General features: G+C 63.5%; 48 protein-coding genes and 1 pseudogene (2 of these 49 cut by a window edge). 17 read left to right on the top strand and 32 right to left on the bottom strand.

Features of this window, described 5'->3' with window-relative positions; translation table 11 throughout:
- The 3 genes in view from F6X37_RS01475 to nirB are tightly spaced (at most 50 nt apart) and all read right to left on the bottom strand, a layout consistent with a single transcriptional unit that may run on beyond the window.
- Positions 1-3,884 carry the 5' portion of a bifunctional nitrate reductase/sulfite reductase flavoprotein subunit alpha gene (locus F6X37_RS01475; RefSeq protein ID WP_187610066.1) on the bottom strand. The gene continues 301 nt to the left of window position 1, outside the view, so 3,884 of the gene's 4,185 nt are visible here — the first part of the coding sequence; it begins with the start codon at positions 3,882-3,884; its stop codon lies off the left edge, out of view.
- 50 nt (positions 3,885-3,934) lie between these two features.
- A complete protein-coding gene (nirD, locus tag F6X37_RS01480) occupies positions 3,935-4,300 on the bottom strand; it encodes a nitrite reductase small subunit NirD (protein WP_187610067.1) in 366 nt (121 codons plus the stop codon).
- A gap of 39 nt (positions 4,301-4,339) precedes the next feature.
- Positions 4,340-6,880: a nitrite reductase large subunit NirB gene (gene nirB, locus F6X37_RS01485; protein ID WP_187610068.1), complete on the bottom strand. Its 2,541-nt coding sequence runs from the start codon at positions 6,878-6,880 to the stop codon at positions 4,340-4,342.
- A gap of 387 nt (positions 6,881-7,267) precedes the next feature.
- Here nirB and F6X37_RS01490 point away from each other — a divergent pair.
- Positions 7,268-7,543: pseudogene (locus F6X37_RS01490) on the top strand (uroporphyrinogen-III C-methyltransferase); the annotation flags it as partial.
- Positions 7,544-7,581: 38 nt separating this feature from the next.
- Here F6X37_RS01490 and F6X37_RS01495 read toward each other — a convergent pair.
- Positions 7,582-8,463 (bottom strand): MOSC domain-containing protein, encoded by an 882-nt coding sequence (locus tag F6X37_RS01495; RefSeq protein ID WP_187610069.1) that lies wholly within the window; start codon positions 8,461-8,463, stop codon positions 7,582-7,584.
- Positions 8,464-8,699: 236 nt separating this feature from the next.
- On the opposite strand from F6X37_RS01495, the gene F6X37_RS01500 reads away from it, so the two are divergent.
- The 6 genes from F6X37_RS01500 (at position 8,700) to F6X37_RS01525 (ending at position 15,766) form a co-directional block, all read left to right on the top strand.
- Positions 8,700-10,157, top strand: coding sequence for a PDZ domain-containing protein (locus F6X37_RS01500; protein WP_262419772.1), 1,458 nt, complete (start codon positions 8,700-8,702; stop codon positions 10,155-10,157).
- Positions 10,158-10,238: 81 nt separating this feature from the next.
- Complete coding sequence (locus F6X37_RS01505; protein WP_090804862.1) at positions 10,239-10,670, top strand: carboxypeptidase regulatory-like domain-containing protein; 432 nt, start codon at positions 10,239-10,241, stop codon at positions 10,668-10,670.
- 135 nt (positions 10,671-10,805) lie between these two features.
- On the top strand, positions 10,806-11,429 hold the full coding sequence (petA, locus tag F6X37_RS01510; RefSeq protein WP_187610070.1) for a ubiquinol-cytochrome c reductase iron-sulfur subunit: 624 nt from the start codon (positions 10,806-10,808) through the stop codon (positions 11,427-11,429).
- A 96-nt stretch (positions 11,430-11,525) separates the two neighbouring features.
- Positions 11,526-11,957: a MarR family winged helix-turn-helix transcriptional regulator gene (locus F6X37_RS01515; RefSeq protein ID WP_187610161.1), complete on the top strand. Its 432-nt coding sequence runs from the start codon at positions 11,526-11,528 to the stop codon at positions 11,955-11,957.
- A 1,149-nt stretch (positions 11,958-13,106) separates the two neighbouring features.
- Positions 13,107-13,511, top strand: coding sequence for a heme-binding protein (locus tag F6X37_RS01520; protein ID WP_184033654.1), 405 nt, complete (start codon positions 13,107-13,109; stop codon positions 13,509-13,511).
- Between the two features lie 80 nt (positions 13,512-13,591).
- The gene (locus tag F6X37_RS01525; protein WP_187610071.1) at positions 13,592-15,766 is read left to right on the top strand and encodes a malate synthase G; all 2,175 of its coding nucleotides are present in this window, start codon (positions 13,592-13,594) and stop codon (positions 15,764-15,766) included.
- 71 nt (positions 15,767-15,837) lie between these two features.
- On the opposite strand, the gene galU is transcribed toward F6X37_RS01525, so the two are convergent.
- Together galU and F6X37_RS01535 are read right to left on the bottom strand one after the other, a co-directional pair.
- On the bottom strand, positions 15,838-16,755 hold the full coding sequence (gene galU / locus F6X37_RS01530) for a UTP--glucose-1-phosphate uridylyltransferase GalU (protein WP_184066584.1): 918 nt from the start codon (positions 16,753-16,755) through the stop codon (positions 15,838-15,840).
- A gap of 284 nt (positions 16,756-17,039) precedes the next feature.
- Entirely contained in the window at positions 17,040-17,183 is a 144-nt protein-coding gene (locus F6X37_RS01535; protein WP_008921966.1) for a hypothetical protein, read from the bottom strand.
- Between the two features lie 258 nt (positions 17,184-17,441).
- Here F6X37_RS01535 and F6X37_RS01540 point away from each other — a divergent pair, with 258 nt between their 5' ends.
- Positions 17,442-18,689 carry an acyltransferase family protein gene (locus F6X37_RS01540; RefSeq protein ID WP_187610072.1) on the top strand — a complete coding sequence of 416 codons (1,248 nt, stop codon included), beginning with the start codon at positions 17,442-17,444 and terminating at the stop codon, positions 18,687-18,689.
- 47 nt (positions 18,690-18,736) lie between these two features.
- Here the strand turns inward: F6X37_RS01540 and F6X37_RS01545 are convergent, their stop codons facing one another.
- From F6X37_RS01545 to F6X37_RS01555, 4 genes are all read right to left on the bottom strand, one after another.
- Positions 18,737-19,471, bottom strand: a complete 735-nt coding sequence (locus F6X37_RS01545) for a hypothetical protein (RefSeq protein WP_262419773.1) — start codon at positions 19,469-19,471, stop codon at positions 18,737-18,739.
- A gap of 330 nt (positions 19,472-19,801) precedes the next feature.
- Positions 19,802-20,323: a hypothetical protein gene (locus F6X37_RS01550; RefSeq protein WP_187610074.1), complete on the bottom strand. Its 522-nt coding sequence runs from the start codon at positions 20,321-20,323 to the stop codon at positions 19,802-19,804.
- On the bottom strand, positions 20,238-20,471 hold the full coding sequence (locus F6X37_RS37830) for a glycoside hydrolase family protein (protein ID WP_410451182.1): 234 nt from the start codon (positions 20,469-20,471) through the stop codon (positions 20,238-20,240). Before F6X37_RS37830 ends, F6X37_RS01550 begins: the two co-directional genes overlap by 86 nt.
- A gap of 82 nt (positions 20,472-20,553) precedes the next feature.
- A complete protein-coding gene (locus F6X37_RS01555) occupies positions 20,554-20,841 on the bottom strand; it encodes a hypothetical protein (RefSeq protein WP_187610075.1) in 288 nt (95 codons plus the stop codon).
- Between the two features lie 70 nt (positions 20,842-20,911).
- Between F6X37_RS01555 and F6X37_RS01560 the strand changes: the two genes are divergently transcribed.
- Together F6X37_RS01560 and F6X37_RS01565 are read left to right on the top strand one after the other, a co-directional pair.
- On the top strand, positions 20,912-21,748 hold the full coding sequence (locus F6X37_RS01560; protein ID WP_187610076.1) for an RNase A-like domain-containing protein: 837 nt from the start codon (positions 20,912-20,914) through the stop codon (positions 21,746-21,748).
- Positions 21,749-21,757: 9 nt separating this feature from the next.
- The gene (locus tag F6X37_RS01565) at positions 21,758-22,048 is read left to right on the top strand and encodes a contact-dependent growth inhibition system immunity protein (protein WP_184066600.1); all 291 of its coding nucleotides are present in this window, start codon (positions 21,758-21,760) and stop codon (positions 22,046-22,048) included.
- 121 nt (positions 22,049-22,169) lie between these two features.
- On the opposite strand, the gene F6X37_RS01570 is transcribed toward F6X37_RS01565, so the two are convergent.
- From F6X37_RS01570 to F6X37_RS01580, 3 genes are all read right to left on the bottom strand, one after another.
- Positions 22,170-24,623 carry a glycosyltransferase family 4 protein gene (locus tag F6X37_RS01570; protein ID WP_187610077.1) on the bottom strand — a complete coding sequence of 818 codons (2,454 nt, stop codon included), beginning with the start codon at positions 24,621-24,623 and terminating at the stop codon, positions 22,170-22,172.
- A complete protein-coding gene (locus F6X37_RS01575) occupies positions 24,620-26,086 on the bottom strand; it encodes a flippase (protein ID WP_184066604.1) in 1,467 nt (488 codons plus the stop codon). Before F6X37_RS01575 ends, F6X37_RS01570 begins: the two co-directional genes overlap by 4 nt.
- A 62-nt stretch (positions 26,087-26,148) precedes the next feature.
- Complete coding sequence (locus F6X37_RS01580) at positions 26,149-28,350, bottom strand: hypothetical protein (RefSeq protein ID WP_187610078.1); 2,202 nt, start codon at positions 28,348-28,350, stop codon at positions 26,149-26,151.
- Between the two features lie 559 nt (positions 28,351-28,909).
- Here F6X37_RS01580 and F6X37_RS01585 point away from each other — a divergent pair.
- Genes F6X37_RS01585 through gmd form a run of 3 tightly spaced genes read left to right on the top strand, consistent with a single transcriptional unit; the run spans position 28,910 to position 31,838 of the window.
- Positions 28,910-29,992, top strand: coding sequence for an acyltransferase family protein (locus F6X37_RS01585; protein WP_187610079.1), 1,083 nt, complete (start codon positions 28,910-28,912; stop codon positions 29,990-29,992).
- Positions 29,989-30,738, top strand: coding sequence for an SGNH/GDSL hydrolase family protein (locus tag F6X37_RS01590; RefSeq protein WP_187610080.1), 750 nt, complete (start codon positions 29,989-29,991; stop codon positions 30,736-30,738). Before F6X37_RS01585 ends, F6X37_RS01590 begins: the two co-directional genes overlap by 4 nt.
- A gap of 56 nt (positions 30,739-30,794) precedes the next feature.
- Positions 30,795-31,838: a GDP-mannose 4,6-dehydratase gene (gene gmd, locus F6X37_RS01595; RefSeq protein WP_187610081.1), complete on the top strand. Its 1,044-nt coding sequence runs from the start codon at positions 30,795-30,797 to the stop codon at positions 31,836-31,838.
- Positions 31,839-31,880: 42 nt separating this feature from the next.
- On the opposite strand, the gene F6X37_RS01600 is transcribed toward gmd, so the two are convergent.
- The 15 genes from F6X37_RS01600 to F6X37_RS01670 all read right to left on the bottom strand — a co-directional run bounded on the left by F6X37_RS01600 (position 31,881) and on the right by F6X37_RS01670 (position 50,389).
- Positions 31,881-32,246, bottom strand: a complete 366-nt coding sequence (locus tag F6X37_RS01600) for a response regulator (RefSeq protein WP_018418019.1) — start codon at positions 32,244-32,246, stop codon at positions 31,881-31,883.
- A 31-nt stretch (positions 32,247-32,277) separates the two neighbouring features.
- A complete protein-coding gene (locus F6X37_RS01605; protein WP_187610082.1) occupies positions 32,278-33,264 on the bottom strand; it encodes a chemotaxis protein CheX in 987 nt (328 codons plus the stop codon).
- A 33-nt stretch (positions 33,265-33,297) separates the two neighbouring features.
- Entirely contained in the window at positions 33,298-33,837 is a 540-nt protein-coding gene (locus F6X37_RS01610) for a hypothetical protein (RefSeq protein ID WP_090804836.1), read from the bottom strand.
- Positions 33,834-34,565: a methyl-accepting chemotaxis protein gene (locus F6X37_RS37555; RefSeq protein ID WP_187610083.1), complete on the bottom strand. Its 732-nt coding sequence runs from the start codon at positions 34,563-34,565 to the stop codon at positions 33,834-33,836. Before F6X37_RS37555 ends, F6X37_RS01610 begins: the two co-directional genes overlap by 4 nt.
- A 37-nt stretch (positions 34,566-34,602) precedes the next feature.
- Positions 34,603-36,981, bottom strand: coding sequence for an ATP-binding protein (locus F6X37_RS01620; protein WP_187610084.1), 2,379 nt, complete (start codon positions 36,979-36,981; stop codon positions 34,603-34,605).
- A 331-nt stretch (positions 36,982-37,312) separates the two neighbouring features.
- A complete protein-coding gene (locus tag F6X37_RS01625) occupies positions 37,313-38,479 on the bottom strand; it encodes a glycosyltransferase family 4 protein (RefSeq protein WP_187610085.1) in 1,167 nt (388 codons plus the stop codon).
- 76 nt (positions 38,480-38,555) lie between these two features.
- Entirely contained in the window at positions 38,556-39,785 is a 1,230-nt protein-coding gene (locus tag F6X37_RS01630) for a glycosyltransferase family 4 protein (RefSeq protein WP_187610086.1), read from the bottom strand.
- Complete coding sequence (locus tag F6X37_RS01635) at positions 39,782-41,284, bottom strand: glucose-6-phosphate isomerase (protein ID WP_187610087.1); 1,503 nt, start codon at positions 41,282-41,284, stop codon at positions 39,782-39,784. Before F6X37_RS01635 ends, F6X37_RS01630 begins: the two co-directional genes overlap by 4 nt.
- A 3-nt stretch (positions 41,285-41,287) precedes the next feature.
- On the bottom strand, positions 41,288-42,448 hold the full coding sequence (locus F6X37_RS01640; RefSeq protein WP_187610088.1) for a glycosyltransferase family 4 protein: 1,161 nt from the start codon (positions 42,446-42,448) through the stop codon (positions 41,288-41,290).
- On the bottom strand, positions 42,445-43,386 hold the full coding sequence (locus F6X37_RS01645) for a glycosyltransferase family 2 protein (RefSeq protein ID WP_187610089.1): 942 nt from the start codon (positions 43,384-43,386) through the stop codon (positions 42,445-42,447). The genes F6X37_RS01640 and F6X37_RS01645 overlap by 4 nt, the downstream gene beginning before the upstream one ends.
- 56 nt (positions 43,387-43,442) lie before the next feature.
- Entirely contained in the window at positions 43,443-45,641 is a 2,199-nt protein-coding gene (locus F6X37_RS01650; RefSeq protein ID WP_184066711.1) for a polysaccharide biosynthesis tyrosine autokinase, read from the bottom strand.
- 136 nt (positions 45,642-45,777) lie between these two features.
- Entirely contained in the window at positions 45,778-46,983 is a 1,206-nt protein-coding gene (locus F6X37_RS01655) for a polysaccharide biosynthesis/export family protein (RefSeq protein WP_187610090.1), read from the bottom strand.
- Positions 46,977-47,432 (bottom strand): exopolysaccharide biosynthesis protein, encoded by a 456-nt coding sequence (locus tag F6X37_RS01660; RefSeq protein ID WP_090804816.1) that lies wholly within the window; start codon positions 47,430-47,432, stop codon positions 46,977-46,979. The genes F6X37_RS01655 and F6X37_RS01660 overlap by 7 nt, the downstream gene beginning before the upstream one ends.
- A 33-nt stretch (positions 47,433-47,465) precedes the next feature.
- Positions 47,466-48,911 carry a UDP-glucose dehydrogenase family protein gene (locus F6X37_RS01665; RefSeq protein WP_187610091.1) on the bottom strand — a complete coding sequence of 482 codons (1,446 nt, stop codon included), beginning with the start codon at positions 48,909-48,911 and terminating at the stop codon, positions 47,466-47,468.
- An 80-nt stretch (positions 48,912-48,991) separates the two neighbouring features.
- On the bottom strand, positions 48,992-50,389 hold the full coding sequence (locus F6X37_RS01670) for an undecaprenyl-phosphate glucose phosphotransferase (protein ID WP_187610092.1): 1,398 nt from the start codon (positions 50,387-50,389) through the stop codon (positions 48,992-48,994).
- Between the two features lie 606 nt (positions 50,390-50,995).
- Between F6X37_RS01670 and F6X37_RS01675 the strand changes: the two genes are divergently transcribed.
- Positions 50,996-52,555 carry a mannose-1-phosphate guanylyltransferase/mannose-6-phosphate isomerase gene (locus F6X37_RS01675; protein WP_410451183.1) on the top strand — a complete coding sequence of 520 codons (1,560 nt, stop codon included), beginning with the start codon at positions 50,996-50,998 and terminating at the stop codon, positions 52,553-52,555.
- 69 nt (positions 52,556-52,624) lie between these two features.
- Here F6X37_RS01675 and F6X37_RS01680 read toward each other — a convergent pair whose 3' ends face one another.
- From F6X37_RS01680 to F6X37_RS01690, 3 genes are all read right to left on the bottom strand, one after another.
- Complete coding sequence (locus tag F6X37_RS01680) at positions 52,625-53,815, bottom strand: transposase (RefSeq protein WP_187610093.1); 1,191 nt, start codon at positions 53,813-53,815, stop codon at positions 52,625-52,627.
- Positions 53,816-54,387: 572 nt separating this feature from the next.
- A complete protein-coding gene (locus F6X37_RS01685; RefSeq protein ID WP_018418036.1) occupies positions 54,388-54,687 on the bottom strand; it encodes a YciI-like protein in 300 nt (99 codons plus the stop codon).
- Between the two features lie 151 nt (positions 54,688-54,838).
- Positions 54,839-55,096: a hypothetical protein gene (locus F6X37_RS01690; protein WP_187610094.1), complete on the bottom strand. Its 258-nt coding sequence runs from the start codon at positions 55,094-55,096 to the stop codon at positions 54,839-54,841.
- A gap of 39 nt (positions 55,097-55,135) precedes the next feature.
- On the opposite strand from F6X37_RS01690, the gene F6X37_RS01695 reads away from it, so the two are divergent.
- From F6X37_RS01695 to F6X37_RS01705, 3 genes are all read left to right on the top strand, one after another.
- Positions 55,136-55,435 carry a PsiF family protein gene (locus tag F6X37_RS01695; RefSeq protein ID WP_187610095.1) on the top strand — a complete coding sequence of 100 codons (300 nt, stop codon included), beginning with the start codon at positions 55,136-55,138 and terminating at the stop codon, positions 55,433-55,435.
- A 237-nt stretch (positions 55,436-55,672) separates the two neighbouring features.
- The gene (locus tag F6X37_RS01700) at positions 55,673-56,122 is read left to right on the top strand and encodes a hypothetical protein (protein WP_184033559.1); all 450 of its coding nucleotides are present in this window, start codon (positions 55,673-55,675) and stop codon (positions 56,120-56,122) included.
- Between the two features lie 386 nt (positions 56,123-56,508).
- Positions 56,509-57,096: a YSC84-related protein gene (locus tag F6X37_RS01705; protein ID WP_187610096.1), complete on the top strand. Its 588-nt coding sequence runs from the start codon at positions 56,509-56,511 to the stop codon at positions 57,094-57,096.
- Positions 57,097-57,302: 206 nt separating this feature from the next.
- On the opposite strand, the gene F6X37_RS01710 is transcribed toward F6X37_RS01705, so the two are convergent.
- Positions 57,303-57,671 carry the final stretch of a glycosyltransferase family 4 protein gene (locus F6X37_RS01710; protein ID WP_184066675.1) on the bottom strand. It continues 699 nt past the right edge of the window, so the window shows 369 of its 1,068 coding nt (coding positions 700-1,068); the start codon falls outside the window, past its right edge — the gene reads right to left on this strand; it ends in the stop codon at positions 57,303-57,305.

Here is a 57,671-nt window from a genome sequence, read left to right on the forward strand (position 1 = left end):
TCGCGATAGTAGAAGTCGGTCGCGGCATGCTGTTCGCCGAAGAACAGCCAGTTGCGTCCGCGCTCGCCGCGTGCCTGCCGTTCGTGCAGAAAGCCGCGAAACGGTGCGATGCCGGTGCCCGGCCCGACCATGATCATCGGCGTGTCCGATTGATGAGGAGGACGAAAGTGCGCGGACTTCTGCACGAACACGGGCACGTCGGTGTCGCTTGCGCGATCCGCGAGAAACGTCGACGACACGCCCTTGCGGTGCCGCCGCCCATTCGTATACCGCACCGCCGACACCGTCAGATGCACTTCGCCCGGATGCGCCTTCGGGCTCGATGCGATCGAATACAGACGCGGCTGCAGACGCTTCAGCATGCCGGTCAGCTCGGCGGCCGAGAGGCTCACCGGAAACTCGTGCAATACGTCGGCGAGCTGCTGTCCCCATAGCCATTGCTTCAGATCCGCCTTGCGTTCGGGCGCGAGCAGATCGCCCAGCGCGCCGTTGCCGCTGCGCGCCGCGACGAACGCGAGCGCCTCGGCGCTCGGCCGCGCGATCTCGTAGTGCTTGCCGAGCGCATCGGCGAGCCGCATGTCGCCGATACCCGCGACGTGCACCGATGCCTCCGCGTGCAAACCGCTCAGCGTGATCAGTTCGTCGACGAGTTCGGGGCAGTTGCTCGGCCACACGCCGAGCGCATCGCCCGCTTCGTATTCGAGGTTCGTCTCGCCCGTTTGCAGCGACACGTAGCGCGTATCCTTCGCGGCGCCCTGCCGGTTCAGGCGCAGATTGCCGACGACGCGCGACGCGGCCGGCCGCGCCTTGGTCGGCACCGCGCCCACCACCGCGTTGATCATGCCGCCCGGCGGCACCGCGTACAGCGCGGCATCCGCCTGCTTGATGCAGACGATCACGCGTTCGAGCCATGCATCGGCGCCCTGCTGATATTCAATATCGCAATCGACGCGCTCGGTCAGACGCAGCGCACCCTGCGCGGCGAGCCGCTCGTCCAGACGGCGGCCGTGACCGCAGAACTGATCGTAGTTGCGATCGCCGAGCGCGAGCACCGCGAAACGCACGCCGTCGAGGCGCGGCGCCGTGGCGGCGTTCAGTTGCGTCCAGAAGTCCTGCGCGTTGTCGGGCGCATCGCCGTCGCCGAACGTGCTCGTCATCAGCAGTACGTATTGCGCCTTCGCGAGCGTCGCGAACGAATAGTCGGCCATGCACGCGGTGCGGATTTCGAAGCCCGATTCCATCAGACGCGTCGCGTAACGCTCGGTCAGCGATTCGGTGTTGCCGGTTTGCGAGGCCCACAACAGCGTGACCTTCGGCCGCACGCGCACGATGCGCACGCCCGATTCGCGTGGCTCTTCCTGTGCGAGATTCGGCCGCAAAGCAGCGGTCGACGTCTGGGCTGTCGTCGCGCTGCGGCTATACAGTCCCGCAAGCAGACCATCGACATAGAGCCGCTTCACCGCATCGAACGGTGCGCTGTGCGGCAGCACCGGCACGTTGACGAGACCTTGCGCTTCGGCCGAACGCAGGCCACTAACGAAACCCGCCAGATACGCGCGCTCCGCGTCGCTGAGCGACGGCATGGGCGCGGGCTCGGGCGGCAGTTGCAGCAAAGTCGTGAGGGCTTCGATACGAGGCATGGGTTGATCCTTGGCGCTGGGCGCTAAAACCGCTGCGTCGGCGGGCGTAGAGAGCGCATCGTCGTCATTGCAAGCGCTCGCGTCGCGATCCGCCGTCACCGGACTCAGCGCGACCGTGCAGACTTTCAGTTCGGGCTGCAGAGAAACCGGATCGACCGCGTCGTTGGTCACCGCATTGATGCACAGTTCGTCGCCGAAGACGTCGTTCCAGTGCATCGGGGCGAAGCACTGACCCGCGCTCACACGGTCGGTGACGACGGCGGGCAGGACCGCGCGGCCGCGCCGCGAACGGATCTCGACCGCGTCCTTCGCGCGAATCCCGAGTTCGGCCGCGTCGTCCGGATGAATTTCGACGAAGGGTCCGGGGTTCAGCTTGTTCAGCATCGCGACCTTGCCGGTCTTGGTCATCGTGTGCCACTGATGCTGCAGACGGCCCGTGTTCAACACGACCGGAAATTCGCGATCGGGCAACTCGGCCGCGGGCTGATACGCACGCGCGAAAAACTTCGCCCTGCCGCTCGCGGTCGGAAAAGCAATGCGCGGGTGGCCGCCATCTTCCGACTCCCTGAGTGTCTGGCTCACGCCGTCATTCAGATAGCGAAGCGGATTGCGCTCGGACGAATCGGCCGACGCGATCGGCCACTGCAGTGGCGAGTCCTTCAAGCGGCGATGGCTCGCGCCGCGCAGGTCGTAGCCGGTCGCGGGGTTCGCCGCGCGCGTGAGTTCGGCGAACACTTCGTCGGCGCTCGCATAGCTGAACGCATCGGCAAAGCCCATTTCACACGCGATGCGCGCGATGATCTGCCAGTCGGGCAGCGCCGCGCCGGGCGGTTCGATGGCTTGCTGCATCAGCGTCAGATTGCGCTCCGAGTTGACCATCACGCCTTCGGCTTCGGCCCACAACGCGCCGGGCAGCAACACGTCGGCGTAGCGGTTCGTTTCGGTATCGAGGAACGCGTCCTGCGCGATCACGAGTTCGGTCGCGCGCAAACCGGCGATCGCGGTCTGCCGGTTCGGGACGGTCGCGACCGGATTCGTGCAGATGATCCAGCACGCCTTGATGTCGCCCGCGGCCATGCGCGCGAACATGTCGATCGTGCCGTGGCCCGCGTCCGCTTTGAGCGTGCCCGGTGCGATGCCCCACAGTGCTTCGACGAACGCGCGATCTGCGGCGACCAGCGCCGAACGCTGCCCCGGCAGACCATGGCCCAGATAGCCCATTTCGCGGCCGCCCATCGCGTTCGGTTGGCCCGTCAGCGAGAACGGTCCACTGCCGCGCCGGCAGATGCGGCCCGTCGCCAGATGCAGATTGCACAGCGCGTTGGTGTGCCACGTGCCGTGCGTGCTCTGGTTCAGGCCCATCGTCCAGCAACTCATCCAGTCTTTGGCCGACCCGATCATCTGCGCGGCGCGACGGATCTCGTCGGCAGCGAGGCCCGTAATGCGGGCGACGTTCTCCGGCGTGTACCCGGCCAGAAACGCGGGCATCGCGTCCCAGCCTTCGGTGTGTTCGGCGATAAAAGCCGCATCCGTTGCGCCGTTTTCGTGCAGCAGATGCAGCAGACCGTTCAGCAGCGCGAGGTCGGTGCCGGGTTTGATCTGCAGGAACAGATCGGCTTTCACGGCGGTCGTGTTGCGGCGCGGATCGACGACGATCAGCTTCGCGCCCGCCTTCACGCGATCCATCATGCGCAGGAACAGGATCGGGTGGCAGTCGGCCATATTCGCGCCGCTGACGAAAAACAGATCCGCGTGATCGAAGTCTTCGTACGAGCCGGGCGGGCCGTCCGCACCGAGCGACAGCTTGTAGCCGCTCGCCGCGCTCGCCATGCACAGGCGCGAATTCGCTTCGATATTGTTCGTGCCGATAAAGCCCTTCGCGAGCTTGTTGACCAGATACTGCGCTTCGAGCGACATCTGCCCCGACACGTAAAACGACAGCGCATCGGGACCATGCTCGTCGAGCACGCGCCGCAGACGCGCGGCGGTATCGCTCAGCGCCTGCGTCATCGGCAGCGGCACCGGGTCTTCGTCGCGCGCACGACGCACGAACGCGCCTTCGAGACGACCCGACTTGCGCAGCGCGACGTGGGCCGACTGCCCTTTGGTGCAGAGCCGGCCCAGGTTGGCCGGATGCTCCTTGTCGCCAGCGATCTTCACGACCTGGCCGTCCTCGACGTGCAGCACCATGCCGCAGCCGACGCCGCAATACGGACACACGCTCTTTACGCTGGTAGCAGACATGCGCGAATGATCGGGTTGAAACATCAGAACGATGGACAAAGGCCGCTACCTCAAACGGCGACCCACACCTGGCCGTTTTCGACGCGCGTGGCAAATGCGCTGACCGAATACGACGGCGTTTCGAGGCATTCGCCCGTGCGCAGATCGAAGTGATGCTTGTAGATCGGCGACGCGACCACGATGCGCTCGCCGAGGCTGCCGACGAGTCCGCGCGACAGCACCGCCGCGTGCGAACCCGGATCGAAGTTTTCGATCGCGTAGACCGTGGGCTCGGCCGGCGACTCGACCTGGCCGCCATCGACGTGAAACACGGCCACCTGTTCGCCATTGACGAGCGCGCAAACGCCGGTGTTCGGCACGATGTCGTCGAGTGCGCAGATCACGGTCCAGGCGCGGGGCAAGCGTTCGTTCTTCATGACTGGGCTCCTTTTGAGTTAAGCGGGAATCGGATGAGGTCAAACCGTCTCGACGACAACGGGAATCTCGATGCGTTGCACCTGCCGCTCAGCGGGCGTTGCCGGCCGGATCTGTCCGCGCTCCTCGACGAACGCGACGTTGCTATCGGACTCGCCGCTGTTGACGAAATGGCGGAAGCGCTTGCGCGTTTCGGGATCGGTGACGGCCTTTTTCCATTCGCACTCGTACGTGTCGACCACATGCTGCATCTCCACTTCGAGCTCGGTGGCGACGCCAAGGCGATCGTCGACGATCACGTCGATCAGATAGTCGAGCCCGCCTTCGAGGTTGTCGCGCCACACGCTGGTGCGTTGCAGTCGGTCGGCGGTGCGCACGTAGAACATCAGGAAGCGGTCGATATAGCGCACGAGCGTCGCCTTATCGAGGTCCGCGGCGAGCAGTTCCGCGTGACGCGGCTTCATGCCGCCGTTGCCGCACACGTACAGATTCCAGCCCTTCTCGGTCGCGATCACGCCGACGTCCTTGCCCTGCGCTTCCGCGCATTCGCGGGTGCAGCCCGACACGCCGAACTTGATCTTGTGCGGCGTGCGCAGGCCCTTGTAGCGATTCTCGAGTTCGACCGCGAGACCGACCGAATCGCCGACGCCATAGCGGCACCACGTCGAGCCGACGCACGACTTCACCGTACGCAGCGATTTGCCGTACGCGTGACCCGATTCGAAGCCGGCCGCGATCAGCTCTTCCCAGATCGACGGCAATTGCTCGACGCGCGCGCCGAACAGATCGACACGCTGGCCACCGGTGATCTTCGTGTAGAGGCCATATTTCTTCGCGACCTGCGCGACCGCGATCAGGCCGTCGGGCGTCACTTCGCCGCCCGGCATGCGCGGCACGACCGAATAGGTGCCGTCGCGCTGGATGTTCGCGAGGTAGTAGTCGTTGGTGTCCTGCAGCGACGCGTGCTCCTTCTTCAGCACGAATTCGTTCCAGCACGACGCGAGAATGCTCGCGACCGCCGGCTTGCAGATGTCGCAACCGAGCCCGCGGCCATGCTTGGCGAGCAGCGCGCCGAAACTGCGCACTCCCTCGACGCGCACGAGGTGATACAGCTCCTGGCGCGAATACGGGAAGTGCTCGCAGACGTGGTTGTTCACCGCGAGGCCCTGCTTCTTCATCTCGGCCTTCATCACCTGCGTGACGAGCGGCACGCAGCCGCCGCACGAGGTGCCCGCGCCGGTCGCGCTCTTCAACGCGCCGATGTCGGTCGCGCCCGCGCACACGGCTGCGCACAGCTCGCCCTTCGACACGTTGTTGCACGAGCAGATCTGCGCGGCCGCGGGCAACGCCTCGACGCCGAGCGCCGGCTTCGCGCTGCCGTCCGCTTGCGGCAGGATCAGAAATTCGGGGGACGCTGGCAGCTCGATGCGGTTCAGCATCATCTGCAGCAGCGTGCCATATTCGCTCGCGTCGCCGACCATCACGCCGCCGAGCAGATGCTTGCCGCAATCGGACACGACGAGCTTCTTGTAGATCTGCTTGCGTTCGTCGCTGAACTGGTAGGTGCGGCTGCCCGGCGTATTGCCGTGCGCGTCGCCGATGCTGGCGACGTCGACGCCCATCAGCTTGAGCTTCGTGCTCATGTCGGCGCCCGCGAATTCGGCCGGGTCGCCGAGCAACTGCTTCGCGACCACGCGCGCCATCTCGTAGCCGGGCGCGACGAGCCCGAACAGCTGGCCGTGCCACAGCGCGCATTCGCCGATCGCATAGATGTGCGGATCGCTGGTGCGGCACGCGTCGTCGATGGCGATGCCGCCGCGCGCGCCGAGTTCGAGGCCGCATGCGCGCGCGAGATCGTCGCGCGGACGAATGCCGGCGGAGAACACGATCATGTCGGTGTCGAGATGGCTGTCGTCGGCGAACTGCATGCGGTGCGTGCCCGCTTCGCCGTCGACGATCGCCGTCGTGTTCTTCTGCGTGTGCACCGTGACGCCAAGCTCTTCGATCCGGCCGCGCAATACCCGGCCGCCGCCGTCGTCGACCTGCACTGCCATCAGGCGCGGCGCGAATTCGACCACGTGCGTTTGCAGACCCATGTCGCGCAGCGCCTTCGCGCATTCGAGACCGAGCAGGCCCCCGCCCACGACCGTGCCCGTTTTCGAGCGGGCGCCGCATTCGCGCATCGCTTCGAGATCGTCGATCGTTCGATAGACGAAGCAGTCGCCGCGCTCGCGGCCCGGCACCGGCGGCACGAACGGATAGGAGCCGGTCGCGAACACGAGGCGGTCGTAGGGCAGCGTTTCGCCGGTCGCGACCGTCACCGTGCGCGCGTCGCGATCGACCGCGACCGCCCGCGTGTTCAGCTTCAGTTGCACGCCGTGGCGCTCGAAGAAGCCCGGCTCGACGAGCGACAGGTCATCGGCGGTCTTGCCCGAGAAGAACTCGGACAGATGCACGCGATCGTAGGCCGGTCGCGATTCTTCGCCCAGCACCGTGATGTCGAGATCGTGCGCGGCCCGTTGCGCCAGGCATTCGACCAGTTTGTGGCCGACCATCCCGTGACCGATAACGATGATTTTCATGAGCGCGCTGTCCTCTGGTGTCTGGCGAAAGCGATTGCGGAAATAAAAACGGCGTCCCGCGAATCCAGCCGAGGGGCCGAATTCGGGGGACGCCGTTGTCCTGTTGGGTGCTGCGGGGCGCGTGCAGTTGTGCTGCAAGCGCGACGAACCCACGTTGGTCCGATGGCAACGCTTATCGCAAGGGCTGTGCCAATTTCGATAAATGCGCCCGAAAGCGCAGTGTGGCGGGGATTTGCGGCAAGTCGCGCGGCTTCGGACCGGAGCCCGCGCGCGACGCGTTTTGAGGCGGCCAGGCACAGGGATGGTGCGACGCAGCACTGTCGACGTGCGAAACGAAGGCGCACGGGCGTGCGATCGCCGTCATGTTTTCCGCGTGAATCGCAAGGTGTGGCAACGGCCGCCGCTGCGTTGCTCGCGCACCTGCCGGCCGAAACGCCGGCCGCGGTCGTGCAGTGGGCCGGCGGCAGCGACGAGCGGCGCCTGTTGACGCGGCTCGATCGGCTCGCCGCCGATGCGCTCGGCGCCGGCTTCGGCAGTCCGGCGGTGATTCTGGTGGGCAATGCGGTTGGCGAGAGCGCCGAAGCGCCTTGCTGGGAACGCGAAGCTCGCGGCAATCGAGATGGGCAAACACTACCCGCGTCGGCCATGGCGCGGGCAGCCTGATCGGCGCTCGAAGCGGGCCTCGCCCGCCTTTCATCCCATCAGTCGCCGAACCCGAGCTCCGCGTCGACCTGCTGCCCGACGCGCAGCCAGGCCCCCGCCCCGCTCGCGACCAGCGCGTTGTTGCCGAATGTGACCGCGCCGTCGAAGCGTTCGCTGACTCGGTAACCGAGCATCGTGTCGGTCGGCTCGTTCGGCCAGTCGGGATCGGGCGCGCCGCGCGCCTGATCGATGGTCGGCATCGGACAGCGCGTGCACAGCTTGACGAGCCGTAACTCGACGCGCGCGCTCGAGTCCGCATTCGCGCCGACGGCGAGTGTCTCGACATAGTCCTCTTCATAGGCATCGAGGCCGCTGAGCACGATATTGGGCCTGAAGCGATCGATTCTGATCGACGGTGCGCCTTTGCCGTTCAGGCGCGCGTTCAGATCGTCGAGCGAGGCCTGGCCGATCACCAGCAGCGGAAAGCCGTCGGCAAAAAAGGTCGTGGCGCCCCCCGTGCTGTCCGTATAGTCCGGATCGACGACGCGTTCCCGCTCGGGATCGAAGCGCAGCAAGCGCGCGGGCAGACCGAGGAACTCCGTGAACCAGGCCGCCGTTTCTGCGCCGGTGTCGAGCCCGTAGGCCGCGTCGCGCCACACCGCGGTAGCGACCCTGGGTGCCGCGGCGAGCCGCGCGGCATCGAGCGGCGTGCGCAGCTCACGCATGCCCGGCGCGCTGACGATCAGATCCTCTGCGTCGAGTTCGACCTTGATCAGCGCCATGCGCGGATACGCGCGCTGCGTGAACATCGCGCCTTCGGGATCGACGATCATCCAGTTGCGGTCGTATTCGAGGCCCGTCGCCAACAGCCGCGCCTCGGTGAGCGCGATGCCCGCGCAGGATTTGATCGGATAGACGAACAGTTCGTTGATGGTAGGCATGGTTGCACGCGCGTAGGGAGCGCAGTTCCGGCGAAAATCGGGGACTGAAAGTAGATCCGTATAGTACCGAAATTAGCGTTGACGGGGACGTGCGAGCCGGACCCTCTCATCGGGCTTTTTTAAGCTTGTTTTAAAAGTGGCGACCTAGAGTCGAATCACAGCAGCATGGAGAACGCATCGGACAGACGCGTTACTCCGACTCAACCGACTCAACAGCTCGTGTCGGGGGGCATGTGATGCGACGCGACAACCTCAAGTACTTCCTGATCGTGGAATGTCTGACCGTGACGGTGTCCGCGGGCTGCATGGCGCAATCCCCTCCGAACAACGTAAGCTCCGGCGCGAATGTGCCGGCTGCCAGGCTTCCAGGCCACGACACGGCGCCCGCGATAGTGACGGACTTCTCGCGCCTCGTCAGCGAAGAAGGCAAAGCAGTCGTCAATATCAGCGTGACAGCGGCTCAACCCGTCGCCACCTTCACTCCCCTCTGGCCGCCGGCCGGCAGCGAAGACGATCCTTTTACCCGGCAGTTCCAGCAGTTCGCCTACGCCCCTCCTGGCGCGACAGGCCTGGCATCGCAACGCAGCGGCTCTGGATTCATCATCGCCGCCGATGGTTACATTCTCACCGACTCCAGCCTGATAACCAAAGAAACCCGAATCAGCGTGACGCTAAAGGACGGTCGCAAGTTCAAGGCCAAGGTGGTCGGCGACGACCCAGCGAGCGGTATCGCGCTGCTCAAGATTCCCGCCACCAAACTGCCGACAGTCAAAATTGGCTCACCGTCCGCGAACAAGGCCGGTCAGTGGGTCGTCTCGATCGGCTCCCCTTATGGACTGAACGACACGGTGACGGCAGGCATCATCAGCAACATGTCGCGGCCTTTGCCAGGCGAGTCGTATGTACCGCTTATCCAGACTGACGTGACCGAAAATGCGGGCGACGCAGGCAGCCCGGTGTTCAGTCTGAACGGCAACGTCATTGGGATCGAAATGCCTGTCACGAAAGAGATCGGCGACGTTGAAGGAGCCGCGTTCGTGCTGCCGATCGATGAAGCGATGAAAGTTGCCCGACAGTTGCAACTGCACCACGAGGCGGAACACGGACGCCTCGGCATCACGATTCAGGATGTCAGTTGGCCGCTTGCGCAATCTTTCGGTCTGAACAGGCCGCAAGGGGCGCTCGTCAGCTCGGTCGACCCGCGAGGACCGGCTGCCAGGTCCGGTCTCAGACCAGGCGACGTCATCATGAAGGTCAATGGCGTTGATATTCCAGATTCGACTCAGTTGCCCGTCACAGTAGCCGATCTCAAACCGGGCACATCCGTCCATCTCGTGTACTGGCGCGATAACGCCACGCACGATACGACAGTCGCGCTTGGCAGTCTGAATGCCACTCCTGCCGAGACCCCGGCCATTGCGCAGGTCGCAGCTCCCGATGGGTTGACCGTGCGTGGTTTGACCGCACAGGAGCGACACGACGCAGGTGTCGAAGGTGGTGTCCTGGTCGAAAAAAGCACGGGGGCCGGCGCGCTCGCCGGCATCGAACCGGGAGACATCATCCTGATGGTCGACAGCACTCATGTAGCAAGTCCCGCCCAGTTCCGGCGGAAAGCGGCGAACAGCGATAACGCGGTCGCGCTATTGGTCCAACGCGACGGACAGCGCATGTTCGTCACCATCGACATGGGCTAGGGTCTGTTTATATATGTAAATAGACCCTGGCAGCGCAGTGGCGGCGCGTACCTCATCGCCACACTTTACGAGGAGCTCGAAATGAACCAGCACGCAATCGTCAAAGTTGGCTTGACGGCACTCGCACTGAGTGCAAGCGTCCAATACGCGTTCGCGGCAACTCAGCCTTTACCCGCGGTACAGCACGAGGGTGAGGTTACGTTCCTGAGCGGCGGGATCGGCCTTGGCCAATCCACCGCTATCAAGGAGGTCATGCCAAGGTATCCACTCACGCTCGAGTTTGCGGGCAAGGCGGCTAGCGGCAACGAGTACCTTGCGAATATCCCGGTGACGCTATCCGACATGCACGGCAATACGATATTGCAGACCACCGCAAAGGGTCCTTTCCTGTTGGCGTCGCTGCCTCACGGCCGGTATAGCGTAAGCGCCACATATAACGGCAAGACGGAGCGCAGGGACGTGAATATCGCTCCGTCGTCGCATGTGCATGAAGTGTTCCTGTGGTCGATGTAGACCGGTGTTTCGCCTTTCTGGCCGCACGCGATCCGATTCGCCGGCTTTCCGGCGCGTGACGACCGCGGCGGTGCATTCGGTAACCGGTACTCATGAAAAGTCGCGATGGGCAACCGAACCGACTCGGAGCTTGCCATGAAAAACGGTTCCAGCGAGCCTCTCGACGAAACCCGCCGCAGATGGCTCATCGCCACATCGGCCGTCGGCGCCATAGGAGGCGTGGCGGTCGTCGTTCCTTTTGTCGACTCGTTTGCGCCGCCAGCGAGTGCGAGGGCAGCCGGGGCGCCAGTCAGCGCCGACATTAGCAGACTCGAGCCTGGCAGCATGATGACCGTGGCGTGGCGCGGCAAGCCGATTTTCATCGTCAACAGAACCAACGAGATGCTGGCGGCCGTGCTCAAGGCCAACCCGATGGTCGCCGACCCGCATACCGTGCATCCGTTCTCGATACCGCTGCCGGCCTACTGCAACAACGAATACCGGTCGCGCCCGGATCATCGCAACATACTCGTTGTGATCGGCGTGTGCACCCATCTCGGCTGCACCCCGCTGCCCCGCTTCCAGCCCGGGCCGCAACCCAGTCTGCCCGACGATTGGCCCGGGGGCTTTCTGTGCCCTTGTCACGGCTCGACTTACGACCTGGCCGGTCGAGTGTTCAAAGACAAACCCGCGCCCCAGAATCTGGATGTGCCGCGTTACATGTTTGCGTCGTCGACGAGCGTCGTTATCGGACAGGATGAAAAAGGCGAGGAGGCATAGCCGCGGCATACGGTCGAGGACGCGGGAAGTTGCTGCTACGGTCACGCAATACCAGGTAGCAAAGTGAAGCAAACATCACCGCACATCCGGGTCGGCATGCCCAACAAGCAGGATCTCGAAGCCATGTCGGCATTCCGTTACCAGTTACGCAGGTTCCTGCGGTATTCGGAAGAAGTTACTCACGCGGAAGGAGTCACGCCTCTGCAATATCAGATGCTCCTTCACGTCAGGGGATTTCCCGACCGCTCCTGGGCCAGTATCGGCGAACTGGCTGAACGGTTGCAGGCAGCGCCCAACGGCACCGCGGCGCTCGTGTCCCGCTGCGAAGCCGCCGGGCTCGTCGAGCGTCACCCTGACGCTTCCGACCGGCGACTCGTGCAGGTCCACCTGACGGAAAAAGGCGAGCGGTGCCTGTCGAAGCTCGCGATGCTGCATAAGCGGGAAATCGAGTCATTCGGTTGGGCGCTGGGGCAGTTTCAGGTTCAACAGACACCACTGGTTGGCGGGACTGCTGGATCGTCCGATTGATATTGACGCCGCGGCCCTGCAATGCGGGTCGGCCATCGGCGCTCACATCCGCGAGATTCTTCGTTTGCCGGGCCTTCAGCGTATGGATAGCAGGCACCCGCCACAAGGCGTCCCCGCACGGTGGAGAGAACGGGCGATCATTATCGTGCCGGCACGGGGAAAGCCTTTAAGCCTGCTTTAATCGCCACTGCATAGATTGAAAGCGTACCAGGCCTGTCGTGCCTTCAACGAGCCAACGATCGATCCGCCACTGCCGACGCGGAGCAAGGTTGATCGCTGCAGAGCTCCACTGATCGAAGCTGACAGACGGTTGACTGGCACTCTACTGGTTCTCTCGCACAAGGAGGACACACCATGCGTACGCTGCCTGCACTATGCGCTGGAATATGTTTGGGCTTCGCCCAGCTTGCCATCGCGCACCCGACCTCGGACGTCGCCCCGAAAACCGGGTGCAAGGATTTCTCCGCGATCGCCATTCATCAAGGCCCCCCGATCGCTGACTGGGTCGCACCGCCGAGCCGTCATCGTGTGGTCCGGACTGACAGCGCGATCATAGTCAATGCTGCTGCCCCGGTTGGCCTCATTGTCGGCGAGTGCGGGAAACCGACCTGATAGAGGTCGAACGCAGATCGAACGTTTCTTCGGGCGTATCAGCCAGTTTCGGCTGCCTTCCACTGGTTTCGACTGGTTCGTGGGCGGCTAACCGGTGTTCGCGTCGCCCATGCGCGGGTCTGGATCACTCGTGAAAGCGTGAACCGGGCCTAGTTCGCTTGCCGCTGTCATCCGACGATAAACCGAAGCCGTCGCCCCCGCTACGGCTTGCGGCGCGACCATTGTCTGGCCGCATTGAAGGCTTCGAAAACCAGCTCATCGGCTGGTCTACCTCGTTATTTCTGAACCAGGCCGCGCTTGTGGACCGCCCGGCGCGTGGCGTTGCGGCGGCACTGTCGAGCGCACGGGCAGAGCCGCCTCGCGAGGCCGCCGTTTCGCGCTGCCTCGCGCGGAAGTAAAATCGTCGGATCAGCCGCGCGCCGGAGAGCCGCAAGAACCTTGCAACGGAGCCCCGAGGATCTCCTGAAGCGCCGCATCGCCGGTTACCGAAAGAAGCTGTAGACGCCACCTTCCCATCATCGAGACAGGAAATTCATTATGTTGACCAAACCCATGTTGACCGTCGCCGAGACGACCCGCATTGTCGATGCCGCCCGCGCGGAAGCCGAGAAGAACAAATGGCCTGTCGCGATCGTCGTCGCGGACGACGGCGGCCATCCGCTCGCGGTGCTGCGTCTCGACGGCGCGGCGCCCTCCACCTCGTATATCGCGACCGAAAAAGCGCGCACCGCGGCGCTCGGCCGGCGCGAAACCAAGGTCTATGAAGACATGATCAACAACGGCCGCACCGCGTTCCTCAGCGCACCGCTGCAGGGCACGCTCGAAGGCGGGGTGCCGGTGATCGTCGACGGCCACGTGGTCGGCGCGGTCGGCGTGTCGGGCGTCAAGTCGGAGCAGGATGCGCAGATCGCGAAAGCCGGCATTCAGGCGCTCGGCGTGTAAAGCGCCGAGCGCCAAAGCAATCCCGAGACACAACGCGGACCGATGCCCCCTCGTCGGTCCCATAACAGATGGAGCAGTCGATGACTCAGATGAACCCGCGCGGCGGACTGCAGGTCGCCGCCAACCTCGACCAGTTCGTCGAATCCGAAGCCCTGCCCGGCACCGGTATCGACAGCGCCGCTTTCTGGTCGGGATTCGACGCCCTCGTGCACGAGCTGGCGCCCAAAAATCGGGCGTTGCTCGCCGAGCGCGACCGCCTGCAAAGCGAACTCGACAACTGGCATCGGGCCAATCCCGGCCCGGTGCGGGATCTGCGCGCGTATCGTGCGTTTCTCGAAGGCATCGGCTACATCGTGCCCGTGCCCACCAGCGTCCAGGCCACGACCGACCACGTGGACAGCGAAATCTCCGGACAGGCCGGCCCGCAGCTCGTCGTGCCGCTGTCGAACCAGCGCTACGCGCTGAACGCCGCAAACGCGCGCTGGGGCAGCCTGTACGACGCGCTGTACGGCACCGACGCGATCCCCGAAACGGACGGCGCGGAAAAGCAGAAGGGCTTCAACCCGGTGCGCGGCGCAGCCGTGATCGCGTACGCGCGCAAGTTCCTCGATCAGGCCGCGCCGCTCGCGAACGGCTCGCACGCGGACGCAACGCGCTATAGCGTCGAGAACGGCCAACTGGTCGTCGCGCTGAAGAGCGGCACCACGGCGCTGAAGACACCCGCGCAGTTGGTCGGTTATCAGGGCGACGCGAGCACGCCGTCGGCGGTGCTGCTCAAGCACAACGGCCTGCACGTCGAGATCCAGATCGATGCGAACGATTCGATCGGCAAGACCGATGCCGCCCATGTGAAGGACATCGTCGTCGAAGCGGCCGTCACCACGATCATCGATTGCGAAGACTCGGTCGCAGCCGTCGACGCCGACGACAAGGTGCAGCTCTATCGCAACTGGCTCGGCCTGATGAACGGCGACCTGACCGAACAGGTCACGAAGAACGGCAAGACCTTCACGCGCCGGCTCAATGCCGATCGCGAATACATCGGCGCAGACGGCAAGTCGCAGGTCAAGCTGCATGGCCGCTCGCTGCTGTTCATCCGCAACGTCGGCCATCTGATGACGAACCCGGCCGTGTTGACAAAAGATGGCCACGAGATTCCGGAAGGCATTCTCGACGCGGTGATCACCACGCTGTGCGCGCTGCGCGACCGCCAGAACAAGCTGAACTCGCGCACCGGCTCGATCTATATCGTGAAGCCGAAGATGCACGGACCGGCCGAAGTCGCGTTCGCGAGCGAACTGTTCGCGCGCGTCGAAGACCTGCTGAAGCTGCCGCGCAACACGATCAAGATGGGCATCATGGACGAGGAGCGCCGCACCAGCGTGAATCTGCTCGCCTGTATCGCCGAAGCGTCGGCGCGCGTCGCGTTCATCAACACGGGCTTCCTCGATCGCACCGGCGACGAGATGCACTCGGCGATGGAAGCGGGCCCGATGATGCGCAAGGGCGAAATGAAGTCGAGCAAGTGGATCACGTCGTACGAGCGCAGCAACGTGCTGGTCGGTTTGAGCGCGGGCCTGCGCGGCCGCTCGCAGATCGGCAAGGGCATGTGGGCGATGCCCGACCTGATGCACGCGATGCTAGAGCAGAAGATCGGCCATCCGAAGGCCGGCGCGAACACCGCGTGGGTGCCCTCGCCGAGCGCGGCGACGCTGCACGCGCTGCACTATCACCAGGTCGACGTGCAGGCGGTCCAGCAGGAACTCGAACGCACCGACTATGCGACGGTGCGCGACGAACTGCTCGACGGCCTGCTGACGATTCCGGTCGTCGAAAAGGCGCAATGGAGCGACGACGAAATCCGCGCCGAGGTCGACAACAACGCGCAGGGCATTCTCGGCTATGTGGTGCGCTGGATCGACCAGGGCGTCGGCTGCTCGAAAGTGCCGGACATTCACAACGTCGGCCTGATGGAAGACCGCGCGACGCTGCGTATTTCGAGCCAGCACATCGCCAACTGGCTGTATCACGGTGTGATCAAGCGCGAGCTCGTCGAGGAGACGTTCAAGCGCATGGCCAAGGTGGTGGACGCGCAAAACGCCGGTGATCCGCTCTACCAGCCGATGGCGCCCGGCTTCGACACGATCGCGTTCAAGGCCGCGCAGGCGCTCGTCTTCGAGGGGCGCCAGCAGCCGAGCGGATATACCGAGCCGTTGCTGCACAAGTTCCGGCTCGAGGTGAAGAAGCAGGGTTGAGGCCGTCCGGCCGAAACGACGACGGGCGCCGTGCAATGCGGCGCCCGTTTTTCCTTCCAGGTCGTGTCACTTCACGCGGCTTCTGCCGTCAATTGCGCCGCCTCGCCACCTGACGCTTCGTTCTTCATAAAGGCTTGCAGATACGCCTCGAATTCAGCCTTCACCTCGGGATGGCGCAGTGCGAATTCGACGGTCGCCTTCAGATAGCCGAGCTTGCTGCCGCAATCGAAGCGCGTGCCGAAGTAGCGATACGCTAGCACCTGCTCCTCGGTCAGCAACGACTGCACCGCGTCGGTCAGTTGCAGCTCGCCGCCCGCGCCCGGCTTCAGCGCGCGGATATGTTTGAAGATCGTCGGCATCAGCACGTAGCGGCCCACCACGCCGAGATTCGACGGCGCCTCATCCGGCGCTGGCTTCTCGACGATGCCCGACAGCTTGATCACGTTGTCTTCCCACTCGCGGCCGTCGACGACGCCGTACGAGCGGCTGTCCTCGCGCGCGATCGTTTCGACGCCGATCACCGAGCTGTGATAGTGGTTGAAAGTATCGACGAGCTGACTCATCACGGGCTTCGCGCTATGCAGCAGGTCATCGGCGAGAATCACCGCGAACGGGCTGTCGCCCACCAGTTTTTCGGCGCACAGCACCGCATGGCCGAGACCGAGCGCTTCGGCCTGGCGCACGTAAAAGCAGTCGACGTTGGCCGGCTTGATGCTGCGCACGAGGTCGAGCAGCTTCTGCTTGTTGCGCGCTTCGAGTTCGGACTCGATCTCATAGGATTTATCGAAGTGATCTTCGATCGCGCGCTTGCTGCGGCCCGTCACGAAGATCATCTCGGTGATGCCGGCATCGATCGCTTCTTCGACCGCGTACTGGATCAGCGGCTTGTCGACGATCGGCAGCATTTCCTTCGGACTTGCTTTGGTAGCCGGCAGGAATCGTGTCCCGAGGCCCGCTACGGGAAACACGGCTTTGGTGACTTTCAGCATGGTAGGCATTCCCACATCGGTTAGAAATTGGTGTGTTCGCGGACCTGGCGGCCAATCAATGCCGGCGCAAGACTAGCAGAAAAACCGCGAGGTTCACGCAAGCGTTTTTCTCCGATTTAATTCGGATAATTCACGCATTAATCGCAATTGGATATTGTGACAAATTGAGGAAATTATTACGTATCCATTGCCAGTTGGTGATCGAGCAAATCCGAAAGTCTTACCTTTCGGACGACCCCTGCCACGGGTCGCCTGGCGACCCGATGACCGGCTTCGGCAGCACGTCATTCCTGTTCGTCGACCGGTGGCAGCTTGCCTGGGTTCATCCGGTAACGACGGATCGGCTCGTTGCGCAAGGCATCGCGGTAGGCGGAGGCGGCCACCAGGATCAGCAGGACGGCCACGCCGGCCAGTAAATGCAGGTTCATGACTTCACCTCGGGGTCAGAAAATCCTTGCTTTAAATTAGCACGACAAAAGCGATAAATAATTCGATACGCCATACGTCGACGCGCAATTACAATTCGTCACAAAATCGATATCGGATTCAATGCGAAATGGAATTTTTTAATCATTTTTCAGGATTGCGGTGCTCTAGGATGGATGCGTCGCGGGTGCGCAAGACGCCCGCTCGAAGGCTTGTTCCGCGCAATTTTTTCTTTTTTCCGCTTCAGATAAGGACCGCGTATGAGCGACCCAGCACTGGATGCCGCCGGCTCATCCCTGCCCCTCTCCCCGCTGCCGCGCCCGGAGAGAAACCCGGCCACGGCGCATGCGCGCAGCGACGCGCGTGTCGATAGCGCCGGCAAGGAGCACGCGATCGACGCGATGCGAGGCTTCGCCGCGCTGCTGGTCGCCTACTTTCATTGCCGCCAGATCGTGTGGGTCGGCATGCAGGCGTTTCATCAGAGCGTCGGACATTCGTTGAGTCCCAGTAGTCTCGCCGCGTATCTGACGTTTCCGATCGCATGGGGCTCGGCCGGTGTGCCGATGTTCTTCGTCATCAGTGGCTACTGCATCCATCGCGGCGGCGCGCTGCGGCTCGCGGGCAATCCCGCTTACCGGCTCGATGCAGGCAACTTCTGGCTGCGACGCTTCGCGCGCATCTACCCGGTGCTGCTCGCGGCGCTCGTACTGACCTTCGCGCTCGATACGTTGAGCCTGCAATTGCCGCCCGTCAGTCACAAGATTCGCGACATCGGCTGGCATCCGTTTCTGGTCAACCTGTTTTCGCTGCAGGGTGTGGCGGGTAAAACGTATGGCTCGAACGGCGCGCTGTGGACGCTGTCGCTCGAAGTGCAGTTCTATGCGATTTATCCGCTGCTGTTCGCGCTACGCAGACGCATCGGCATGAACGCCGTGCTCGCGCTCGTCGGCGCGATCAACGTTGCGTCCGCGTACGGGTTGGAACGCCACGATCTGCAGTTTTTCACGTCCTACTGGTTCTCCTGGACGCTCGGTGCGTGGATCGCCGACGCCAAAGCGCGCAGCGTGCGAGCGGCGCGTGCGCCGGCATCGCTGTACGTGCTCGCGGCGGTATTGATCGCGGCAGGCTGCGTCGCGTTTCACTTCGGCCAGTACGGCGCGTTCCAGATATGGGCGCTCGGCTTCGCGTGCTATCTGTACAAGGCGCTCGATGGACGTCATGCCCCCCGGCGTGAAACGGGCGGCGTGCGCGCGCTGCTTCGTGCCGGGTCGGATGCAGTAGCGCGCTTGCTGTCGCGCGTCGGCGACTTCAGCTTCTCGCTGTATCTGATCCATCTGCCGATCTTCGTGCTGCTGTCGGCGTGGCTGTTTCGTTCGTCGCTGCAGATGTCGATTTGGCCGTCGTTCGGCTATATGCTGGTCGCGGTGCCGGCCGCCTATGTGTTCTATCGGCTCGTTGAGTTGCCTGCGATGAAGTGGTCGGCGAGCGTTAAGCCTAAAGGGCGCTGATAGAACGTTGACATTGGATCAATCCCGCGCGTTCGGGTGCTTCACCATCATTTGATTTCGTTGAATAGCAACGTCGATACCTGGTGCTCGTCCTGAAGGGAAAATTGAAACGGTATCTCTGGATGCGTAAATTTGAGCCGGAGTTGCTTTAGAGCCGGGACCGGGACAAATCGCTGATTCTTAAACGTGTAGTACGACACTAACAGGCCAACGCGGGATGCCTGTGCATCGTCGAATACGTAACTGTTATTCGGAAAGGCAAGCTTCCCTTCCTTCGTCGCCACGACGGCCCGACATGACGAAAGTAAACTCGGCAGATGAAGAAACGTCGGCTTGCGCGCTAGAGGGTTGACCAGCAGCGAGATCTCCCGGTATCGACTTCCGGCTTCGCCCGAACCGTTGCCGTGCCCTTCCACGCAGAGTAAGGGCGGATGCGTATCGGTTCGCGCTGCAATGAATACGTTGGCTGATTGCGGAAAGATTTCCGACACATGCTCTCCGGGGAATGTCGTAGCGTGCGCAAAGCGATAGGATTTGCCGTCGACTGCCAGGCGATCCTTCCAGAGCTCAATGTTTAGCGTTTTCCGTTCCAGTTTGGCTTGCAGTTTCATAAAAGTGCCTGGCTCGCCTGGGTAGGAATAGACCACGCCGGCGTTTTGATCGGTCGGGTCACCGTTTTGTTTGATCGGGTCGCCAAACACTGCCCCCGCCTGGGCAACGTACAAGGCTTCGTAGCTGTCGTAAGACTGAGCCGCATGTGCGCTGCCAGATAGGGCGGCCATAGCCGCCACCAGTATCGTAGTGATTCTCATCGGTATGCTTTGGCGCCTGTCGCTTTCAGATAGTCGGGGTTAAGCGTCCAGAAAATCGTGCTTCCGTGGGCAGCACTGGAAAAGCAATCGCAGATCCTTATTGATCGGATCACTCATCGCCCATCCCCTGCACGCCAAGCCACGACGATCAAATTCGGATGATCCTTCACCGGAAATGAACGCGTTTTCCCTTCTGCAAGCGGCACGTCCTCAACGAGCGTGCGTACGCAGTTCAACAGCTTGTCGCACATCCACGCGCAGTTCCCTCTCGTTACAGATCGGACTCAACTCAATTTCGATTTATTTCTTGCGTCCAAGAATCGTTTTAACCATTAAGCATTCAGGATGCTCCGACGATTCCATATCGTCCGGACAAGACAACCATTCATAAAATTCGAGCCTCTGTTTTGCAGCATCCTGCCTGCAGGCCGCCACCTGGAAGTCTGTATCAGGCATATAACCGCCTTTCCAGTCGTTGAATGCCATCCCAAATAACTTGCAATCGGATTGCAATTTTTCTTCCCACAGCTTGTGATTTTTCGCGAGTTCTGCGAGCGCTTCGCCCTTAGCGTTGGCGTGGAGATTTCGATAGAGTTTTTCAGCGTCACTTAGCATGCCCTTCGTGTCGGCATTTGTACACGCCAGATAGTCATCGCGCGTTTTCGCGGATGCCTCGCAAGTCGCGTCTGCAAAGGCGGCCGACGTGCCGCATGATAGGATCACTGCAACCGTTATCTTAGTGAGTCGCATCATAATTCCCCGTAGCAAACAGTCGGCCCTCAGCACGACGGCGCCTGACCAACCCCAGTGGGTGTTTGCCATGCGCCGCTGTGTATTGCAGAAATTTCGACGGCGCTTGATCGTAATGACCGGTATTGACGAGCGCGAAAAACTCGTTATTTCCACTTCTATGTCTGTTGTTCCATTTGACCTCTGCTGATTTTCCAGAACACACCGATGAATTAATCATCCGAAGCAGCCACGGTCAACAACTTTAATTTGAGATTGAGACTTTTTGACAAATATTCACAATGATTTCGCGTATCTCATTTTCAATGCATATTTCCGCAATCGCGGTTCAACAAAAAGGGCGGCGTTGAGCCACCTTTACCGTCAGGAATCGATGCCGGCCGGGGTTCGGCCGGTGTGCCGGTGTTCTGCGTGATCAGCGCTATTGCATCCATTGCAGCGGCGCGCTGCGGCTCGCGGATAATCCTGCGTGCCAGCTTGATGCGGGCAACTTGTGGCTGAGGCGCTTCGCGCGCATGCCGAAGTCTCGATTTCGACCGCCACTCGCCGCGCGCCGTTTGATTGACACAGGCAAAGCCCCCTAAAATCATCCGTCGCCCATTCCATCTCCCTGTAGTCGCCTGCTAGCGTGGTAGCCCAACAACTCCAGGGGACATCGTAATGTCGTATCAACACGATCCGGATGCCGTGCAAGTGGTACTCAGTGCGCCTCAACTGGCGGCGGTGCTCTCCCGCCAGTCGATCAGCCCCACCGAAATGCTTTCCAACCGGCTATGGGGCGGTTTGCAGGTTGTCGGCGGGGTATTGGAAATGGTCGGGGCGGCGGCTCTGTGTGTGCTGCCCGAACCGACGATGGCGAGCAAGGCGGGGTGCGTTGTGTTCGGCGTGCATGGCTCAGATACGGCGTCGGCAGGTTTGCGACAAATCTGGACGGGCCGGGATACGGCCACGCTGACCCAGCAAGGTACGACGAAACTGGCCGAGGCGATGAAGGCCAGTCCTGACCTGGCAAACAAGATCGGCCTGTCAGTTGATATGATCGTGCCGTTTGGCTTCGCTGGCTCGATCAAGGCTGCACGCGTGGCCAGCGTCACGATGGGCAGGATCAATCTGCAAATGCATGAGGCGAAGGCCATTAATCCAAGGCTTGGCGGGCATACGATTCTGAAGCATGTTGAGAAGGACGAGGCATGGCTACGGGAACGCCTTAAACGGGAACCCCAAAAAAGGGTTGTTTCATCGTTTTATAATCTTCAGGTGGCAGAGTTGGCGATATCTGATGTAATGAACTCAAATGCCCTGAAAATACAGAGCTGGATACAATCTCCGAAAAACCGCATTCCCCTTACATTGATCAAGAAGGTTTGTGGCGATATAGGATACGGGGTAACGAGAAAAACCAACGAACTGACCAAGATGAACGAAGTCACCGTAATTTTGAAGTTTCAGGAATATAATAATATGCCGTATTACATATTAACCGCCCACGTGGGCTAAGGATAGCCAATGCTATCAGATCGCTACCCTAGAATGTACGAGCTTTTCGGTGCGTATTTCAATGAGGATTTTGATTTGTGGGGAAACACAATCCCTGAAATTGTCTCATGCTATAGAAATGATAGCCCACTGGAATATCAAAAGGAAATAGTTGATGAAATAAATTCATTCATGAATGAGCATCCGTCCGACCTCGATTCTGCGTTCGAAAGAGATTACGGCGCAGGGATTGATCCCAATCTGTGGGGCCACACTACTGCTTCATTCCTTGACGAACTCAAGCGCCTTCTGAGCGAGTAATCAACCTGTCGTCGCGCGAGGAATAAAAAAAACGGAGCGAAAGTCGTTCGAGACTTTCGCTCCGCTACGCCAAGCAAGGACTGGCCAAGCCCTCGTCTATCCTCGCGTAAAAATCACCTCGTCACCGCGCTGCCACGCCGGTCAGAATCTGCGCAACCCCATCCACATAGCTGCGCGTGCCGAAGCGCTCCTGCGCGGTCCGATAGCCGTTCCTGACCAGTTTGTCGCGCAAGTCGCCGTTCGAGCGCAATTCGGCGAGCGTATCGGCGAGCGCATGCGCGTCGCCCGGCGTACACAGCACGCCGTTCTCGTAGTCGTCGATGATTTCGAGCACGCCGCCTGCGCGCGACGCCACGACCGGCCGCTGCGCGAGCATCCCCTCGACGATCACGCGGCCGAACGGCTCTGGGGTGATCGACGTATGCACAACCGCATCGACCGCGCACATGCAGGCCGGAATATCGTGCTGGAAGCCGAGAAAATGTACGCGCTCGCCAAGCTTGTGCGCGGCGACGAAGGTGCGCAGTTCGCTCTCGTACTGGTCCTCGCCGAACAGCGCCGCGCCGACCAGCACTGCATGCATCTGCGGATTGAGCACCATCGCTTCGAGCAGCACATGCTGCCCCTTCCAACGCGCAAGCCGGCTGAACGAGCCGACGAGAAACGCGTCGCGCGGCAGATTCAGGCGCTCGCGCAGCACCGCTTGCGGCACCGTGCGCAATGCGTCGAACGGCTCCGCGGCAATCCCGTTGAACACGACGTCGATGCGCTTGCTGTCGAACCGCGTGAGCTTCGCAAACGCCTGCGCCGACGCAGCCGAATTAGCGATCACATGCGTAAGGCCAAGCCGCGCGCACCACTTGATGATCGCAAGCTGCTTGCCGCCGAAATGCTCGGCGCTGACGATGTCGCGCAAATGCCAGACCACCGGCCGTCTCGCGAGCTTGCCGGCCACGGCGCCGATCACCATCGCACGCTGGGTGTTCGCGTAGATCACATCCACCTTGCGCGCGCGTTTCGCGGTGGCACGCACGAGTGAGATGAGTCCCTTCAACGCCTGACCTTTCGGCATCGAACCGCCCTGCTTGCGCACATTTTTGAGCGCGCCGGCATCGAGTACAGTGACCTCGACGCCGGTTTTCGCGAGTGCGGTGTTGAACGGCCCGTCGTCGAACAGCACGACCTCGATGCGCGAGCGCAGCGCCTTGACGATTTCGAGCAGCGACAGTTCGGCGCCGCCGAGCACGCCGCTCTGATCGACGGCAAGAATGCGCGGCACGTTCGCGGCGCCCTGCACGGCCGGCCGATACGGCGTATAGGCCGGCAGCGTCGCCGTGCGCAACGCGGGCACCGCCGCGCGCACCTGCGAGAAAAAGCGCTCGCGGAAATGCGCGGCCGAAAACTGCTCGGCGTTGCCGCGGCAATTCTCCGGCAGGAACCGGTGCCGAAGCTCGTCGAAACGATTCACGGCAGCGATGATCGAGTCGGTATCCTGTTCATCGAAGAACATGCCGGTCGGCTTCGGCTCCGACAGATCGCGCACCGTTTCGAGCGCCCCGCCCTTGCCGTACGCGATCACCGGCGTGCCGCAAGCCTGCGCCTCGACCACCGAAATGCCGAAGTCCTCTTCGGCCGCGAACACGAATGCCTTCGCGCGGCTCATGCGGTCCTTCAGCACCTCGAACGGTTGATAGCCCATGATCTCGACGTTCGGCCCCGCCTTCGCGCGGATCTGCGCCATGTCGGGCCCGTCGCCGATCACGACGAGCTTGCGCTCGGGCATCCGCGCGAACGCCTCGACGATCAGATCGATTTTCTTGTACGGCACCATGCGCGAGGCGGTCAGATAAAAGTCTTGCTTCTGCGTGCACAGCGTGAACGCCTCGACATCGACCGGCGGGAAGATCACCTGCGCGTCGCGCTGATACACCTTCTTGATGCGTCGCGCGATGAACGCCGAGTTCGCGACGAAGCCGTCGACCGAGTTGGACGTGCGGATATCCCAGTTGCGCATGTAATGCAGAATCAGCCGCGCCAGCGCCGACTTCGGGCCGTTGGTCAGCTTCGACTGCTGCAGATACTGATGCTGCAAATCCCACGCATAGCGGATCGGCGAATGCACGTAGCTGATATGCACCTGATCGGGACCGGTCAGAATGCCCTTGGCGACCGCGTGACTGCTCGAGATCACGACGTCGTACGCCGACACGTCGAGCTGCTCGATCGCGAGCGGCATCAGCGGCAGATACGAGCGGTACTTGCTGCGCGCGAGCGGCAACTTCTGGATGAACGACGTCGTCACCGGCTTGCCGCGCAGGAAGCTGCGATCGTCGAGAAAGTCCACGAGGCTGAACAGGTCCGCATCGGGAAAGCACGCGATGATCTGCTCGAGCACTTTCTCCGCGCCCGCGTAGGTGACGAGCCAGTCGTGCACGATCGCGATGCGCACGCTTTTGCTCGCGCGCGGTGCGGTACGGCGCGGTGCCGGCTGGATGCCGGGCACGCTCGTCAGTTCGTCGAGCGCGCTGCGCGTCGCGGGCCTCAACAGTTTTTTTTCAAGGACGTCATGATTCATGCGCTTTTCCTCGGATTCAGTCGCAATAGCAGTGAACGCGCAAGATTGCGCAAGGCGGGCGTCATCGTGATCGACCACGCGACGTTCGCGCCGACCATCAGCACACCGGCGGCGATCGCGAGCGCGAGGCTCGGCAGGAAGCTGGCGAGCCACAGGCTGGCGAGCAGGAAGGCGAGATGGGCGAGCATGTCGAGCACGATCTGGCGCGCGCGGATCGCGGCGAAACGCAGCAGCACCGCGTAGTCGAACAGCGCGCGGGCAGCGACCGCGACCGCCGCGCCCGTCAGCCCGAAATGCGTGATACCGAGCCACAACGCACCGGCGAAAAGCGGCAACTCGACGAGGCCGATGCGCGCGGCGGTGGCTGGATTGACCTGCGACTGAATCAGGATACGCGTCACGTTCGCCTGGCCGACGAGCCACACGGCGACGATCATGATGCGGCCCACGGGCGCCGCGACCGTCGCGATCTCGTTGCCGACCCACAGATGCAGGAACGGTTCGAGCACCAGCATCGCGACGAGCGCGACCGGCGTGAACACGCCGTTCAGAAATTCGAGCGATTGCTGCGTGATCGTGTCGGCGTCGGCGCGGCCGACTGCGGAAAGCCGTGGAAACAGCGTGCGTACCAGCGCGGTCGGCACGATGTTCAGACGCGTGACGAGGTTCTGCGGCACCGTGTAGTACGTGACGAAACGCGCGCCGAGCCGTGAACCGAGCATTACGCGATCGAGCGAATCGGCGACCATCGTCGTCACGCTCGCGATCAGCATCCAGCCGCCGAAGTTGAACAGCCCCTTTGCGACGCCGAGCCGCGGCGGCTGAATGCTGCGTATTTCAAGCACTTTCAGCGCGTAGCGGCCGAGCAGCAACGCCGCGAGAATCCGCGCGACGACTGCCGCGGCGAGTACGTTCTGCAAAGTCGCGCCGAGCCACCACGCGGCACCGAGCGGCAGCAACTGGAACAGGAACGTGCCGATCGTCTGGTTCGTGTTGTAGACGCCGAAGCGTTCCGCGCCATTGATCGCGCCCGCGAACACCCACGACACGTTCGCGATCGGAATCGCAACCGCGAGCCACGGCAGCGCCATATAGACTTCGTGCTGCAACTCGGGCGATACCTTCGTGAAATACGCGGTGTACAGGAACGCGCCGAAGTAGATGATCAGACCGCCCGCCACGCCGGTCGTCAGATTGAGCCACGTCGCGCTCCAGAACACGCGCGCGCTTTCCTGCTGATCGCCCGACGCGCGCGCCTTCGAAATATGGTTCTGCGCGGCCATGCTCATGCCGAGATCGAGAATCCCGAAGTAGCCGATCAGCGTCCACACGAGACTGATCACACCGTAGCGCTCCACGCCGAGCAGCCGGATATACGACGGCACGGTCACGAGCGACACGAACGTCGGCAGCACGAGCCCGAAAAAGTTGATCGCTACGTTCCTGAGAATGCCTTTGTCCATCGAATCCCTTCGGTTTTGCGGTTAGATTGCGTGCGGGGCTGCGTCAGCGAGGCCAACGCACCTCAAGGCTTCCAGCGATACATCAGCACCTTGCCGCGCGCGTCTTCCTCGACGAAGACGAGGTACTCGCCATCGCCGCGCTTCGTCGCGCTGATACCGTTCGGCACGTCGACCCAACCCGACGCGCGGCCCACTTCGGGGCCCGGCCGGATCACGCCGAGTTCCTTGCCGCTGTCCTTGTCCCACACGTGCACCGCGCCGACCGGCTCGACGCCGAACACGTATTGCCCCTCGACCGTGACGCCGATGATCGTCGCGATGGGCTTGCTCTGCGTCTGCCACGGCAGCGTGATCGCGTAGCGCTGCACCGGCTTGCCGCTCGACCACTTGTCATAGCGCACCAGCACGCGCCCCACTTCCTTCCAGAAGCCCTGCGCGGTCGGCATATCGGCCGTATAGCCGCTCACGTACATCGTGTCGGTGTCCGGTTCATAGATCGCGCGATGCAGTTCGCTGAACGGTGCCGGCACCGGGTACTGCGTCAGGTTCGAGTACGAGTAGACCGGGTTGCCCTTCGCATCGAGTCCGCCGAAACGGAAGCGATAGATGCCCTTCGTATCCCGGGTACGCCAGATGTCGCCGGCCATGTCGACCCACCAGCCCCAGCCGCCCGCGAGCTTCGTGCCGCTCGTGTTCAGCGCGTACTCGTCGCGATCGAAGCGCCCGTCGCCATTCGTGTCGCGCCAGATCCAGTCACCGCCCGGCGGTGCATTCGGCACCTTCGCGACCGCGCGCTCGCGACCTGCGATAAATCCCGAGGGAATCGCGGTCTCGCCGTCATGCTGCGGATCGAAGCGATAGATCTTCAGATGATCCGCATACATGTCGGTCAGATAGAGGAACGTGTGCCCCTTCAACCGCCGCGCGATCGGCAGACCCGGATACTGGTCGGTATGGAACACCGGATCGTCCGGGTACTTGAACCGATTCGACAGGAACCCCGCGTATTTCCAGTCCTGTCCAGACGGCTTCGACAAATCGAGTTCGAAGCGCTTGTTGCCGGTATAGACGCTGTCGGGCCGGGCCGGATCGATCCACGCGCCGTCGACGAACAGCAGCCCCTCGACCTGCCAGTTGCGCTTGCCGTTCGGCGCATAACTTTCGAGCGTCGCGCCGAGGCCCGCGCCGATCGGCTCGTAACGCGGACCGATGCCATTGGTCGACACGTACACGTTGCCGCGCGCATCGACACCCACGCCGGTCAGCCCGTTGAATCGCAATGGTCCGGGCTTGCCCGCGACGCCGCTGAAAATGCCGCCGCGCTCGCCGAGCGTGCCCGACTCCGTGTAGCGGCCGTCGCGCTTCGTGAAGAACAGCACCTGCTGGCGCGGACCGTTATCGGCGATCAGGAGGCGGCCTTGCGCATCGACGGCGAGGCCGACCGCGACCGTATCGGCCGGCAGCGTGATGGTCTCGTCGATGCGCTGACCGGTCGCCGTGTAATGCTCGATACCCGGCGCGCGATCGCCGCGCGTGCCGCTGAGCACCCATAGCGTGCCGTCGGGCGCGAGCGCGATACGTCCAGGCTCGTGCACGTTCCACGTCGCTTTCTGCTGCATCGATTCGGCATCGTAGACTTCGATGCGATTGCGCGCGGTATTGGCCGCGAACAGCGTCGTGTCGTTCGCGGCGAGCCCGCCGATCTCGGCGTTCGTGCCGGTCGGCACTTCGTTCATCATCAGAAAGCCGGCCGCGAGCTGCGCGTGCGGGTCCGCGTTTTTAGCCGCGGGCTGAAACGGTGCCACGCGCTTCGGCTCGTCGATCAGGCGCCGCGAGATACCGAACCATTGCTTACCTTTGTCCGGCCACACGCCCGGCTCGACCAGATGCCCCTTCTCATTGCCGACCGCGATCGCAACGAATGCATATTTGCGGTTGACCGCGATCGCATTGCCGCCGGCGTTGCCCCAGCCATGCGTGCCGCCCGCGAAGCCGAGCATCTTGCCGTCCTGATAGACGCTCGCTTCGGCGCCGCTTTCGTCCCACGGCGCGTTCGTATAGACCTTGCCGTCGGGCGTGACCGCGATCGCGGTGATATCGATCTGCGTCCATGTGCCATCGCCAAAGCCGAAGCTGTTGCCGATCCATGAGGTCTTCGCGTTCAAAGCGGTTTCGGCGCGCGCCGGCAGACTGGCCAATGCGGCGACGACGCCGGCAGCGCAGGCTGTCAGGGCGAACCAGCTTTTGAACGTGATAAGGCGCAAGGCGGAACCTCCAGTCGATGTCCGGTCAACGCGATGCACGCGGACCTGCGCCCGCTCGGGGCGAAATTCAGTGATGTGGCAAAGCGAAACGAAGCGCAACCGATTGAAGCGCGGCGCCTGAAGGCAGCCGTCCGCACGGCTAAGTTACGCGGAAAAAATGCAGTGACGAAAATCGAAAATAATTCAAAAATATTCGTTCGCTTATACGTCGCAAAAGAACCGATTTTAAAAATCGATCAAAGCGCAAGCCTCGCCGTCAGTCGCCTCTGTCGCGATGATCCCCCCTTTCCTACCGATGTGATATCAGGCAATGGGCATTTATTACGGATTGCCCGATGCTCACCACATAAACATATAAATCTTTCGATAATTGCCAAAGAAATACCCTGTTTCAATCTTATTCAATTAGCCCATTCCAACGGGTTTTTTCTCGAGTTTCTTTTCCCTAGAATCGATTGCACTTCAGTTGCGACGCGAAGCGCGTGCCGGTTCGCTGGCAATCCGTGGCGAACCGCGCGGCGCTTCGCCCGGCTCATCCGCTTTACACCATGGACGGTTCATGACAGCCAGCGCATTGCCCCTCGCGCCCTCCCATTCCCGCATCGTGCAGCTCGACGGTCTGCGCGCGATCGCCGTGCTCGCGGTGTTCGCGCAGCACGCGTTGAAAGCGCCGCTATGGATGGGCGTCGATCTGTTCTTCGTTTTGAGCGGCTTTCTGATCAGCGGCATCCTGCTCGATCGCAAGTCGCGCCAGCAGTCGTATTTCAGCTATTTCTATGCGCGGCGCGCGCGCCGCATCCTGCCGCCGTACCTGCTGCTGATGGCCGTGTCGTCGCTGCTGTTCGGCCTCGCGTGGGCGCAGCACTGGTACTGGTACGCGTTCTTCGCGACCAATATCGGCGATGCGCTCAATCAAAGCGGTCATGACAGCCTCAACGTGCTGTGGTCGCTCGCGGTCGAGGAGCAGTTTTATATCTTCTGGCCGTTCGTGATCCTGCTCGTGCCCGAGCGTCTGCTTGGGCTGGTGGCGGCCGCGCTGATCGTTCTGGTGCCGCTGCTGCGCGCGCTCGCGACACCGTGGTTCGATTCGTTCTGGCCGATCTACTACCTGACGCCGTTCCGCATGGATCTGCTCGCGGCCGGCGCGCTGCTCGCGGTTGCCGTGCGGCGCGATCGCAATGCGCTCGAACCGTTCAAAGGACTCGCGGTGCTCGGCGCTCTGGCCGCGCTCGCGGTGCTGGCATGGCTGCATCTGCACTACCCGCGTTTTCGCGCAGCGAATACGCCGTTGTCGAATGCCGGGCTGTATAGCGTGTCGCTGGTGCTATGTACGTCGATCGTCGTGATCGCGCTGCAGAGCAAGGGCATCGTGAAGCGGCTGTTGTGCAATCGCGTGCTCGTTTATATCGGCACCATCAGCTACACGATCTATCTGATCCACCTGAGCGTGCTGTACATGGTGTGGCCGCTGCATCTGAATCGCTATCTGAGCGCCGCGATCGCGCTCGCGATCACGCTCGTGTACGCGAGCATCACGTGGTTCGCATTCGAGAAGCGCCTGATTTTCGGCGCGCGCGGGTCGAGAAAGACGGCCCGCGCCGGCGCCAACGTTGCGCGGCAAGCACCGCAAGGCCGCGCATGAGCCGCCAGGCCGTTGTTGCTGCCCACGTGCTGGGTATCGTGTCGGCGCTGATGCTGATCGCGCCGGCAACGCGCGCGGCCGTGGCCGGGCCGGCAGTGTCATCGCCGACGCGACTGCTGATCGACGCTTACGGCGACTCGACCACGCTCGGCATCACCTGCAGCGATGGCCACTGCGGCCCGCAAGCCCGCAACGCCGTCACGTATCTGCAGCAAGCGTTGCAGGCGCATGACGGCGAGCGCGTGCGCGTCACGAACTACGGCGTCGGCGGCACGATGGCCTGGCAGTTGCGCGACGGCACCGGCAATCGTCGCGCGGGCCCGACGGCGGGACTGCCGTGGCGCGAACGTCTCGCCGCCTCGCCCGCGCGGATCGTGTTGATCAACTACGGCATCAACGAAGTGATGCACAACCAGACGCCCGAGCAGTTCTACGCGGCCGAGACGTCGCTCGTGCAAACCGCGCGAGCGCTCGGCAAGGAGCCTGTTTTGCAAACCTCGAACCCGATGCCCGATGACCGGCTCAACGCCCGGCTCGCCGCGATGATAGCGATGACGCGACGCGTGGCCGCCGAACAGCAGGTGCCGCTCGTCGATCAATACGCGTATGTGAGCAGCCTGCCCGACTGGAAGTCACTGATGTCGGACGGCGCGCATCCAAAGCCGGAGTTGTACCGGCTGAAGGCCGAACAGGATTATCGGGTCATCGAACCGTTGGTGCGGCGGCTGCTGGACAACGCGCATTGAGCCAGGCCCTTAGGCGCGTTCCGTTCTCTTTTCTCTCACAAACTAGAAGGCAAGCTATGAGCCAACCACGCAAAGCGATTATCACCGGCGTATCCGGACAGGACGGCGCCTATCTGACCCGGCTGCTGCTCGACAAGGGCTATCACGTGACCGGCACCTACCGGCGCACGAGTTCGGTCAACTTCTGGCGCATGCGTGAGCTTGGCGTGCTCGATCATCCGAATCTGCGTCTCGTCGAACACGACCTCACCGACCTCGGCTCGACGCTGCGCCTGCTCGACGGCACGCAGGCCGACGAGCTGTACAACCTCGCCGCGCAGAGCTTCGTCGGCGTGTCGTTCGACCAGCCGGTGACCACCGCCGAAGTGACCGGCGTCGGCGCGCTGAATCTGCTCGAAGGCCTGCGTATCCTGAGCCCGAAGACACGCTTCTACCAGGCGTCGACCTCCGAGATGTTCGGCCTCGTGCAGGCGGTGCCGCAACGCGAAAGCACGCCGTTCTATCCGCGCAGCCCGTATGGCGTCGCGAAGCTGTTCGCGCACTGGTCGACGATCAACTATCGCGAGTCGTACGACCTGTTCGCGAGCAGCGGCATTCTGTTCAATCACGAATCGCCGCTACGTGGCCGCGAATTCGTCACGCGCAAGATCACCGACACGGTCGCGAAGATCAAGCTCGGCAAGCAGGACGTGCTCGAACTCGGCAACCTGAGCGCGCAGCGCGACTGGGGCTTCGCACTCGAATACGTCGAGGGCATGTGGCGCATGCTGCAGGCCGACGCGCCCGACACCTTCGTGCTCGCGACCGGCCGCACCGAAACGGTTCGCGATTTCGTGCGCATGGCGTTCACGGCGGCCGGTTATCAGCTGGAATGGTCGGGCAAGGACGAGCGCGAGACCGGCATCGACGTCGCGACCGGCAAGACGCTCGTGCGCGTCAATCCGAAGTTCTATCGGCCGGCCGAAGTGGACCTGCTGATCGGCTGCGCGGACAAGGCGCGCGACACGCTCGGCTGGCAACCGCAAACCTCGCTCGAACAGCTTTGCCAGATGATGGTGCAGGCGGACATCGCGCGCAACGAGCACCACGAGACGTTCTAACCCGGCATCCGTGTGCGGCGGCGCTCGCCGCACACTGCCCCGTCAACCCGCCAGTTTCCGGAACGTCTCCAGCACCGCATCGCCCTTGAACGGCTTGACGATCCAGCCCTTCACGCCGGCGGCCTTGCCGCGCTCCTTCATCGCGGGGCTGCTTTCGGTCGTCAGCATGATCACGTTGACGGTCTTGTTCGCGAGTTCGCCGCGGATTTTTTCGACCATCGTCAGGCCGTCCATATTCGGCATGTTCACGTCGCTGACGATCAGGCGGATATTCGAATCCGTTTTCAGCTTCGCAAGGCCATCCTTGCCGTCGATGGCCGTCGCGACGTCGAGACCGTTTTTCGCCAGAAAACCCGCGACTTCATCGCGTACCGTGCTCGAATCGTCCACCACCAGAATCTTTGCCATCACCATTCCCTTGCGTCACCGACGCGTCGTATCAAAGCAGATCGAGTTCGCCGGACTCGACGAGATCGTCGACATCCACCGCGTTTTCAGAAAAATCTTCGGGTGACCGGCTCAGGTTGAAAACGAAGCGCTGGTCGATCGATACCGACTGTCCGCTCGCGGCGTCGCTCAATCGATATTGAAACCGCAACTGCGGATTGTCCGAGCCGAACGAGATGTAGCGATGCTTGTGATTGACCAGCAGTGGCACCTGCACCTGCACCTGACTTGCATCGCGAGCGTTCTGCTGACCGAGGAAGCGGTCCTTGAATGCCCCCCAGATCAGATTGGTCAATTCGCCGAGCACGTCGTTCAGATCGCGAAAGCCCGGTTGCCCCGCGCCCATGCCGGGGTCGCGTGCCGCGCGATCGCGATCGATCATGCCGAGCAGCGGCTCCTCTTCGGCCTGCATCAACATATAGCCGCGACACCAACTGCCTTCGAGCGGAATCAGGCTGAAGACCTCGCCGAAGATGATTCGATCGCGCACGATACTGGGCGTGTCGCGTTGCACCGTGACGCCGTCGAACAACGTGGCGAGCCGCGCTTGCGTGATCTCCGCGATACCGCGCACGAGCGCGTTCGGGAAGTCGAGGCTGAAGATGTATCGATCGACGGCTTCACGCAGCGCCGTCAGATCGGCGGCATTGAAATGCGCGCATGCCGCGTTCGTCAACGGCTTCGGAAGCCGTTCGAGCGGCGCGTGGCCGCTCGAACGCAGGATCACCGGCAGTTCGGGGCGCAAGGCATTGATGCGCGCGGCGCTCGTCGCCGCCTGCTCGACCGATCCGCCGTAGTGATCCGCCAGCAGAACGCCGCCGAGATCGATATTGGTGGCCAGTACCGAGCCGAGGCGGTTGCTGTCGCGCACCTTCAGTGCGATCAGGTTGTGTTCGTCGAAAAAGAGCTTCAGAGCTTGCGCGTGTGCCGGACAGTCGTCGAGCACGAGCAGCTTGCTGACGGGCTTGCTGGTATTCATCGTGTTTCAGTCTGCGAATGCAGCGTTGAGGGGCTAGAAAAGTTCGAGCTCGCCTTCGGCTTCGTCGGCCGTGGCGAGTTCAGCCTTGAAATCGAGGGGCGCCTGCGCGCATAGACATAGCGTGACACCCAGCCGGGCCGCACCGCCGATCGTCAGCTCGTACGCCCACACGTGATCGGGCCGCAACTCGTCCAGATACTCGACACAGGCGCTGTTCAATTCATACGGCGTCGACATGCCAAGATCGGGGAAATGATTGACCAGTTGCTGGTTCATGTAGCCGCAGCACAGGTTGCCGAGTTCCATCAGCGTTTCCGACAGCGAACGCGTCGTGTCGCCGCTGGCGTAGTAGGCGTGCGTCGCGTCGTCCTTGCCGAAATGCAGCACGAACAGCAGACGAAAGCCGATCGACGAGATCGTCAACGCCATCGCGCAAGGTCCGGCCGGATGATCGCGATCCCACCTCGGCACCGCCGTGATCTCGCACGAATCGCCCGGCGTCGCGGGCAATCTCGCGCGGGCCGCGTGACAGAAGATGTCCGCGATGCTTTGCTTCGCCTGATCGGTAATCACGCCGCGGCCTGCTCGAGCCGGGATTGGAACTGGGTCGCCAGCACTTCGACGCCGCCGAGCGACGCCGTGATCATCTTGCCGCCGGCCTGGATGTCCTGGAACGTCGCCGCCGTCGTCAGGTCGTTGCGATGCAGGCTCTCGCGATAGCTCTTCGACAACTCCTGCGAGCGCGACGCCAGCGAGCGCACTTCGCCCGCGACGATCGAAAAGCCGCGACCCGCGCTGCCGGCGCGCGCCGCTTCGATTGACGCATTCAGCGAAACGATCAGCACGTGCTGCACGATCGCCGACAGCTCCTGGTTCTTCTTGTGCATGTCGCGGTTCTGCGACATCAGCGAAATCATCTGCTCGTGCCAACGCTCGAACGTGATGGTCAGCGTCTTCAAACGGCCCGCCTCGTGCGCGATCCGCGTCGCATGCTGCAGCCATTCGTCGCTTCGCGAACTCGCGGCGTCGAGCGACGCCTGCAACGCTTCGCGATCGTGCGCGCACTGCCCGGCTTGCGCGCGCAGATCGGCGAGCATAGACTCCAGTGCGGCGCGCTCGCTGTTGGCCTGCTCGCCGAGCCGGACCGCCGCGTCGAGTTGCTGCTCGAGGGCCTGCCGCGCGAGCGCGTCGACACGCTGCGCCTGCGCACCCGCGCGAAGCTTCCGACGATAAAAAATTCCCGTCGCGAGTGCGCAGAGAATACCGCCAACGCCTGCGGCCAAAAGATAACTTTCAAGCACAACCTGCTCCCATCGCTTCGTTCAATCCATCAGGCCGTCAGCCTGCTACCGCATCCGCGTCACGCTCGCGCGCTGCATCGGCGGACGCGTCGAGACTGTCCACCGCCCAGTCCTCGGGGAACGACACGACGGTCTGAAAGCGGCGATAGTCCGCGCCGCGACGATCGTCGGTGAAACGCAATTCGATGCGGCCATGCTCGCGCCGCACGAAATCGCGCACGGCATCCATGCCGACGCCGCGGCCCGAAATCTCGCTGACGGTCTGCGCGGTCGAGAAGCCGGAACGGAAAATCATCTCGGCAATCGCTTCGTCGCTGAGCGCGGCATCGGCGTCGATCCAGCCGCGTTCGATCGCGGCCCCACGGATTTTCGCGAGCGCGAGACCGCGGCCGTCGTCGCTGATGGTGATCTGCAGCGCTCGATGGTCGATGCCCACTTCCAGTTCGATGACGCCGGCCGCGTCCTTGCCGTTCGCGACACGCTCGGCGGCAGGCTCGATGCCGTGGTCGACCGAGTTGCGCAGCAGGTGCGTGAACACATTGCGCAGCGTATGGCTGACCTCGCTGCGCACGCGGTAGCCGTTGTTGTCGATGCTGACGACCGGCGCCTCCTTGCCGAGTTCGGCCGCCAGAGACGGCAGCGAGTCGAGCACGCCCGCGAGCGCTTCGTAGATCGATTCGGTGCCCAACAGACGCAGTTCGCGCTGCAACGATTCGCGCATCGCCACGAGCGCGTCCCGGTCGGCCGGATCGGCGCTTTCGAGCAGATCCAGCTGCTTCTGGATCAACTCGCGATCGACCATCAGGTAGCGATCCACCGCGCCGCTCTGGCCCGGCCCCTTGCGGCCGAGGCTCACTTCGTTGATCGTCGCGTAGGTTTCGAGCGCGGCCTTCACGCGCTGCAGATCCTCGATCAGAAGCTGCTGGTCCCACGCTTCGCTGCTGTCAGCGCGGCGCAATGCGTCGTAGCGCTGTTCGGTTTCGTGGACGATGCCGGTCAGATGCTGAAGGCTGTACGTGCGCGCATTGCCCTTGACCGTGTGCATGTTGCGGAACAGCTCGGCGACGGCTTCGTGACTCGGCTCGTGATGCTGACGGATGATTCGTTCGTTCTCGCTGATGAAGCCCGTCGCGCTTTCGACGAAGTGATGGAACTTCTCCTGACTCACCGCGAGAATCTCGCCGATCATTTCCAGCCGGCGCTTCTGTTCGCCGGCCTCGGCGGCGAGCGCGCGCAGTTCGGTCACGTCGCGCACGCACAGCATCAAACGCAGCACGACGTCGTGTTCGTCGGTGATCGCCGACCAGCTCAGGTCGAGCGTCTTCACGCGGCCATCGGCCATCGGCCTGGCGATCTCGTTGACGAGCAGGTGCTGATTGAACTCGAAGTTCATGCTGTCTTCACCGATGCATGCCTGCAGCGCCGCTTCGATCTGTGAGAGCGCATCGCTGTTGATCTCGGTGCCGCCGAACACCAGATCGAGCAACGGACGGCCCGCAATCTCGCGCGTCTCGAAGATGGCCTCGAGATAGGCGGAGTACTCCGGATGCACGACCACGCCTTCGACCACCGTCAGAATCCCCTGCTGCATGTTTTGCAGCATCGCCTGGATATCGGCGGTCTTCTGCTTCAGTTGCAGCGAGCTTTGCTGGATCTTCTCGATCATGCCGTTGAACGCGACGATCGAATGACCGATCTCGTCCATGCGTCCGACCGGCACGCGGCGCGTGAAGTCCTGGCTCGCCGCGATCTCGCTCATCTCCACCTGCATGCGGCTCAGCGGCCGGGTGATCTGGCGATACAGCAGCGCGCTGATCAGCAACAGCACGACGATGGCCGCGCCGGTCGCGGCGCCGATCGCCGTCGTCGTGGTGGCGAGCGCGCTGTTCAGTTCGTCGATCGCGGCATCTTTCTGGCGGTTCTTTTCGATCCGCAGCGTCTCGACGATGCCTTCGAGTTCATCGCGGTATTGCGCGACGTTCGCGAACAGATAGGCCTGCGCCAGTTCGTTCTTGCCGTCGGCCTTCATCTTCGCGGTGTCGTTGACCGCGTTGAAATAATTCGCGAGGCTGTCGCGCGCCTGGCTCACGAGCCCGGTTTGGGCCTGACCTTGCGCGGCCTTCGCCTGCACGTCGAGCGCCGCCTGCAACGACGCTTCCTTGCTCTTCAGCAGGTCTTGAGCCTGCGAGACCATGTTCGCGTCAGGCGCATAGACGAGCGTCATCATCGCGAGCTGCACGTCCTTGACCTGCGATACGAGGTCTGCCGACGCGAGCGCGCTCGGCACGACGCCCTGGGTGACCTGCCTGACGTTGGCGGCGCTGTTGCGGGTCTGAAGCACGGCGTATCCGCCAATGGCGGATAGCGCGACAAGCATCAGAATGACGAGAAGCGTGATGCGGTGGCGGATGGTCATCTGAAAATCCCCGAGATCTGAAAATACAAGGTCCCCGCTTTCTGGCGGGACGCCCGTGTGTTTTTGTACTTTCGGGCGCGGGGATTATCGTCGCGGATGTGTGACGTAAACGTGACGAAGTCGACGCCGGGCGCCACGTTTCAGGGATTTGAAAAAATAAGGTCGGAAAATCGCGGCCAAGGGCTGATCCGGGCTCAAGTTCAACAGGAAAGTGCCGTTATTGGTGGCCTGTTTGTTTTGCCGGTCTTGCGGCGACATGAACGCGAGGCCCGAACGCAGCGATCCGAGCCTCGCCCCTTTTTTCATTCGATTGAACCGCCGCCGCTGCGCTTCAATGCAGCACGCTTCCCGCAATCGCTTCGGCATACACCGCCGCGACCCGCTTCGCGATCACCGCGTTATCGAAGCGTTCGCGCGCATAGCGGCGGCATGCATCCGCATCGGGCAACTTCAGCGTACCGTTCAGCGCGCCGGCGAGACCCGCGGCGATCGCAGCTGCGCCGGTCTCCGGCAACACCAGATCGGCCGACAATCCCGCCACCGCCTCGGGCAATCCGCCGACCGGCGTCACCAGCACCGGCGTGCCCGACGCAAGCGATTCGACCGTGATGAGGCCGAAGCCTTCCAGCGCGACGGTCGGCACGACGCTGATGTTGGCCGCGCGATACAGCGCCGCCAGATGCTGATCGGGCACGAAGCCGAGCAGCTTCACGTTGTGTTCGAGCCCCGCGTCGGCGATGCGCGCCTCCAGCTCACCTTCGAGCCGGCCCTTGCCCGCGATCAGCAGCAGCACGTCGGGCGCGCTGCGTTTGAGCAGCTTCACCGCATCGATCAGATCTTCGAGACCCATGCGCCGCACCAGCCGTCGCACCGCCAGCACGATCGGGCGGTCCTGCGGCAATTGCAGACGCAGACGCGCCTCGGCCTGCGTGATCGGCAGATTGAACTGCTCGACATCGACGCAGCCCGGCACCACGCGCACGCGCTCCGGCGAGATGCCATAGCGCGTCGTGAGAATCTTGCCGAACGCGTCGGATAGGACGATCAACCGCGACGAACGCGCGTATACCGACTGCTCCAGATAACGCTTCGCGCGCTGGCCGAACGAATCGGCGCCTTCGACGTGGCTCTCGTCGGCCCACGGTCCCTGAAAATGCGACACCTGCGGAATGCCGCGCGTCACGTCGAGCCCCGGAAACGTATAGAGCGCGAAGTGCGACGAAATCACATCGGGCCGCGACGTGCGGATTTCGTGGCGTAGCGCGCGGCGTGCCGCCATTAGCCGCAGCGGCAGCGATTGCGCGGCGGGGCCGAAGCCGTTGATCGCGCCACCGGTATCGGCCGCGACTTTCGGCGAGCCGGCGACGACGCCGCGCACCGCGACGCCCGCGCCCGGCAGCGCGCCGACCAGCGAGTAGTACATGCGGTCGAGGCCGCCCGCGCGTTCGGGAAACCAGTGCATCCCGATCTGCAGTGATTTGATTGAGCCAGTCGTCATGATGGTGTGCCCCTGTGTGTTGCTTGCGGTGAGTTGCTATGTGTAGACGTAGACGTGGACGGCGCGCCTCGCGCGGTCATTCCACGCTCTTCTGTCCGGCGAGATGGTTCAGCGTCAGCGCATCGTTCTGCGCGACGACCGTCGCTTCCGTCTGGCTGCGCCGGCGGTTTTCCTGCTGCCCGGCCAGCTGCCGGTACAGCGCGATGTATTGCGCGGCCATGCGCGCCCAGCCAAAGCCGGTCGCGAGTTCGCTCGCGGCTTTGCCCATCGCGTGGCGCGCGCCGTCGTCGCCGGCGAGTTGCGCGACCGCGCGAGCGAGCGCTTGCGGGTCGTCGGGATCGTCCAGCACGATGCCGCACTCGGGCGTGATGATCTCGGCGCCGCCGGCCGTGCGCGCGGTCACGACGGGCAGCCCCGCCGCCATCGCTTCGAGCAGCGACAGACTCATCGCTTCGTAGCGCGACGGGAACACGAACGCGTCGACCGAATGCATCAGCACCGGCATCTCCTTCACGAGCCCGAGAAAATGCACGCGATGCGCGATGCCGAGCGCCTTCGCCTCGTCCGGATACGGGCTGCCCGGCAGAAAGCCGGCCACCGCGATCTGCACATGCTCGGGCAGATGCTTCAACGCGGCGAGCACGGTGCCGAGATTCTTGCGCGGCGTGCGCAGGTCGCCGACGAACAGCAGCAGGAACACATCGTCTGGTAGCTGGAACTTTGCGCGATCGCCGCTCGCCGCCGCGAAGCCCTGCGTGTCGACGCCGTTGTAGATGACGTCCACGCGGTTGCGCGGCGTGAGACCGATCGCGCGGATTTCGTCGGCGACCTTCTGCGACACCGCGGTGATCACCTTCGAGCGCCGGTACGCCCAGCGCTCGAGCAACGCGTTGCAGCGCGTATAGACCGACTGGTACGCGGACCACACGCCCTTCGTGAGACCGAACGGGTAGTACTTGCTCGCGAACCAGCCGCTATGCACGAAATGCGAGGTATTGACGTCGGCGCGCATCCAGGTGATGAAGCCGTTCACGTGCAGCACGTCGTAGTCGCGGCGATGCGCGCGCAGCCACAGTGCGCTCTTCGCCGCGAACACCTGCTGGCGCAGCAGATTGGTGGGCCACCAGCGGCCGATCTTCACCGGCGCCCAGCGCACGTTGGGATGCGCGAGCAGCTCGGGCGCCACGTGCGACGCGACCAGCGTCACGCGGATGTTCTCGTCGAGCGCCGCGCGCGCGATCTCGTGGTTGACGCGCCCCTGGCCGTCGTTATGGCGCACTACGTGCGTGACAATGGCGACTCTCAATCCGTGCCTCCGTGGAGAAATAGCGTGCGTGCGCGGTTCATTTTTTCGTGGTGAACCGCGGAAAGAATCGAAAAAGCGCCCATGAAAAGCAGCAGGCCGCCGGTGCCGACCAGCGAGTTCGTGAACACGAGCATCGCGAAGGTCGCAAGACACAGGCTCAGGCACGCGGAGACGAACTTGTCGTCGCGCAGCCTGAACGAGCCGAGCACCGCGCGCGTCAGCAGCCACACGATGCCGGACATGTACAGCAAGGTGCCGGGCCAGCCGAGCACGAACGGAATGTTCATCACGCCGCTGTCGAAGTTGCCGTACTGGCCGAGCTGGCCGCCGTCGTTGGACAGTTTCGTCGAGGTGCCGGTCGCGCCCATGCCCTCGCCCGAGACGTCGGTAAACGCGGTCTTCGCGAAGCTCGCGTAGAACTCGTTACGCGCCGCGTAGCTCTGGTCGTCGTGCAGATTGACGATCGTGTTTAGCCGCGCCTGCATCCGCTCGGCCACCGGGCCGACCGCCAGCAGCGGCACGCACAAGCCGGCGAGCAGTACCGCGCTCGCGACGATGCGCACGCGCACCTTGTTGTTCGACTTCACGAGCTGGATCAGGAGCGCGATGACCCAGCCTCCCCACGTCGAGCGCACGAGGCTCAGCGCGAACGAGAAGAAGCCGAGCGCGGCGGCGATCCAGCGCACGCGATGCTGCGCGGCCATCACGAACACCATCGCGCCCATCATCGCGAACGCGAACGGGCCCGACGAGTTCATCGTGCTGAACACGCGTACGCCCATCGGCACCGGGTCGCCCTGCGAGTTCATCTGCGAGCCGAGCATCCACAGCGCGTCCCACGGCGGCATGATGAAAAACTGGATCAGGCCGTAGCCGCCCATCACCAGCATCCCCCAGATGAACGTGTTGATGATCGTGTCGCGATACTGCGGATACTGGCGCGTGTGCGCCATGATGTGAAAGCCGATCAGGATCGGATAGAGCCAGTTCGCGAGGTCGTAGGTGGCTGCGAGCGGGCCGCTTGACATCACGCCGATCAGGAACGCGTAGATCAAGCCGAGCAGGATCAGCAGCACCGGCAAACCGCGGCGCTGCGCGAGCAGCCGGTAGTAGCGCAGCAGCGACAGCCCGCTGATCATCGTGACGGCGAGCGGCGCGACCTGGATCAGGCTCGTCGGCGTGAACGCGCCCTTCGACCAGTCGGCGAGACGCCGCACTTCGGGGCTCAGGAACCACAGCCACCACATGAAGCCGATGTAGCGCGCCGGGCTCTTGAAGTAGAGCCACAGACCCGTCAGGATCGCCAGCACCGGGAACGCCAGCGTGAGCACCGTGCCCTGATGCGCGACGATCAGCACCGCGGCGATCAGCCACAGCAGGAGCGGCGGCAGCCATTCTCGCGGGCCGCCTGACAGCAGCCCGCTCGCGGCGTGTTTTGCAGGGCCGGCGTTGGCCGCGCCTGGCGGCGGCAACGGGTTCGCGCGCGGAATCGTCGACATCGCTTATAGGCCTCCGCGCGATTCGCGCCCGGGTGCGGCGGGCTGCGCGTGCGTGGCCGCGCCGGCGTGCGCGCTCGCCTGCCCGCGCGCGCTCAGCATCTCGCGCGTGATCCGCACGTGCTGCATCGCGTAGTGCTGGGTGGTCAGATCGCGCGCGAGCAGACCGGCCGCGGCTGCCTGCGCCTGGCGCAGCGCCTCGCCAGGCTCGGCGGCGAGCCGGTCGAGCGCATCGCGCAGTACCTGCGGATTGAACGGCGGCACGTAGGCCGCTTCGTCGGCGGGAAAATAATCGCGCAGCGCGCCGACGTCGGTCGCGACCATCGGCTTGCCGACCGCCGCCGCTTCGAGCATCACCGTGATACCCGACGCGTGCGAGTTCGGCCGCAGCGGCACGACGATTACATCGGCCCAGTCGTACAGTTCGTGCTGCTTTTTGATGCCGGAAAACAGCGCGATCTCGACATTCGACGCGCGCAGCGACGCGGGAATGCGCCGCCGCGTCGCGAGCTTCACCGTGTAGCGCGGATCGTTGCCGACCGCCTTGATCAGCGTCTCCCAGTCGCGGTCGCGATCGTTGCCGATCGCCGCGATGCGCAGCGGCGTGCGCGGCGTCCACTGCGTCGGCGCGGTGACCGGGAAGTCGCGCGTGTTCAGGCCGTACAGCAGCGGCGTCGCGTCGCGATGGAAATAGCGTTGGCACAACCCGGCGTTTTCGCTAGCGAGTGTGGTCAAGCGATCCGCCCGCGTCAACAGCTTGCGATACAACCAGCTGCGCACGATGCCGTACGACGGCCACTTGTCGAGCAGCCACACGCTTTGCGCGAGCAGCAGCGGCGACGCGCCCGGCCCCGCCTTGCGCCCGCACAGCAGCAGCATCAGCGCGGCGGACAGCCACTCCTGCTCGGTATGCGTCCAGATCACGTCCGAGCGCAGCATCTGCGCGCGATTGCGCCACGTATGGATGAAATCGAAGCCGAGCGCGGCCTTCAGCGCGCGCCGTACGAGCCGCACGGGCCGGCTTTCGCGCGCGTCTTGCGAATAAGTCAGCGCGAATGCTTCGGACTGCGCATGGTGATAACCGTACAGGCAGCCGATATCGTCGCCCTTGCGATAAAAACGCGGATCGGCGCCGTAAAAGAGATGAACGTGAACCTTCGTACTCATGCGGACACTCCGCTCTTCGACAGCGCGCGCCGCGCCTCATGGGCGCCTGCGCGAACCTCGCGCCAGCGCGACAGCTTCAACTGCGCCTGCTTCGACAGCAGCGCGAGCGCCGCATGCGTGAGGCCCGGATAAAGCCGTGTGCCCACCAGCGTCCACCACCACCACGCGGCTTCGCGGCGCAGCGGCGGCAACTGGTCGCGCAGGATCAAATGGAAGTTGAACGCGGCGTTGCGCAGCGCGGCCATCGTCTGCGCGTCGCGTTTGTCGTCGTCGAAACGCTCGGCCGGGAAATGATCGACCGCGATCTGCGGGTCGTACACGAGCTTCCAGCCCGCGTTTTTCACCGCGAGGCTGAACGCCATGTCGTTGTGCACCTGCGCGCCCGCGCCGCGCAGACGCGCGTCGAAGCGGATCGTGCGCACCGCTTCGCGCCGGTAGCTCATGTTGGCGCCCTTCAGGATGTCGACCTCGCGCGCCGCACCGACACCCAGATGATGATTGCCGATGATCTTGCCGTGTGCGGTGACCTTGCCGACCAGCGGCCGCTCGCCGTCGAGCACCCGGCCTTTTTCGTGCACCCAGTCGCGCCCGCCCAGCGCGCCGAGGCGCGCATCGGCTTCGAACGCGGCCGCGATGCGCTCGACCCAGTCGCGGCGCGGCGCGGCGTCGTCGTCGGTGATCGCGATCACGTCGCCGCTCGCGGCGTCGAGCCCGCGATTCAGGGCCGCGACCTGGCCGGGTATGTCGACCGGCGCGATCACGAGCGGCAGGCGGCCGCCCGTGGACGGATCGCGCAGGCACGCATGGGTCGCGTCGTCGTCGACGCGCGCGACCACGATCACTTCGTCGGGCGCGCGCGATTGCCGCTCGAGCGCCGCGAGGCAGCGAGCCAGATCGGCCGGGCGGCGATAAGTCGGTACCAGTACCGTCAGTTTCATCGTGATCTCCTCTGTTCCTGTCGTGCAGAAGTCGGTGCTGGAGTGCGGAGTCCGCGTCACGTGCTCAGGTATGCCTGAGTCGCCGCGTAGCCGCGGTCGTAGCCGACCCGCGAGCGCGCCGGCATGCCGTTGAAGATGCCGCCCTGCACGTGGACGCCCGCCGAGCGCAGGCGTTTCAGCGCATCGGCCAGCTCGAGCTCGCTGTGCATGCCCGAGCGCATCACGAAGAACGTCGAGCCCGCATACGCGCCGATGATCGACGCATCGGTCACCGCGAGCACCGGCGGCGTGTCGATCAGGATCACGTCGTAGCGCTTCGCGAGGCCGTCGAGATACTGCGGCAGACGCGGCGACATCAGCAGCTCGGACGGATTCGGCGGACGGCGGCCGCACGAAATGAAGCTCAGGCCCTCGATGCTCGAACCGCGAATCGCTTCCTCCAGCGAGATCTGGCCGCTCAGCAGCTCGGACAGGCCGTTTTCCTGCAAGCCGCCCACGTAACGTTCGAGCGTGCCGCGCCGCATGTCGCCGTCGATCAGCAACACGCGCTTGCCCGAATGGGCGAGCAGCATCGCCAGGTTCACGCTGAGGAAGCTCTTGCCGACGCCGGCCATCGGCCCCGTCAGCATCACGATGCGGTTGCGCGCGTCCATCAGCGTGAACTGCATCGCGGTGCGCAGGCTGCGCAGACTTTCGATCGTCACGTCCTTCGGCCGCGCGTTCGCAAGCACCGGACGCAGCCGTTCGCCGCCCCGCGCATAGCTGTTTTCGAGCTGCACCTGCTCGGCGCTTTGCGGCACGAGGCCGAACACCGGCAGATGGAACGCGCGCTCGACGTGATCGGGGTCGTCGATGCCCTTGAACAGATTGCGGCGCAGGAACACGAAACCGGTGCCCGCGATCAGCCCGAGAATCACGGCCGCCGAGATGATCAGCATCTTCTTCGGCTTGACCGGCGCGCCGGGGCGCAGCGCGGCGTCGACGATATGGACGTTGCCGCCGGTGCCCGCCTTCTGCACCGACAGCTCCTGCACGCGATTGAGCAGCAGCACGTAAATGTCTTCGGCCACCTTCGCGTCGCGCTGCAACTGCACGGCCTTCACTTCGGTGGCCGGCAGATTGCGGAAGCGGTCCGCGTATTTGGTGCGCTGCGCCTGCAGCTCGGCCATCTGCTGACGCGCGGCGACGAGCGTCGGATGGTCGTCGCCGTAGCGCTCGGCGAGCTGCGTCATCTGCAGACGCAACGCGGCGATCTGCTGCTCGTATTGCACGCTGCCTTCGAGGTAGACCTTCGCCTCGTCGCTCGCGTTGATCGAGCCGGACTGACGTTGATAAGCGGTCAGCGCGGCCTCCGCGCGTTCGAGATCGGCCTTCAGGCGCGGCTCCTCGCTCTTCAGGAAGTCGAGCATCCTGCTCGCGTCGGCCTGCTTGTTCGACACGTGCTCGCGCAGATACGACTGCGCGAGCGCATTGGCGACGAGCGCCGCATGCTCGGGACTCTTGTCCTCCAGCGAGATCTGGATCACGCCGGTCTGCTTGCCCTGCTCCTGCACCGTGATCGCCGACTGGAACGCGGTGATCGCATCGAGATCGTTCGAGCGCACGACGGTGAACTCCTGCCCGGGGCGCGCGATCAGCGTGTTGACGACCATCGTCACGCCCCCGCCCTGCGCCTGCTGCCCGACCTGGCCGCGCAGCAGCAGCGAGCCGTTCGGCGCGAACAGTTCATAGTGCTGCGCGTCGATCACGCGCAGCAGCAGCTTCTCGCCTTCGAGCGACGGCGTCACGTCGATCGAATCGACGTCGACTTTTTCTCCGCCCCATGCGTAGGACGTGAGCCCCAGCCACGCGCGCGCGGGCTGGCCCGGCGTCGCGAGGCGCGCGGCGATGCTGCCGAGCAGCGGGATCGTCTTCGGCGTAACGCTGAAGTTCAGCTTCAGCTGCTGCACGACCGGCGCGACCACGCCACGGCTCTTGATGATTTCGATCTCGGCGTCGGTCGGCAGCGACGTCGAGCCGCTGGTGATCGCGGCGCCGGTCTGCGTTTGCGTGAGCGCCTGCGACATGCTGTCGGACTGCTCGACGCGCACGTGCGCATCGGCCGAATAAGTCGGCTTGGCGAGGTAGCAGTACGCGACCGCCATCGCGACGATGATCGCGGTGATCGCGAGCAGCCACCAGATGTCGTCGAGGATCACCTGCACCAGTTGCCCGAGGACGACGTCTTCTTCTTCGGTCTTGATCGGACCAGCCATGTGTGGAGAGAGTTGATTGCTCACTGTTCCATCCCGTGTCGTTGGCTTCGGCTTTCGCGTCAGCGGTACTTCTGCTTTCGTTGCACGTCCCGCACCGCCCGGACAACAGCGGCGCGGGACGTTACAGGCCAAACGTTCAGCGCGTCAGCTGCTTCAGATAGAACAGCGTCTGCACGCTCGGCAGCACCTGCTGCAACACACGGTTGAACGTGGTCGACGCGGCGGTGCCCACGTACACGACGTCGAGCGGCTGCAACTGGAACTGCGAGGACAGCATGATCGAGTCCGGCTGCGTCATGTCGAGGCGGAACACCTCGGGCGTGGTCGGATGCTCGCGCATGCCGCGCATCACGTAGATCTGGCGCGGATTGGCGTCGGTGTTGAGGATGCCGCCCCCTTGCGTGAGCGCGTCGGCGATCGTCATGCGGCCGCGCGCGATCGGCACCTGGATCGGCGTCTTCACTTCGCCCAGCACGAAGATGCGGCTGTCGGTGCGGTCCGGCACGTTGACCACGTCGCCGTTCTGCAGCATCACGTCCTGGGTGGTATCGCCCTGATCGAGCATGCGATCGGCATTGAGCACATAGAGCTTGTGGTTGCGCGTGAGTCGCACGCGCTGGATGTCGGCGTCCGGGTTCGTGCCGCCCGAGCGCGTGATCGCGTCGACCAGCTTCAGCGGCACGTCGCTGACCGCGAGCGGTCCCGGCTGCTTCACTTCGCCCGTGACCTGCACCTTCTGGCTGCGATACGACAGCACGCGCACGTCGACCTGCGGATTGCGGATATATGGCACGAGGCGGGCGGCGAGCTGATCGCGCAGCTCGGTCGTGGTCTTGCCCGCGGCCTGGATGCGGCCGACGAACGGGAAAAAGATCGTGCCGTCGGCGGCGATGGTCTGGCCGTACGGATCGGCCTGGCCCGGCAGCGCGGCCGTATACGGCTGCTGCAACGCACCCGCGATCGTCTGCGTGGTATTGCCGCCCGAGGACAAGGTACTGCCCTGCGGCGTGGTCAGCTCGGGGTGATCCCACACGGTGATGCCGAGAATGTCCTGCGGCGCGAGATGGTACACGTACAGCGACGGATCGGACAGCGCCGCTGGCGGCAACGGCTGGATTCTCGCGGCGGCGGCTTGCGCCTGCGCCATGATCAGGTTCGCGTCGATCAGATGGACCGGATAGGTTTCGCTCGGCGCCTGATCGTTGTCCTTGAGCCGCGACGTGTCGAGGTAATTGCCCGGTGCGGTCGCGCAGGCCGACAAAAACGATGTCAGCAGAAGTGAGGCGGCGAGCTTCGTGCGCAAGCTCGCGAATGAGTTTTCGATGCGGGGTTTCTTCAGCATATTTTTTTCAGCCATCCCATGACCAGATGTTCGATGAGCACGAGACTCTCCCTGTATTCGTCTTCCGCGCCGCCGTGCGGATCGGCGACGTCCGAATCGGCTTCCCACTTGCCGAGCGGATAGACCTTGCCGCGCGCGGACGGATCGAGCGCTTCGACCTCGCTCACCTGCGCGCGCTCGGTCACCAGCACGAGATCGGCCGCGCGCACGAGCGAGCGCTCGAGGCGCCGCGCGTGGTGAACGCCAGCCGCGACGCCGCGCTCTTCGAGCAGGCGCCGCATCACCGGGTCCATGCCGTGGCCGTTCACCGCACGAATGCCCGCCGAATGAAACGCGATAGGTGCGGCCCCCGAGCGCGGCGCGCGCGCCTGGCTCGCCTTGAACAGCATCTCGGCGGCGGGCGAGCGGCACACGTTGGCGTGGCACACGATCAGAACGTTGTCGAACATGGCGGACTCTCTCGCGCGGCGATCGCGGTGGCTTCAGCGGCCGGAGGCTGCCGTCGCGGCGAGGTCCGCCACCTGCATCGAACCTTTCGCGCCGACACGCGCCGGCGCGTTGCGCAACGCATGCCGCCGGCCGATCGCGTGATACTCGATGCCGAGTTCGAGCAGCACGTCCGGCTCGTACAGATTGCGGCCATCGAAGATCAGCGGCGTCTTCAGCATGCGCTTCAGCGCATCGAAATCTGGACTCTTGAAGACCTTCCATTCGGTCAGGATCACGAGCGCATCGACGCCGCTCGCCGCTTCCATCTCTTCACTCACGAACGAAAGTCGCGCATGCTGCTGCGGCACGTCCTTCAGATCGAGCGCGAGCACGCGCCGCGCTTCGTCGATCGAGACCGGGTCGTAGGCCTTCACGCGCGCGCCGCGGCCCAGCAGCCCGGCGATCAGCTCGCGGCTCGGCGCCGCGCGCATGTCGTCGGTGTTCGGCTTGAACGCGAGACCCCAGACGCCGAACGTGCGGTCCGACAGATCCTCGCCGAGACGCGCGACGATCTTCTGCGCGAGGATCTGCTTCTGCGCATCGTTGACCGCTTCCACCGCTTCGAGAATGCGCAGGTTCGCGTTGTGATCGGCCGCGATGCGGATCAGCGCCTGCACGTCCTTCGGAAAACAGGAGCCGCCATAGCCGCAACCCGCGTAGAGGAAGTCATAGCCGATGCGCGGATCGGAACCGATGCCGCGGCGCACCGCCTCGATATCCGCGCCGACGCGATCGGCCAGATTCGCGAGCTCGTTCATGTACGAGATGCGCGTCGCGAGCATCGCGTTGGCCGCGTACTTGGTGAATTCGGCCGAACGCACGTCCATATACAGCGTGCGCTCGCGATTGCGGTTGAACGGCGCATACAGGCGCTTCATCAGTTCGCGCGCCTTTTCGCCGGGCACGTCCTCGTCGCAGCCGAGCACGATGCGATCGGGCCGCGTGAAGTCTTCGACGGCCGCGCCCTCCTTCAGGAACTCCGGATTCGACACGACCGAGAACATCGGCTCGACGCCGCGCGCGGCCAGCTCGGCGGCCACCACTTCGCGCACGCGCGATGCGGTGCCGACCGGCACCGTCGATTTATCGACGATCACCTTGAAGCCGGTCATATGGCGGCCGATGTTGCGCGCGGCCGCGAGCACGTATTGCAGATCGGCGGAACCGTCTTCGTCGGCCGGCGTGCCGACCGCGATGAACTGGATGTCGCCGTGCGCGACCGCGGCCTCGACGTCGGTGGAGAACGTCAGGCGCCTGGCGCGGCGATTGCGCGCGATGATCTCCTGCAGCCCCGGCTCGTGGATCGGCACGCCGCCGTTGTTGAGCACGTCGATCTTGCGCGCGTCGACGTCGAGACAGAACACGTCGTGGCCGATGTCGGCCAGACACGCGCCGGTCACGAGGCCGACATAGCCGCTACCGATGATCGTCAGGTTCATGGATTGCACCTCGGTAAAAAAGTTGATTCAGGAATGCGCTCGCGCTATGCGTGGCATCGGCGCGGCCCGGCGCTCCGCGTTCAATAGGCGTTGCTGCCCGCGAAGCCCTTCCACAGCGTCAGCACGACGATCTTGATGTCGAGCCAGAAGGTCCAGTGCTGCATGTAGTACAGATCGAGCTTTACGCGACCCATCATCTTTTCGATGCGATCGGTTTCGCCGCGATAACCGTTGATCTGCGCCCAGCCGGTAATGCCCGGCTTGATCCGGTAGCGGTGCATGTAGCCCTTCACCAGATCCTTGTAGATGTCGTCGTGTTCGAGCGCATGCGGACGGGGACCTACCACCGACATCTCGCCGCGCAGCACGTTGATGAATTGCGGCAGTTCGTCGAGGCTGGTGCGGCGCAGGAACGCGCCGACCGCGGTAATGCGCGGATCGCGCCGCGTCGCCTGGGTGATCTTGCCGGCCGCTTCCTTGTGGACCTTCATCGAGCGGAACTTGAAAATCTCGAACTCGCGGCCGTCGATCCCCTTGCGCCGCTGGCGGAAAAACACTGGCCCCGGCGAGCTGAGCTTCACCATCAGCGCGATCGCGAGCATCAGCGGCGACAGCGCGAGCAACGCGCCGAACGCGAACAGGCTGTCGAACACGCGCTTGGGCAGCACGCGCAGATCGGTGATCGGCGAGGCGGCCAGATTGATCGCGGGCACGCCGAGCAGCTCGACCATCGGCTGATTGAACAGCGTCAGGCTGCCGACGTCGGGGATGAAGCGGATGTTCACGAAGTCGTTGCGCAGATCCATCACGAAGCGATGAATCGCCTTCTCCTTCGAGATCGGCAGCGCGAGCCACAACTCGCGGATCGCGCGCTGCCGTACCAGTTCGATCATGCGCTGATAGTCGCGCTCGATCGGCACGCCCGCGACCGCGTGCGCCGCGTCCGGGTCTTCGTAGGGATTGATCGTGCCGTCCTCGTCGAACACGACGACGGGCTTGAAGCCAGCTTCGGGACGGCCGCGCATCTGTTCGATCAGGAAGCGGCCGTACGGCGCGCCGCCGACGATCGCGACCGCGCGCTGATTGAAGCCCTCGCGGCGCAGCCCGCGCAGGATCGAATAGACGATCACCTTCGTGACGACCAGCAGCACGATCGACGCGAGCGCCCAGTAAACGAGCCACAGCCGCGACAGGCTGTCGGCGCGGTGCACGCTGAAGCTGATCAGCACGCCGGTCACTTCGACCATCAGCCAGCCGCCCGTGACGCGCGACAGCAGATCGTAGAGCGGCTTGCCGCGCCACGACTGATAGATGCCGAGCGGCGGGAAGAACACCACCACGAGCAGGCAGCCGAACGCAAGCGACACGCTTTGCATATCGTCGAGCCATACCACTCTGCCGCTGTGCACGCCCGCCGCCAGCACCGCGGCGAGCGCGACCATGGCGATGTCGATGATTCTCGCTAGAACGCTCAGCATGCGCCGCCCCTCTGTTCGTCAGTCAAGTGCGATCCGTCGGTTGGTTGAAATGGCTGTTGCATGCCGGTTTCATCGTTGGGCTTTTTTATTTCCGATCTGCCTGGCGGCGCGACTGGACTGAATCAGCCTGAATGGCCAGACTGCAAATTCCGAATGCGAATGAGTGAATACCCTTGTTCATACCTCAATAAAGCGGTATTAAAATTCCCACGACAAGACCGCAAAAAATCTCAAATTGTATCGGTCAAATTTTCGGCATTTTTTATGAATTTTGTGCGGCAATTGTTGCCGCAATGCGGTCCGACCGAAGGTTCCGGGCAGCCCATTCGAGCGCTTTCACATAGAATCTTTCGCTTTGCCAACAGTTCTGGCGCGAAGCTCTGGCGCCACTCGTGCTGTCATTCTTGCGAATCATTAAGCGAAAAAAATGCTTGCTGATTTTTTTCAGGTAATTTTTATTTATAAATAAATCGAGGAGACATTTTTTGGTGAATTTCGAATGAATGCGACGCGACTTTTATCGGAATTGTATTTAACGCGCTTTTATTGATTCGCGACTTCGTGATAAAACTCGACGCATTCATTCAGCCTCGAGGAGAGTTCACCATGACAGCTCCGGCCCCGGTCACGCCTGCCGGCACCCGGCCCACCCCGGCCCAATCGCCCATGCCCTCAACCGCAACCAGCGTCAAGCTCAAGGTTCATCCCGTGATTCTCGCGGGCGGCTCGGGCACCCGGCTGTGGCCGATGTCGCGCGAGCAGCATCCGAAGCAGCTGATCGGCCTGCTCGGCGAAGAGTCGCTGCTGCAATCGACGACCCGCCGTCTCGATGGGCTCGAAGCCGGTTATCCGCTTGCCGGCCAGCTCGTGGTCGTCGCCAACGAAGAACAGCGCTTCACGACGGCCGAACAATTGCGCACGAGCGCCAGGCCGAGCCGGCTGATACTCGAACCCGTGGGCCGTGACACCGCGCCCGCGTTGACGGTGGCCGCATTGTCCGTCGCCGCGCAGGATGAAGACGGCATCATGGTCGTGATGCCCGCCGATCACGCGGTCACCGACAGCGCAGGATTTCACGCGGCGGTCGCCGCCGGCGTACAGCATGCGGCCGCTGGCCATATCGTCACCATGGGAATCGTGCCGACGCGTGCCGAAACCGGCTACGGCTATATCCGCATCGGCGCGCCGCTCGGTTCTGACGATGCGCAGACCGCAGCAGCGGCTCGCCCGGTCGCGCATCGCCTCGATCGTTTCGTCGAAAAGCCGCATCTGGAACTCGCGCAGCGCTATGTCGAATCACGCGAATACTGGTGGAACAGCGGTATTTTCATCGTGCGCGCATCGACGTGGCTCAAAGCGATCCGCCATTTTCAACCGGCCATTTACGCAGCATGCGAATCGGCCTTCGCGGGCAGCACGGCGGACGGCGACTTCTTCCGGCTGCAACGCGATGCGTTCAGCGGCTCGCCGTCGAATTCGATCGACTACGCGGTGATGGAAAAGCTCGGCGCCGATCAGAGCATCGCGTCGGGCGTGGTCGTGCCGCTTACGGCCGGCTGGTCCGACGTCGGTTCGTGGGACGCGATCTGGGACATCAGCGAGAAGGACCCCGATCGCAACGTGAGCCGCGGCCGCGTGATGTTCGAAGGCGCGAACTCCACCTTCGCGCATTCCGAAGGACGACTGATTGCCTGCGTCGGCACGCAGGATCTCGTCGTCGTCGAGACCGCCGATGCGATTCTGGTCGCCGACAAATCACGCGTGCAGGACGTCAAGAAGATCGTCAACCGGATTCGCGAGGATGGCGGGCTCGAAGCGGCCAATCATCGCAAGGTGCATCGGCCGTGGGGCAACTACGATTCCGTCGACACCGGCGAGCGCTTCCAGGTCAAGCGGATCGTCGTGAAGCCGGGCGCGCGGTTGTCGCTGCAGATGCATCATCATCGCGCGGAGCACTGGATCGTCGTGCGCGGCACCGCGCTCGTCACGCGTGGCGACGAACGCTTTATCGTGTCCGAAAACGAGTCGGCCTATATTCCGCTCGGCGTTACGCATCGCCTCGAAAACCCGGGCAAGATGCCGCTCGAAATGATCGAGGTGCAGTCGGGTTCGTACCTCGGCGAAGACGATATCGTGCGCTTCGACGATACGTACGGAAGGCAATGAGGCGCGAGCGGTCGCAATGACGAAGCGGGAACCTGCGGCGGCGCAAAGCGGCCGCGGGGACCGCCGGGCTCATCCCACGTATGAGATGAGTTCTTTGTAGGTTGCGGATAAGCGCTCCGCGGTGCCGCTGTCGGTCGTCACCGTGGGCGTGCTTGCCCCGCCCGCGGTCGCGGTGTCCGACGGATAGCGGCGCAGCGTCCCGCGTAATGCATTCAGTGATGGCTTCAGCGGCCCGTGCAACGGCGCGCCGTGATTGCCCGGGTGATTCGCGATGCCATTGACCGATGCCGGTTCCGGCGCATGACGCAGGCCTGACAACGAACGGTCCGCGGACCGCTGCGCAAGGTTCGCCGACGCGGGCGCGGCGGTTGCGTGGACCATGGTCGTGGCCGCCGCGTCGGTCGCGCATTCGCGATCGATCCACTGACGCGCCCAGTCGAGCGCGAACTGCTGCGCGTGCTGCGCATCCGCGAAGCGCGGGCCCACGAGGCCGGAACGCTCGACGCGCTTGCCGTCCCTGATGATCTCCGCCCACCCGCGATACATCGCATTCGGCACTTCCTCGACCACCACGTAGATCAGATAACCGCGCGAATCGGCGACCTGCATGCCGCGCGGGGCGAGGCCCATCGTCAGCGACGGGCGCGGGTCGTCGACCGCGACGGGCTCGACCGTGCCGGATGCGGCCGGTTCGACGCGCATCTCCGCCGCCGTCGCGGACGTCGCCACTGCGGACGTCGCGAACGCCGATGTCGCCACCGCGCTCGCCGGCGCAAGCCCCGACAATTGCCGCGTGATGTCGCCGATCGGATCGGCCGTACGCCATTGGCTCAACGCGCTCGCAACGCCGGGCGCCTGCCACGACTCGGGACTCTTCCACGACACGCCGCGCAGATTATTGTCTTCGCGCGGGCTCGGGGTTTGCGCAACCGGTGCCGCGGGTCTGGCCGTAACGGGCGGCGCCGGTTGGGGAATGTATGCGAACGTGCGCCCGCTCTGCGACAGCAGGTGGACCATCTCCAGCAGTGTGCCGTTCAGTTGCCACTCTTCGAAGCGGCGGCGGCAGGTGGGACCGGACGGATAGCGGCCCGGCAGCTTCGACCACGGCTCGCCGGTGGTCATGATCCACAGCACGGCATTCGTCACGATGCGCGGTTCGGCGCGCGGCCGGCCGCGCCGGTTCAGACGGACGGCCGGCTCGTCGGAGACGAGCGGCGCGAGCAGCGCCCATTCGTCGTTGTTTAGCTCATCGAAAAACATTGGATTTTCTCCACGCGGCCTGGCCTGGCCGCGGCGTTGGGCCTGCCACGGATTCTCAGCGTTCACGACCCGTGTGCGGCCCTCGGTTGCACAAATTTGTTTGGTCCGTTCGGCTCGCTGGAGCAGCCCGCCCACACGTGGTGCGGCTCTTCCCTATTACGAAGCACAAAACGCGGTCTCACTCGTGCGTGGGAAAATTTGTGCACGAAGCATACCATTCCAATCTTTGCATGAGTACAGTTGAGACAAGTGTTACGGATAGAAACAATCTTGTCGGTTTCGTTGCGTCGATTCTCGTATTGCCGTAACAGAAGCCGCTGCTTATCCGGCATCGGATCTGTCTATTGCAAAGCACAATACCGCATGACCGAACAGAATGGGATTTAGAAATGTCATTGCCGATCCAGCATGCATTTCTATGCGCTTTGATGGTTGATGTGAACATCGGTTTCGAGCGTCGGCGAAAGGACTGCGACGCGCCCGCGCGGTGACGTGGAGGCAACGGGAGGCGGCCGCCGCGCATGCGCGGAGTTCGGGGCGTGACAGAAGCGACGAAGTCGCTTCGAACGACGTTACGGGCGCACTGGTTTCGATGCGTGCTCGCCGACCACCGTGGTCCATTCGCGCACGCGCCAACGCGTAACCAGTCCGGAGAGTACGTACGGATCGGCGGTAGCAAAGGCCTCCGCCACCGCAGGCGACGCGCCGGTGAAGAGCAGCACCGCACCGTCCGTCGGCTCCGCGAGCGCGCCGGCCAGCAGCAGTTCGCCGCGCTCGGCGGCGGCCCATGCGAGTTTCAGATGCGCGTCGCGATGCTCGCCGCGCCGCTCCAGATAGTCGGGTACCAACTCGTACATCAACAGGTAATGCATGGTGAGTCTCCTCGCGAGGTTGAGGGTTGGCAGGGAGCGGCATGCACCGGAGCGCAGTCGAGGATAACGGCGACTACCGAATTTCATGCCTATTTTCTATTCAGTTGCATTCGCAGCAATATGAAAATTCTCATTGCCTGTTAACCATAGATCAAAATAGCGGAAACCGTAATTTCGTTTCAATAAGCTTGAAATAAACGTCACGAGCAATCTGCATTGCATGACAAAATTCGCGCTCTCGTTCATTCGATTGTTTCAAACGCCGCGGCGCCAGTTGCGCCACGCTGCTCAGGGAAAACGAGCGCGGACCGCTGTCAACCGGAATGCATTTTGAGCCGTTCTGGCAGACGGCATTTGCCATAATGGATGCGCCGATGGGCCCATGAATGCCGTCGTCGCCCGCGCGCATGAACGATCAGAAACGTTTTCACCACCGATGGAGTGTCCCATGAAAATTCAATCCGCTATCGCTACGCTGGTGTTGGGCGCGGTACTCGTATCGCCGGCGTTTGCGCAGAACAGCCAGCAAACCAAGATGGCCGACTGCAACAAGCAGGCCGCCGACAAGAAAGGCGACGAGCGCAAGGCGTTCATGCAAACCTGTCTTTCCGCGAAGCCGGCCGCCGCCGCGCCGATGAGCCAGCAGGACAAGATGAAGGTGTGCAACAAGCAGGCGGCCGACAAGAAAGGCGACGACCGCAAGGCCTTCATGAAGACCTGCCTGTCCTCCTCGGCGCCGGCCAACTGAGCGAAAGGCGGAGCCGTCCCCCACGCCGGCGCCCTCCGATCGACGCCGCGCCGGCGCATCGTTGCGCCCACGCGGCGCTCCGATCGAGTCCCCCCGCTTCGTCGTCCACCCGCCGCAACGCGCCGTTTTCTTCTATGATGGCTGCGGAGACGGCCCACCCTCACTCATAGAGAACCAGACAACTACGCGGGCCGCCATCTTGTCGTTGGTGCTACTGAGCATCGATCGGAGGCAAGGATGGTATCGAAGCACAAAAACCGCTGGTTAAGGCGGTGGTTGCTGGTCATCATATTCTGGGCCGTGCCTGTGGCGATCGTCGCGGTCAACGAGATCCGCGAGGAAATGTCGTACAACGCGGTCGATCTCGACCGCGCGCTCACCACCTGGAATTTCACCCAGGCGCAGCGCACCGCCGGGGCGCCCGCGCATTGCCATGGCAAGCCCGACGAGGCCAAGGCGGCCGGCTGCCCGGCCGACGTACTGGCCGCCAACGCGCCGCGCCAGCAGGACGCGATCAACGAATACAGCGTGCGCCGCTCGACGCTATTGGCCTATCTGTGGCACGCATTCGTCGGCTATTGGATCGTGCCGGCGGCTATGCTGTTCGCGATCGGCGCGATCATCGGCATGGTGCGCCGCGCGCTGCGGCGCCCGCCCGCGGTCAAGAGTCCGGCGAATCATGGGTGAGCGGCGGCCGCGCCGCTTACACTTCGCCGCAATTTGCTGCGCCGAAACAACACTCTCATTGCCATGTCGATGGGCCGCCGCGCAACGCGAAAATCGGTAAAAACCGGCCCATCGTGCGGCCGCGCCGAAGTGTCCCCACAATCGCCGCGGCTCGGGCGCTGTTTAGCGTCGCCCCTCGGATCGTCGCGCGACGCGTGCTCGGAAGTCGCGCGCAAGGCCGGTCAAATTTACTGGGAAGATTTCTTGCGATCAGGCTCAAACCCTTGTCCCATAAGGCTTTTCGCGTTGTCACGCAACGCGCCTTTTGCACCAGCCTGTGTTATAACTCAAAGGCAACCAGGCGACACCACCACGGTTGCGCCCCGGATCCATGACGGAGAAAAACGATGCAAAGACGACACTTCATGTTGAAGACGACCGCTGCGCTTGCTTTCGGAGGCCTTGCACTCGCCGGCTGCACGACGACGGGCAACACGCCGGAAAATGCTCATGTCGACGCCTCGAAACGACAGTCGATCGACGCCAGCGTCGACGGCACGCTGTCCAAGCTATTCACGACCGTGCCGGGCTCGCGCGAGCTGGTGTCGAAGGCGCGCGGCGTGCTGGTGTTCCCGTCGGTGCTGCAGGCGGGCTTGATCGTCGGCGGCCAGTATGGCGAAGGCGCATTGCGGGTGGGCGGCGCGACGGTCGGCTATTACAGCACCGCGTCGGGCTCGTTCGGCCTGCAGGCGGGTGCGCAGTCGAAGGCGATCATCTTCCTGTTCATGACGCAGGATTCGCTCGACAAATTCCGCAACGCGGAGGGCTGGTCGGCCGGCGTCGATGCATCGGTCGCGCTCGTGAAGATCGGCGCGAACGGCGCCGTCGACACGACCACGGCCACCGCGCCGGTGCAGGTTTTCGTGATGACCAACGCGGGCCTGATGGGCGACGTCTCGCTGCAAGGCACGAAGGTCACGCGGCTGAAGATCTGAGCGCGCTCATCGGCGTGCTTCACTGATCACTTGCGCGCGTATCGCGGCGAAGGCCGCGCGGTGGACCCTGTGCGGGTCGCCGCGCGGTCTTTTTGTTATGTATGCCGATGCCGACGCTCGGGAACGGAAAAACTCGCGCGCAAAAAAACGGCGCCGCGCATCGCGCACCGCCGTCCTTCGCTTCGACACGTCCCAACGATCCCGCGTCAACGGCCCGACGAATCGACCACCTTGAACCTCGAGCGCTTCTGTGCGCGAATCACCAACTGATAGGCCTCCACATACTCACGCGCCATCCGGTGCGACGTGAAGCGCTCCTCGAAACGCCGCCGCACGCCCGCGCGCGACACCTTGTGGAGCCGGTTCACGGCCGCCACCGCGCCGATCTCGTCCTCGACGATGAACCCGGTCACGCCCTCTTCGAGCACTTCGGGCACCGAGCCGCGGTTGAACGCGATCACCGGCGTGCCGCAAGCCATCGCCTCGATCATCACGAGACCGAACGGCTCCGGCCAGTCGATCGGAAACAGCAGCGCATGCGCGCCCGACAGAAACTCGGCCTTCTGATGATCGGC

The organism is Paraburkholderia sp. 31.1 (assembly GCF_014397645.1).
Classification (GTDB): Bacteria; Pseudomonadota; Gammaproteobacteria; order Burkholderiales; family Burkholderiaceae; genus Paraburkholderia; species Paraburkholderia tuberum.

Coding starts and splice junctions, on each gene's coding strand:
- F6X37_RS01640 (WP_187610088.1), bottom strand. CDS start 42,448: ATGAGTACGAAGGTTCACGTTCATCTCTTTTACGGCGCCGATCCGCGT.
- F6X37_RS01545 (WP_262419773.1), bottom strand. CDS start 19,471: ATGGCCGCCCTATCTGGCAGCGCACATGCGGCTCAGTCTTACGACAGC.
- gmd (WP_187610081.1), top strand. CDS start 30,795: ATGAGCCAACCACGCAAAGCGATTATCACCGGCGTATCCGGACAGGAC.
- F6X37_RS01695 (WP_187610095.1), top strand. CDS start 55,136: ATGAAAATTCAATCCGCTATCGCTACGCTGGTGTTGGGCGCGGTACTC.
- F6X37_RS01660 (WP_090804816.1), bottom strand. CDS start 47,432: ATGTTCGACAACGTTCTGATCGTGTGCCACGCCAACGTGTGCCGCTCG.
- F6X37_RS01690 (WP_187610094.1), bottom strand. CDS start 55,096: ATGCGCGCGGGCGACGACGGCATTCATGGGCCCATCGGCGCATCCATT.
- F6X37_RS01655 (WP_187610090.1), bottom strand. CDS start 46,983: ATGCTGAAGAAACCCCGCATCGAAAACTCATTCGCGAGCTTGCGCACG.
- F6X37_RS01585 (WP_187610079.1), top strand. CDS start 28,910: ATGACAGCCAGCGCATTGCCCCTCGCGCCCTCCCATTCCCGCATCGTG.
- F6X37_RS01525 (WP_187610071.1), top strand. CDS start 13,592: ATGACTCAGATGAACCCGCGCGGCGGACTGCAGGTCGCCGCCAACCTC.
- F6X37_RS01705 (WP_187610096.1), top strand. CDS start 56,509: ATGCAAAGACGACACTTCATGTTGAAGACGACCGCTGCGCTTGCTTTC.
- F6X37_RS01540 (WP_187610072.1), top strand. CDS start 17,442: ATGAGCGACCCAGCACTGGATGCCGCCGGCTCATCCCTGCCCCTCTCC.
- F6X37_RS01625 (WP_187610085.1), bottom strand. CDS start 38,479: ATGACGACTGGCTCAATCAAATCACTGCAGATCGGGATGCACTGGTTT.
- F6X37_RS01675 (WP_410451183.1), top strand. CDS start 50,996: ATGACAGCTCCGGCCCCGGTCACGCCTGCCGGCACCCGGCCCACCCCG.
- F6X37_RS01635 (WP_187610087.1), bottom strand. CDS start 41,284: ATGTCGACGATTCCGCGCGCGAACCCGTTGCCGCCGCCAGGCGCGGCC.
- F6X37_RS01535 (WP_008921966.1), bottom strand. CDS start 17,183: ATGAACCTGCATTTACTGGCCGGCGTGGCCGTCCTGCTGATCCTGGTG.
- F6X37_RS01515 (WP_187610161.1), top strand. CDS start 11,526: ATGCCCAACAAGCAGGATCTCGAAGCCATGTCGGCATTCCGTTACCAG.
- F6X37_RS37830 (WP_410451182.1), bottom strand. CDS start 20,471: ATGATTAATTCATCGGTGTGTTCTGGAAAATCAGCAGAGGTCAAATGG.
- F6X37_RS01520 (WP_184033654.1), top strand. CDS start 13,107: ATGTTGACCAAACCCATGTTGACCGTCGCCGAGACGACCCGCATTGTC.
- F6X37_RS01590 (WP_187610080.1), top strand. CDS start 29,989: ATGAGCCGCCAGGCCGTTGTTGCTGCCCACGTGCTGGGTATCGTGTCG.
- F6X37_RS01565 (WP_184066600.1), top strand. CDS start 21,758: ATGCTATCAGATCGCTACCCTAGAATGTACGAGCTTTTCGGTGCGTAT.
- F6X37_RS01620 (WP_187610084.1), bottom strand. CDS start 36,981: ATGACCATCCGCCACCGCATCACGCTTCTCGTCATTCTGATGCTTGTC.
- nirD (WP_187610067.1), bottom strand. CDS start 4,300: ATGAAGAACGAACGCTTGCCCCGCGCCTGGACCGTGATCTGCGCACTC.
- F6X37_RS01605 (WP_187610082.1), bottom strand. CDS start 33,264: ATGAATACCAGCAAGCCCGTCAGCAAGCTGCTCGTGCTCGACGACTGT.
- F6X37_RS01600 (WP_018418019.1), bottom strand. CDS start 32,246: ATGGCAAAGATTCTGGTGGTGGACGATTCGAGCACGGTACGCGATGAA.
- F6X37_RS01680 (WP_187610093.1), bottom strand. CDS start 53,815: ATGTTTTTCGATGAGCTAAACAACGACGAATGGGCGCTGCTCGCGCCG.
- F6X37_RS01685 (WP_018418036.1), bottom strand. CDS start 54,687: ATGCATTACCTGTTGATGTACGAGTTGGTACCCGACTATCTGGAGCGG.
- F6X37_RS01570 (WP_187610077.1), bottom strand. CDS start 24,623: ATGAATCATGACGTCCTTGAAAAAAAACTGTTGAGGCCCGCGACGCGC.
- F6X37_RS01670 (WP_187610092.1), bottom strand. CDS start 50,389: ATGCTGAGCGTTCTAGCGAGAATCATCGACATCGCCATGGTCGCGCTC.
- F6X37_RS01505 (WP_090804862.1), top strand. CDS start 10,239: ATGAACCAGCACGCAATCGTCAAAGTTGGCTTGACGGCACTCGCACTG.
- petA (WP_187610070.1), top strand. CDS start 10,806: ATGAAAAACGGTTCCAGCGAGCCTCTCGACGAAACCCGCCGCAGATGG.
- F6X37_RS01555 (WP_187610075.1), bottom strand. CDS start 20,841: ATGATTTTAGGGGGCTTTGCCTGTGTCAATCAAACGGCGCGCGGCGAG.
- F6X37_RS01665 (WP_187610091.1), bottom strand. CDS start 48,911: ATGAACCTGACGATCATCGGTAGCGGCTATGTCGGCCTCGTGACCGGC.
- F6X37_RS01495 (WP_187610069.1), bottom strand. CDS start 8,463: ATGCCTACCATCAACGAACTGTTCGTCTATCCGATCAAATCCTGCGCG.
- F6X37_RS01700 (WP_184033559.1), top strand. CDS start 55,673: ATGGTATCGAAGCACAAAAACCGCTGGTTAAGGCGGTGGTTGCTGGTC.
- F6X37_RS01645 (WP_187610089.1), bottom strand. CDS start 43,386: ATGAAACTGACGGTACTGGTACCGACTTATCGCCGCCCGGCCGATCTG.
- nirB (WP_187610068.1), bottom strand. CDS start 6,880: ATGAAAATCATCGTTATCGGTCACGGGATGGTCGGCCACAAACTGGTC.
- F6X37_RS01650 (WP_184066711.1), bottom strand. CDS start 45,641: ATGGCTGGTCCGATCAAGACCGAAGAAGAAGACGTCGTCCTCGGGCAA.
- F6X37_RS01550 (WP_187610074.1), bottom strand. CDS start 20,323: ATGGCAAACACCCACTGGGGTTGGTCAGGCGCCGTCGTGCTGAGGGCC.
- F6X37_RS01575 (WP_184066604.1), bottom strand. CDS start 26,086: ATGGACAAAGGCATTCTCAGGAACGTAGCGATCAACTTTTTCGGGCTC.
- F6X37_RS01500 (WP_262419772.1), top strand. CDS start 8,700: ATGCGACGCGACAACCTCAAGTACTTCCTGATCGTGGAATGTCTGACC.
- F6X37_RS01560 (WP_187610076.1), top strand. CDS start 20,912: ATGTCGTATCAACACGATCCGGATGCCGTGCAAGTGGTACTCAGTGCG.
- galU (WP_184066584.1), bottom strand. CDS start 16,755: ATGCTGAAAGTCACCAAAGCCGTGTTTCCCGTAGCGGGCCTCGGGACA.